At 61.3% G+C, this 56,952-nt stretch carries 52 protein-coding genes and 2 pseudogenes (1 of these 54 only partly in view); 34 read left to right on the top strand and 20 right to left on the bottom strand.

All coding sequences use genetic code 11. The annotated features are described in order from the left end of the window. Positions 1-538, bottom strand: the 5' portion of a protein-coding gene (locus ABIC03_RS10050; RefSeq protein WP_354057670.1) for a quinone oxidoreductase family protein. 437 nt of this gene lie to the left of the window's left edge; 538 of the gene's 975 nt are visible here — the first part of the coding sequence; its start codon is at positions 536-538; its stop codon lies off the left edge, out of view. A gap of 223 nt (positions 539-761) precedes the next feature. Here ABIC03_RS10050 and ABIC03_RS10045 point away from each other — a divergent pair, with 223 nt between their 5' ends. From ABIC03_RS10045 to ABIC03_RS10035, 3 genes are all read left to right on the top strand, one after another. Continuing rightward, a complete protein-coding gene (locus ABIC03_RS10045) occupies positions 762-962 on the top strand; it encodes a hypothetical protein (RefSeq protein ID WP_007612817.1) in 201 nt (66 codons plus the stop codon). A 147-nt stretch (positions 963-1,109) separates the two neighbouring features. Beyond that, positions 1,110-2,057 carry an AAA family ATPase gene (locus tag ABIC03_RS10040; RefSeq protein WP_354057668.1) on the top strand — a complete coding sequence of 316 codons (948 nt, stop codon included), beginning with the start codon at positions 1,110-1,112 and terminating at the stop codon, positions 2,055-2,057. Positions 2,058-2,062: 5 nt separating this feature from the next. Beyond that, entirely contained in the window at positions 2,063-3,439 is a 1,377-nt protein-coding gene (locus tag ABIC03_RS10035; protein WP_354057666.1) for a vWA domain-containing protein, read from the top strand. Positions 3,440-3,458: 19 nt separating this feature from the next. On the opposite strand, the gene ABIC03_RS10030 is transcribed toward ABIC03_RS10035, so the two are convergent. Further along, positions 3,459-3,641, bottom strand: coding sequence for a hypothetical protein (locus tag ABIC03_RS10030; RefSeq protein ID WP_354057664.1), 183 nt, complete (start codon positions 3,639-3,641; stop codon positions 3,459-3,461). A gap of 347 nt (positions 3,642-3,988) precedes the next feature. On the opposite strand from ABIC03_RS10030, the gene ABIC03_RS10025 reads away from it, so the two are divergent. Both ABIC03_RS10025 and ABIC03_RS10020 read left to right on the top strand, forming a co-directional pair. After that, a complete protein-coding gene (locus tag ABIC03_RS10025) occupies positions 3,989-4,210 on the top strand; it encodes a hypothetical protein (protein ID WP_354057662.1) in 222 nt (73 codons plus the stop codon). 205 nt (positions 4,211-4,415) lie between these two features. After that, positions 4,416-5,735, top strand: coding sequence for a dicarboxylate/amino acid:cation symporter (locus ABIC03_RS10020; RefSeq protein WP_106946554.1), 1,320 nt, complete (start codon positions 4,416-4,418; stop codon positions 5,733-5,735). A gap of 9 nt (positions 5,736-5,744) precedes the next feature. Here the strand turns inward: ABIC03_RS10020 and ABIC03_RS10015 are convergent, their stop codons facing one another. Beyond that, complete coding sequence (locus tag ABIC03_RS10015) at positions 5,745-7,118, bottom strand: hypothetical protein (RefSeq protein ID WP_354057660.1); 1,374 nt, start codon at positions 7,116-7,118, stop codon at positions 5,745-5,747. Positions 7,119-7,214: 96 nt separating this feature from the next. Then, on the bottom strand, positions 7,215-8,474 hold the full coding sequence (locus ABIC03_RS10010; protein WP_354057658.1) for an allantoate amidohydrolase: 1,260 nt from the start codon (positions 8,472-8,474) through the stop codon (positions 7,215-7,217). Between the two features lie 403 nt (positions 8,475-8,877). Between ABIC03_RS10010 and ABIC03_RS10005 the strand changes: the two genes are divergently transcribed. The 6 genes from ABIC03_RS10005 to ABIC03_RS09980 are packed head-to-tail and all read left to right on the top strand — an operon-like array spanning position 8,878 to position 14,749. Further along, a complete protein-coding gene (locus ABIC03_RS10005; protein WP_275169753.1) occupies positions 8,878-9,990 on the top strand; it encodes a BMP family ABC transporter substrate-binding protein in 1,113 nt (370 codons plus the stop codon). After that, the gene (locus ABIC03_RS10000; protein WP_354057656.1) at positions 9,987-11,099 is read left to right on the top strand and encodes an ABC transporter permease; all 1,113 of its coding nucleotides are present in this window, start codon (positions 9,987-9,989) and stop codon (positions 11,097-11,099) included. Before ABIC03_RS10005 ends, ABIC03_RS10000 begins: the two co-directional genes overlap by 4 nt. 1 nt (position 11,100) lies before the next feature. After that, entirely contained in the window at positions 11,101-12,027 is a 927-nt protein-coding gene (locus tag ABIC03_RS09995; RefSeq protein WP_007601468.1) for an ABC transporter permease, read from the top strand. Between the two features lie 10 nt (positions 12,028-12,037). Beyond that, positions 12,038-12,721 (top strand): biuret amidohydrolase, encoded by a 684-nt coding sequence (gene biuH / locus ABIC03_RS09990; RefSeq protein WP_354057654.1) that lies wholly within the window; start codon positions 12,038-12,040, stop codon positions 12,719-12,721. After that, on the top strand, positions 12,718-14,250 hold the full coding sequence (locus ABIC03_RS09985) for an ABC transporter ATP-binding protein (RefSeq protein ID WP_354057652.1): 1,533 nt from the start codon (positions 12,718-12,720) through the stop codon (positions 14,248-14,250). Before biuH ends, ABIC03_RS09985 begins: the two co-directional genes overlap by 4 nt. 13 nt (positions 14,251-14,263) lie before the next feature. Beyond that, positions 14,264-14,749 (top strand): nucleoside deaminase, encoded by a 486-nt coding sequence (locus ABIC03_RS09980; protein WP_354057650.1) that lies wholly within the window; start codon positions 14,264-14,266, stop codon positions 14,747-14,749. 133 nt (positions 14,750-14,882) lie between these two features. Here the strand turns inward: ABIC03_RS09980 and ABIC03_RS09975 are convergent, their stop codons facing one another. Continuing rightward, positions 14,883-15,992, bottom strand: coding sequence for a hypothetical protein (locus tag ABIC03_RS09975; protein ID WP_275169747.1), 1,110 nt, complete (start codon positions 15,990-15,992; stop codon positions 14,883-14,885). 572 nt (positions 15,993-16,564) lie between these two features. Between ABIC03_RS09975 and ABIC03_RS09970 the strand changes: the two genes are divergently transcribed. The 4 genes from ABIC03_RS09970 (at position 16,565) to ABIC03_RS09955 (ending at position 21,270) form a co-directional block, all read left to right on the top strand. Next, positions 16,565-18,136: an ABC transporter ATP-binding protein gene (locus ABIC03_RS09970; RefSeq protein ID WP_354057648.1), complete on the top strand. Its 1,572-nt coding sequence runs from the start codon at positions 16,565-16,567 to the stop codon at positions 18,134-18,136. Further along, the gene (locus tag ABIC03_RS09965) at positions 18,120-19,211 is read left to right on the top strand and encodes an ABC transporter permease (RefSeq protein ID WP_354057646.1); all 1,092 of its coding nucleotides are present in this window, start codon (positions 18,120-18,122) and stop codon (positions 19,209-19,211) included. Before ABIC03_RS09970 ends, ABIC03_RS09965 begins: the two co-directional genes overlap by 17 nt. Then, on the top strand, positions 19,198-20,115 hold the full coding sequence (locus ABIC03_RS09960; protein WP_354057644.1) for an ABC transporter permease: 918 nt from the start codon (positions 19,198-19,200) through the stop codon (positions 20,113-20,115). Before ABIC03_RS09965 ends, ABIC03_RS09960 begins: the two co-directional genes overlap by 14 nt. A gap of 78 nt (positions 20,116-20,193) precedes the next feature. Then, positions 20,194-21,270, top strand: coding sequence for a BMP family ABC transporter substrate-binding protein (locus ABIC03_RS09955; RefSeq protein WP_275170189.1), 1,077 nt, complete (start codon positions 20,194-20,196; stop codon positions 21,268-21,270). A 111-nt stretch (positions 21,271-21,381) separates the two neighbouring features. Here ABIC03_RS09955 and ABIC03_RS09950 read toward each other — a convergent pair whose 3' ends face one another. After that, a complete protein-coding gene (locus ABIC03_RS09950) occupies positions 21,382-22,731 on the bottom strand; it encodes an 8-oxoguanine deaminase (protein WP_354057641.1) in 1,350 nt (449 codons plus the stop codon). A 153-nt stretch (positions 22,732-22,884) separates the two neighbouring features. Between ABIC03_RS09950 and ABIC03_RS09945 the strand changes: the two genes are divergently transcribed. The 3 genes from ABIC03_RS09945 to ABIC03_RS09935 are packed head-to-tail and all read left to right on the top strand — an operon-like array spanning position 22,885 to position 27,852. After that, positions 22,885-23,712: an FAD binding domain-containing protein gene (locus tag ABIC03_RS09945; protein WP_354057639.1), complete on the top strand. Its 828-nt coding sequence runs from the start codon at positions 22,885-22,887 to the stop codon at positions 23,710-23,712. Beyond that, a complete protein-coding gene (locus tag ABIC03_RS09940; RefSeq protein WP_354057637.1) occupies positions 23,709-26,432 on the top strand; it encodes a molybdopterin-dependent oxidoreductase in 2,724 nt (907 codons plus the stop codon). The genes ABIC03_RS09945 and ABIC03_RS09940 overlap by 4 nt, the downstream gene beginning before the upstream one ends. Positions 26,433-26,454: 22 nt before the next feature. Then, on the top strand, positions 26,455-27,852 hold the full coding sequence (locus ABIC03_RS09935; RefSeq protein ID WP_354057635.1) for a nucleobase:cation symporter-2 family protein: 1,398 nt from the start codon (positions 26,455-26,457) through the stop codon (positions 27,850-27,852). Here ABIC03_RS09935 and uraD read toward each other — a convergent pair. The 4 genes from uraD to ABIC03_RS09915 all read right to left on the bottom strand — a co-directional run bounded on the left by uraD (position 27,849) and on the right by ABIC03_RS09915 (position 30,461). Beyond that, positions 27,849-28,736 carry a 2-oxo-4-hydroxy-4-carboxy-5-ureidoimidazoline decarboxylase gene (uraD, locus tag ABIC03_RS09930; RefSeq protein WP_354057633.1) on the bottom strand — a complete coding sequence of 296 codons (888 nt, stop codon included), beginning with the start codon at positions 28,734-28,736 and terminating at the stop codon, positions 27,849-27,851. The genes ABIC03_RS09935 and uraD overlap by 4 nt on opposite strands. Before the next feature lie 7 nt (positions 28,737-28,743). Further along, entirely contained in the window at positions 28,744-29,679 is a 936-nt protein-coding gene (gene puuE / locus ABIC03_RS09925) for an allantoinase PuuE (RefSeq protein WP_354057631.1), read from the bottom strand. After that, positions 29,680-30,093: a DUF3830 family protein gene (locus ABIC03_RS09920; RefSeq protein WP_007601448.1), complete on the bottom strand. Its 414-nt coding sequence runs from the start codon at positions 30,091-30,093 to the stop codon at positions 29,680-29,682. It lies immediately after the preceding gene. Positions 30,094-30,182: 89 nt separating this feature from the next. Next, the gene (locus ABIC03_RS09915) at positions 30,183-30,461 is read right to left on the bottom strand and encodes a hypothetical protein (RefSeq protein ID WP_354057629.1); all 279 of its coding nucleotides are present in this window, start codon (positions 30,459-30,461) and stop codon (positions 30,183-30,185) included. Between the two features lie 227 nt (positions 30,462-30,688). Between ABIC03_RS09915 and ABIC03_RS09910 the strand changes: the two genes are divergently transcribed. Continuing rightward, positions 30,689-30,907, top strand: a complete 219-nt coding sequence (locus ABIC03_RS09910; RefSeq protein ID WP_354057627.1) for a hypothetical protein — start codon at positions 30,689-30,691, stop codon at positions 30,905-30,907. A 1,225-nt stretch (positions 30,908-32,132) separates the two neighbouring features. Then, positions 32,133-33,053, top strand: a complete 921-nt coding sequence (locus tag ABIC03_RS09905; RefSeq protein WP_354057625.1) for a tyrosine-type recombinase/integrase — start codon at positions 32,133-32,135, stop codon at positions 33,051-33,053. Between the two features lie 659 nt (positions 33,054-33,712). Here ABIC03_RS09905 and ABIC03_RS09900 read toward each other — a convergent pair. The 6 genes and pseudogenes from ABIC03_RS09900 to ABIC03_RS09875 form a co-directional block, all read right to left on the bottom strand. Further along, positions 33,713-33,964 (bottom strand): LuxR C-terminal-related transcriptional regulator, encoded by a 252-nt coding sequence (locus ABIC03_RS09900; RefSeq protein WP_354057623.1) that lies wholly within the window; start codon positions 33,962-33,964, stop codon positions 33,713-33,715. Between the two features lie 500 nt (positions 33,965-34,464). Beyond that, positions 34,465-34,647: a hypothetical protein gene (locus ABIC03_RS09895; RefSeq protein ID WP_247503627.1), complete on the bottom strand. Its 183-nt coding sequence runs from the start codon at positions 34,645-34,647 to the stop codon at positions 34,465-34,467. Positions 34,648-34,688: 41 nt separating this feature from the next. Continuing rightward, positions 34,689-34,994 (bottom strand): hypothetical protein, encoded by a 306-nt coding sequence (locus ABIC03_RS09890; RefSeq protein ID WP_354057621.1) that lies wholly within the window; start codon positions 34,992-34,994, stop codon positions 34,689-34,691. Next, positions 34,994-35,371 (bottom strand): hypothetical protein, encoded by a 378-nt coding sequence (locus ABIC03_RS09885; protein WP_275169727.1) that lies wholly within the window; start codon positions 35,369-35,371, stop codon positions 34,994-34,996. Before ABIC03_RS09885 ends, ABIC03_RS09890 begins: the two co-directional genes overlap by 1 nt. 669 nt (positions 35,372-36,040) lie before the next feature. Then, positions 36,041-36,343 (bottom strand): H-NS histone family protein, encoded by a 303-nt coding sequence (locus ABIC03_RS09880; protein ID WP_354057619.1) that lies wholly within the window; start codon positions 36,341-36,343, stop codon positions 36,041-36,043. A 448-nt stretch (positions 36,344-36,791) separates the two neighbouring features. Then, positions 36,792-36,993, bottom strand: a pseudogene (locus tag ABIC03_RS09875) (GDCCVxC domain-containing (seleno)protein). Positions 36,994-37,103: 110 nt separating this feature from the next. On the opposite strand from ABIC03_RS09875, the gene ABIC03_RS09870 reads away from it, so the two are divergent. Continuing rightward, the gene (locus ABIC03_RS09870) at positions 37,104-37,466 is read left to right on the top strand and encodes a hypothetical protein (protein WP_354057617.1); all 363 of its coding nucleotides are present in this window, start codon (positions 37,104-37,106) and stop codon (positions 37,464-37,466) included. A 222-nt stretch (positions 37,467-37,688) separates the two neighbouring features. On the opposite strand, the gene ABIC03_RS09865 is transcribed toward ABIC03_RS09870, so the two are convergent. Next, entirely contained in the window at positions 37,689-38,018 is a 330-nt protein-coding gene (locus ABIC03_RS09865; protein WP_275169725.1) for a PilZ domain-containing protein, read from the bottom strand. 881 nt (positions 38,019-38,899) lie between these two features. Here ABIC03_RS09865 and ABIC03_RS09860 point away from each other — a divergent pair. Further along, positions 38,900-39,324, top strand: a pseudogene (locus ABIC03_RS09860) (hypothetical protein). 123 nt (positions 39,325-39,447) lie between these two features. Here the strand turns inward: ABIC03_RS09860 and ABIC03_RS09855 are convergent. Beyond that, positions 39,448-39,582, bottom strand: coding sequence for a hypothetical protein (locus tag ABIC03_RS09855; protein WP_354057615.1), 135 nt, complete (start codon positions 39,580-39,582; stop codon positions 39,448-39,450). A 184-nt stretch (positions 39,583-39,766) separates the two neighbouring features. Here ABIC03_RS09855 and ABIC03_RS09850 point away from each other — a divergent pair, with 184 nt between their 5' ends. The 10 genes from ABIC03_RS09850 to ABIC03_RS09805 all read left to right on the top strand — a co-directional run bounded on the left by ABIC03_RS09850 (position 39,767) and on the right by ABIC03_RS09805 (position 50,481). After that, entirely contained in the window at positions 39,767-40,501 is a 735-nt protein-coding gene (locus tag ABIC03_RS09850) for a hypothetical protein (protein WP_354057613.1), read from the top strand. A 569-nt stretch (positions 40,502-41,070) separates the two neighbouring features. After that, entirely contained in the window at positions 41,071-41,688 is a 618-nt protein-coding gene (locus ABIC03_RS09845) for a LabA-like NYN domain-containing protein (RefSeq protein ID WP_354057611.1), read from the top strand. 142 nt (positions 41,689-41,830) lie between these two features. Continuing rightward, the gene (locus ABIC03_RS09840) at positions 41,831-42,163 is read left to right on the top strand and encodes a hypothetical protein (RefSeq protein ID WP_275169721.1); all 333 of its coding nucleotides are present in this window, start codon (positions 41,831-41,833) and stop codon (positions 42,161-42,163) included. A gap of 619 nt (positions 42,164-42,782) precedes the next feature. Next, the gene (locus ABIC03_RS09835) at positions 42,783-43,019 is read left to right on the top strand and encodes a PilZ domain-containing protein (protein ID WP_354057609.1); all 237 of its coding nucleotides are present in this window, start codon (positions 42,783-42,785) and stop codon (positions 43,017-43,019) included. Positions 43,020-44,400: 1,381 nt separating this feature from the next. After that, positions 44,401-44,655, top strand: a complete 255-nt coding sequence (locus tag ABIC03_RS09830; protein WP_502916872.1) for a hypothetical protein — start codon at positions 44,401-44,403, stop codon at positions 44,653-44,655. Between the two features lie 1,231 nt (positions 44,656-45,886). Then, a complete protein-coding gene (locus ABIC03_RS09825) occupies positions 45,887-46,600 on the top strand; it encodes an FkbM family methyltransferase (RefSeq protein ID WP_354057607.1) in 714 nt (237 codons plus the stop codon). Positions 46,601-46,805: 205 nt separating this feature from the next. After that, positions 46,806-48,314: a tetratricopeptide repeat protein gene (locus ABIC03_RS09820; RefSeq protein WP_354057605.1), complete on the top strand. Its 1,509-nt coding sequence runs from the start codon at positions 46,806-46,808 to the stop codon at positions 48,312-48,314. A 303-nt stretch (positions 48,315-48,617) separates the two neighbouring features. Then, a complete protein-coding gene (locus tag ABIC03_RS09815) occupies positions 48,618-48,971 on the top strand; it encodes an SGNH/GDSL hydrolase family protein (RefSeq protein ID WP_354057603.1) in 354 nt (117 codons plus the stop codon). Continuing rightward, the gene (locus tag ABIC03_RS09810; protein WP_354057601.1) at positions 48,968-49,303 is read left to right on the top strand and encodes an SGNH/GDSL hydrolase family protein; all 336 of its coding nucleotides are present in this window, start codon (positions 48,968-48,970) and stop codon (positions 49,301-49,303) included. The genes ABIC03_RS09815 and ABIC03_RS09810 overlap by 4 nt, the downstream gene beginning before the upstream one ends. A gap of 962 nt (positions 49,304-50,265) precedes the next feature. Further along, a complete protein-coding gene (locus ABIC03_RS09805) occupies positions 50,266-50,481 on the top strand; it encodes a hypothetical protein (RefSeq protein ID WP_275169713.1) in 216 nt (71 codons plus the stop codon). 2,055 nt (positions 50,482-52,536) lie between these two features. Here ABIC03_RS09805 and ABIC03_RS39260 read toward each other — a convergent pair. Further along, positions 52,537-52,779, bottom strand: a complete 243-nt coding sequence (locus ABIC03_RS39260; protein ID WP_502916922.1) for a hypothetical protein — start codon at positions 52,777-52,779, stop codon at positions 52,537-52,539. A 735-nt stretch (positions 52,780-53,514) separates the two neighbouring features. Between ABIC03_RS39260 and ABIC03_RS09800 the strand changes: the two genes are divergently transcribed. After that, the gene (locus tag ABIC03_RS09800; RefSeq protein ID WP_354057599.1) at positions 53,515-54,279 is read left to right on the top strand and encodes an outer membrane protein; all 765 of its coding nucleotides are present in this window, start codon (positions 53,515-53,517) and stop codon (positions 54,277-54,279) included. Positions 54,280-54,488: 209 nt separating this feature from the next. On the opposite strand, the gene ABIC03_RS09795 is transcribed toward ABIC03_RS09800, so the two are convergent. Next, on the bottom strand, positions 54,489-56,264 hold the full coding sequence (locus ABIC03_RS09795) for an adenylate/guanylate cyclase domain-containing protein (RefSeq protein ID WP_354057597.1): 1,776 nt from the start codon (positions 56,262-56,264) through the stop codon (positions 54,489-54,491). A 309-nt stretch (positions 56,265-56,573) separates the two neighbouring features. On the opposite strand from ABIC03_RS09795, the gene ABIC03_RS09790 reads away from it, so the two are divergent. Further along, positions 56,574-56,696: a hypothetical protein gene (locus ABIC03_RS09790; RefSeq protein WP_354057595.1), complete on the top strand. Its 123-nt coding sequence runs from the start codon at positions 56,574-56,576 to the stop codon at positions 56,694-56,696. Positions 56,697-56,952 lie beyond the last annotated feature (256 nt).

The raw sequence follows: 56,952 nt of genomic DNA, 5'->3' as shown, positions 1-56,952 counted from the left end.
CGAGCTTGGCCTTCTCGTCGTTGCTGACGGTGCCGATCACGGTCGCGCCGAGATGCTTGGCCCACTGGGAGAGAATCAGGCCGACGCCACCGGCGGCCGCATGGAGCAGGATGGTGTCGCCGGCCTTCACGCGATAGGTCTGCCGGATCAGATATTGCGTGGTGAGCCCCTTCAGCATCATCGCCGCCGCGGTCTTGTCGTCGATACCATCCGGCAGCTTCAGCAGTCGGTCGGCCGGGATCAGCCGCGCCTCGGAATAGGCGCCGAGCGGCGAGGCGCCGTAGGCGACGCGATCGCCTGGCTTCAGATCGGTGACACCGGGCCCGACCTCCTCGACGACACCAGCAGCCTCGCTACCAAGCCCGCTCGGCAGTTGCACCGGGTAAAGGCCCGAACGATTGTAGATGTCGACGAAGTTGAGACCGACGGCGGTGTGGCGGATGCGCGCCTCGCCCGGTCCGGGCTTGCCGACACTGGCCTCCTCCCAGACCAGCACTTCCGGACCACCAGTCTTGTGAAAGCGAATGGCATGCGTCATGGGCGTTGCTCCCTTATCGTTGAGGTCGAAGTCCGAATACCGGATCGGGCTTTGAAATAGGTATTTGGTCCGCCCGTCACAGTACAGAGACGCAACAAGAATGTCACAGCGAACGACAAACCTCCGCCGTTCCGCCTCTGTTCGAAAGAGTTGATGTCGGCCTTGCGCCAGCCGGCAGTAGCCTTCGCGCGGGTTTGGAGGTCGTCTGCGAAGGAGAGCCGAGATGCCAGCTTATGTACAGCATCATCAGGATATCGAAATCGCGCCTGTGATTTGCCCTGCATGCATGGGGTTCCTTCCAATGTATGTGCGCGAGGTCGAACCGCATTGGAGTCTTGCCAAGATCGACTTCGTCTACGAATGCGCCGATTGCGGCGCTGAGGTCAGACAGACGATCCGCAAGCCGGAGTTGCTGCGGCACTGATCGCGCGGCCGGTGGCCACCCGACTATTTGCGCTGAGCGGAAAAACCGCCCACTCGCGCGGGTCTGGCCTCTCCCAAACGAGGCTTGTTCTTTGCCGTGAACGCAGGCAGAACAAGCCTCAAACAAGACCTTTGGGAGCGCCTTTTCGTGGCTGAACAGAAGCCTTCGACAGCGATCGAGGCAGTGGAGAGCGGCCTCGCCGCGCAAGGCTACATCGCGAGCCGGCAGATCGCGACCGCCGTCTATTTATCGCAGCAGATCGAGAAACCGATCCTGGTCGAAGGCCCGGCGGGCGTCGGCAAGACCGAGCTTGCCAAGGCGATCGCGGCCTGGCGCGGCCTGAAGATGATCCGCCTGCAGTGCTACGAAGGCCTCGACGAGGCCAAGGCGCTCTATGAATGGAAATACGCCAAGCAGCTTCTCTACACGCAGATCCTCAAGGACAAGCTCGGCGAAGTCCTTGGCGGCGCGCAGACTTTGCACGCTGCACTTAATCAACTCCACGATTTCGGTGACGTGTTCTTCTCCAAGGAGTTCGTCGAGCCGCGGCCGCTGCTGCAAGCGCTGGAGCAGCCGGGCGGATGCGTGCTCCTGATCGACGAGATCGACAAGTCGGATGCGGAATTCGAATCGCTGCTGCTGGAGATTCTCTCCGACTTCCAGGTCACGATCCCAGAACTCGGCACCGTCTCCGCGATCGCGCCGCCAACGGTGATCCTCACCTCCAACAGCGAGCGCGATCTCGGCGACGCCTTGAAGCGGCGCTGCCTGCATCTGCACATCGGCTTCCCCGAGCAGCGGCTCGAGGAGCGCATCGTCGAGAGCCGCGTCCCCAACATTTCGCAGACGCTGCGGCGGCAGATGGTCGGTTTCATCCACGAAATCCGCTCGCTCGACCTGAAGAAGCTGCCTTCGGTCAGCGAGACCATCGACTGGGCGCGCGTGCTGGTGCTCTTGCAGGCCTCGGAGCTCGACACCGAGATCGTCAAGGACACGCTCAACGTGCTCCTGAAATACGAGGCCGACATCGAGGCGGCTCAGCCTCAGATCACGACCTTCATTGCCAAGGCAGCACGATCCAACGTCTTCGGTTGACGCCGATGCGCGAGAATATTCATCGTTTCTTCCGTGCGGCACGGGGCGCCGGCGTCCATGTCTCGCCTGCCGAAAGCATCGACGCGATGCGCGCGGTCGCGCAGGTCGGCGTTTCCGACCGGACCATCCTGCGCGATGCGCTCCTTCTGACGCTCGCCAAGTCGCAGGACGAAAAGCTCGCGCTCGGTGACTGTTTCGATCTGTTCTTCAGTCAGCCGGAGCCGCGGCAGGAACAATCTGAAGCCAACAGCAACGATGTTTCGGAGGACGCGGATCAATCTCCGTCGTCCGGCGAGGCCAGCGATGCGAGCGGCGGTTCGCCTCCCGCAGAATTGGGGCCCCTCGCGCAAATGCTGCTGTCGCAGGATCGCAACGCGATCAGCGCCGCGATCGCCAGCGCCTCAGGTGCGGCCGCCCTGTCCGACATCCGCTACTCCACCCAGCGCGGCATCTTCTCCAGCCGCATCCTCGACGCCATGGGGCTCCAGCGACTACGCGACGATCTCGACGAGCTGACCGCGACCAATCCGGCACTGGCCGAGCGGCTTCGCGCCGCGCTCGATGCCTTGCGCGAAGCCGTTCGCGACACCGTCGCGCAGGGGCTTGCGCTCTATGCCCGCGAGGAGGCCGAAAACCTCCGCAATGAGATTCTGCGCAACGCGCCGCTTGCCCGCATCGAGCGGCGCCATGTCGCGGAAATGCGCGCCCTCATCCGCCAGATCGCGCGACGCCTGCGCGAGCGCTATTCGAAACCACGCAAGCGCCAACGCCGCGGTCATCTTGACGTCCGCCGCACGCTGCGCCGCAACGCCGCCTGGGGCGGCATCCCCTTTCTCACGGCGTGGAAGCGCAAGCATCGCGACCGGCCGAAGATCGTGGCGCTCTGCGACGTCTCCGGCTCGGTCGCGCAGGTCTCGGATTTCTTCCTGCTCTTGATCCACTCGTTGCACGAGGTGGTCGACGACGTCCATTCCTTCGCCTTCTCCTCGCATCTGATCGAAGTCAGCGACATCCTGGAATCGAAACCACCGGAAGAGGCGATGGCCGAGATCATGTCCAAGGTCGGCTTCGGCTCCTCCGACTACGGCTCGTCGCTGGCCGATTTCGAGAAGGAGCACATGAGCGCGCTGACGCCGCAGACCACGGTGATCGTGCTGGGCGATGCCCGCAGCAACAATCTCGATCCGCGCGCCGACATCCTGCGCCGCATCTCCGAGCGTTCGAAGCGGCTGGTCTGGCTCAATCCCGAAGGACGTCTCGCCTGGGGCTTTGGCGATTCCGAGATGCCGCGCTATGCGACCTTCTGCAGCGTGGTGCGTCAGTGCGCCACCGCGCAGCAGCTTGAGCGCGCGGTGTCCGATATCGTGGCGACTTATCAGTAGGCCCTACCGACAGCCGGCGTCAGTTTCGCGCCAGCTCCGTGTGAGCCACATTGCACTCCCGGAAATGATAGGCGATCTCGTCAAGCGCGCGCTGCTCCCATTCTTGAGCTTGCGCAAGCCAGAAAACCTGGCGCTGGAAATCAAGCGCGGCGCGCTCCCGGCACAGCGATTCTTGATTGCGAATTTCGACCAGCCTGTTCATGCACTCCACTCCTGGCGTGAAGCCATTCCGCGCGATCAGCGTAACAGAATCTCGAACCCTTCGTCTCATGATTTCTGTGCATATTGCGACGCGGAATGAGACAGCAGCGCTGCCCGTGCAGCGCGGTAGTTCGCGGACGAACGCAAGCCCACATCATCAATACGTGATCGAGCCCCGGGACGATGTTCATGATCGAGCGATCTTAACTCTTGTGACGCAATGGCGTGCAGCAATTTGTGAAGAGAAGTTCTAAACGCCTCATCGAATTCCCGACTCATTGTCGTCGCACGATCTTCATGCAGCGCCTCTAACAGAGGCGCACGAACGGCACTATGGCTTGAGGCAACATGAGCAACGACATCGACTTCGATCTATCGCCGGACCAATGGGAGGTTCTGAAGGCGCTTCGCAACCCGGTGTCGAACGGTCGCCTTGCGAAGGCCTATCTCATCGAGAGCCTCGTCAAGCTTGGTCTTGTCGACGTCGGCGACGGTGGGCCGGTCATGACGCCGAATGGACGCAAGGTGCTGGTACGCGGATCTTGTCGGCTGCTGGATCTCGCGGCGTGACGCGGCCACCCGCGTGCGGAACGATTGCAAAATCGCCCTTCCACGTGACCGACGGCACCTCGAACGGCCCCCGGGGGCCGGTGCGGGTGTCCGGTCGCACCGCAAAAGCGACCAACTGGACCTCCTCGTCAGCGAAACGCGCGACAATCTGGCACGCTAGTTGCTCCTTTCGACGATCGAGACGTCGTCAAAACGGGGAGTCATCATGTCAACCATTGCCGCGGCCCCGGCCGCCGAGCCAAAGCCGCTCTACACATCGCTGTTCGTCCAGGTCCTCGCCGCGTTGATCCTCGGCATCATCCTCGGCGTGGCCGTCCCGGATTTTGCCATTTCCCTCAAGATTCTCAGCGACGCCTTCCTGAAGCTGATTTCTATGATCGTGGCGCCGATCGTGTTCTGCGTCGTCGTGCACGGCATTGCCGGCGCGGGCGACCTCAAGAAGGTCGGACGGGTCGGTGTCAAAGCGTTGATTTATTTCGAGGTGATGACCACAGTCGCGCTCGTGGTAGGTCTCATCCTCGCCTACACTTTCGGCCCCGGCCACGGCATGAACATCGACCCCTCGACGCTCGATGCCAAGGCGCTCAATACCTACGCCGACAACGCCCACAAGCTGCAGGGCGGCGGCATCGGCTCCTTCCTCCTCAACGTGATCCCGAGCACCTCGTTCGACGCCTTATCGCGCAACGACGTGCTCCAGGTATTATTTTTCGCCGTGCTGTTCGGCGTGGGTCTCGCGCTGGTCGGCGGTGAGAAAGGCAAGCTCGTCACGTCGATGATCGATGCCGCCTCGACCGTGCTGTTCCGCGTCATGGGGCTTATTGTTCGCGTTGCTCCACTCGGCGTGCTCGGCGCAGTCGCCTACACCGTCGGCAAATACGGGGTCGGCTCGCTCAAGCAGCTGGTCTCACTGGTGGCGCTGTTCTACGTCTCGGTCGGCATCTTCGTGTTGGGCGTGCTCGGCGGCGTGATGGCGCTCGCCGGCATCAACATCCTCAAATTCCTCGCCTACCTGCGCGAGGAATTGACCATCGTGCTCGCGACCGCCTCGTCCGACGCCGTACTGCCGCAGATCATGAAGAAGCTGGAGCGGATGGGCGTGAAGGATTCCGTCGTCGGCCTCGTAATCCCGACCGGATATTCCTTCAACCTCGACGCCTTCTCGATCTACCTCACGCTCGCAGTCGTCTTCATCGCGCAGGCAACCAACACGCCGCTGTCCTTCGGCGACCTCCTGCTCGTGCTCGGCGTCTCCCTGATCACCTCGAAGGGCGCGCATGGCGTGCCGGGCTCCGCGATCGTAATTCTGGCGGCGACGCTGAACGCCGTGCCGAGCATTCCGGCAATCGGCCTCGTGCTGGTTTTGTCGGTCGACTGGTTCATCGGCATGGCCCGCGCGGTCGGCAATCTCACCGGCAACTGCGTTGCGACCGTGGTGGTGGCCGCCTGGGAAGGCGACCTCGACCGCGCCAAGGCGGCCAAGGTCCTCGACGGCGGCGAGCTTGTGGACGTGACGGCGGGATAACCCCTCCGCTCAGTCATTCCACTGGAGGAGCGGCGTTCCGTGCGCCCTCCTCCAGACGGAGAGGAAACGCGGAAACCAGGAGTGGGCCACGGCGCCCTTGTAGGCCCAGGTGCGATATTTCAGGCCCTGTTCCGAGATCAGTTCCTGATAGCCGCCGTGGACTTCGGTCGCGGTGCGAATGTCCTTCAGAATTCCCTGGGCACAGGAACGGTAGGTATCGCTCCCCGAGAATTCGTCGTAGTCCAGCATGCGATCCGCGAACTCGACGTTGAACGTCGGCCAGGAAGAACGCCCCTGGTAGGCGGGAGCCGCGATCTTGTGGATCATCTTGTTCCGCGGATTATCCGCGGACACCAGGAAGTGGAATGTGCCGGGGATGCGAAAGCGTGGCTCCCCAATGATCAGATCCGCCGTGGCCGCGAACAGCGCGCGCTCGGCCGGCTCGCTCATATCCCAGAAGCCCAGATGCACGCTGACGAAATCCAGCGCGACCGAGAACACCGGCGAGCCCGTGGGGCCGTCCAGGGAATGCCTGATATAGCCACCCTTGCCGAACAGGCCGAGCAGGTCCCTCTTGTACTGCGCCAGGTCGCGTCCGAGCAGCCGCTTCAGCTCGTTCTCGTCGACGATTCCGAGCTGCACGCCCCACACGAACGTCGTGTAGACGCAGGCATTGGTGACGAAACGCCTGCGCTCGGCGCGCGTGTCGGTTGCCGCGGAGCGCGGAGCACTGGCATCGCACAGCAAACACCTCGTGTCGCCCTCATTGAACGGCTCTAGCTCGCTTGCGAGCTGGAGGATCGCGCGCTTCAGATCACCGCCATATTCGGCCAGCAGCAGGCGACCGGCATGCGCGCATTGCGACATCGCCAGGAAGGATGACGCTCTCTCCTCGGCAGAGATCATCTGCTGCAGGCCGGCCAGAATGCCGAGCAGCGTATCCGAGGGGCGTGAGAAATAGTTCACGCCGAGATACCGAAAGCGCCCCGCCGGGACGATGGTCGTCGTGACGACATTGGCGCGAACCGCTTCCAGCAGCAGGCGGACGCTCTTTTCGAGCAGACGAGCCCGCCGCACCGCATCCTGCGAATCCATGATGGTCTCGGGGTCGAGGACGTCGGGATAGAACCAGGCGAAGTCGCGCGGATAGTACGCAGATGCGTGCGGTGCGCCGGTGACGAGAAACGACTCGGTCAACGAAAAGGCGCTGTCCATCGAGTGCCGGTAGAGGTCCTCGATGGCCGTGAACGGATGATGTGACCGCCTCAGGAATCGATCACCGAGAAAGTTCACCGCCTGAAGCGCGTTGGCGACGAAGGTCGCCGCCACACCCTGGTAAAACCGGTTTTCGCGATGGGATGGAAAAGAGATGCCGCTGTTCATAGGCGCCGTCGAATGGTGTCTCGTGGTCCGGCGGGAGGCCGTCGCGGCTCTAGACCTGTCTGATTCGTGTCTCTATCCCGTGACTTGCGGGTCAGTTTAGCCTTCCCGCGGCCGAAAATTCTCGATCAGCCGCAGCAACACCCGCGCGCCTGCGTCGGCATCGGCGAGTTCGACATGCTCGTCCGGGTGATGGCTGATGCCGCCGCGGCAGCGGACGAAGATCATGCCAACATCGGCAATGTCGATCATGGCCATGCCGTCATGCCCGGCCCCGCTCGGCAGCTCGAACACGGGGAAATCTTCCGCTTGAATTGCCTGCGCGATCTGGTCCTTCAGCCAGGGCGCGCAAGGCGCGGTGCGGTTCTCGTGGGTGACGTCGAGCTGGAGCGTCAATTGACGACGCTTTGCGATGGCTTCGATCTGCCTGACGACATCGGCAACCGCGCGCTTGCGGTGCATGTCCGTCGGTGCCCGCATATCGATGGTGAACGACACCTCGCCCGGGATGACATTGGTCGCGCCGGGCCTCGCCTGGATGTAGCCGACGGTGCCGACCAGCCCATCCTCGTCGGTCCGGCAGAACTGCTCGATCGCGCCGATGCATTCGGCCGCGCCCGCCAACGCATCGCGCCGGAGCGCCATCGGCACCGTGCCCGCGTGCCCCGCCATGCCGGTCAGCCGCGCGGCAAGCCGTGTCGCGCCCGCAATCGCGGTGACGACGCCGACGGGCAGGTTTTGTGCTTCCAGCACAGGACCTTGCTCGATGTGCAGCTCGAGATAGGCAAGCAGCTCGCGCCGGGCCCGCGCGGCCGCGCCGATATGATCGGGGTCGAGCCCGAACTGCACCAGCGCATCGCGCATGGACACGCCATCGCGGTCGCGTGTGTTGAGGACGCTCTCGTCAAAGGTGCCGGCCACCGCGCGGCTGCCGAGCAAGGTCGAGGCAAAGCGCACCCCTTCCTCGTCCGCAAAACCGACGATTTCGATCGCGAACGGGAGGCGCTTGCCGCGACGGTTGAGATCGGCGACGCAGGCGATCGCCGTGATCACACCCAACGGCCCGTCCCATTTGCCCGCATCGCGGACGGTGTCGTAGTGCGAGCCAAGCATCAGGCAAGGCGCGCCCGGCCGCTCGCCTTCGTAACGCCCGCAGACATTGCCGATCGCGTCGAGACGCGCACTCATGCCGGCGCCGCGCATCCAGCTCAGGATGAGGTCCGCAGCCTTGCGCAGCTCGCGGGTCAGAAAGATGCGGGTGAGCTTGTCGCCTTCTTCCGAGATCGCCGCGAGCTCATTGATCCCTCGCACGATCTCTTCGCCGAGCGGTCCATTCTGAACGGCGTTACCAGCAGCCATCTCGGCGAGCTTTCCATCTCTTGGGACCGCAGGGACGGCAATCCGGGCGATAATCGATTCAAGTTCGGTGCCAGCGAAACACGCTGAAGACATCGTTCCAATCAGCGCGTGGTTAGCATGAATGCGGGTCGCCGGCAGACCACCCGCCCTCGTCATGCACACGTCCGCGCTGGTTAAGACTGCTTAACTCCATTGCATACAATTACAAAATACTGCCTACAATTTCATCTGCTGATTTCCTGGTCAGGATCAGAATTCGTAAAATACATTTTTATTTTCAATGCGTTAGTTGGACGCACTCTCTCGGCAACCTCTGGCACGAAGCTTGCGACAATCCATCCCGGGCTCCGCCAGACCGGCGCAGCGCGAGATGAGGCGGTGCATCCGCCAAGGGGAGCAAGCAATGGAATTTGGCAGGATCTCACGACGTCATTTGTTGCAGGGTGGTGCGGCCCTGACCCTCGGCGCGGCGACCGGCGCCCGCCCGTCCTTTGCGGCCGAGACGACCATTGGCTTCATCTATGTCGGCTCGCGCGACGACTATGGCTATAACCAGGCGCATGCGCAGGGCGCCGCGGCGCTGAAGAAGATTCCCGGCCTCAAGGTCGTGGAAGAAGAGAAGGTGCCAGAGACCGACGCGGTCGAGAAGACGATCGAGTCCATGATCAATCTCGACGGCGCCACCCTGCTCTTCCCGACCTCGTTCGGTTACTACAATCCGCACATGGTCAAGATGGCCAAGAAATTCCCGAAGCTGCACTTCGAGCACTGCGGCGGCCTCTGGAGCGACAAGGACCCGAAGAACGCTGGCAGCTATTTCGGCTATATCGATGAAGCCCAGTACATCTCGGGCATCGTCGCCGGCTATAGCTCCAAGAGCGGCAAACTCGGCTTCGTCGCCGCAAAACCCATCCCGCAGGTGCTGCGCAACATCAACGCATTCGCGCTCGGTGCGAGGCTTGCCAATCCCAAGGCCACCACGCAGGTCATCTTCACCGGCGACTGGTCGATGCCGGTCAAGGAAGCCGAGGCCACCAACAGCCTGATCGACCAGGGCGTCGACGTCCTCACCTGTCACGTCGACGGTCCGAAGACCATGGTCGAGAACGCCGCGCGTCGGGGCGCCATGGTGTGCGGCTATCACGTCAACCAGTCGCCGCTCGCGCCGAAGGCGTATCTCACGGGAGCCGAGTGGAACTGGGAAGCGCTGTACCCCAAGTTCGTCAAGATGATCGCCGCTGGCGAGAGCATTCCGAACTTCTATCGCGGCGGCCTCAAGGAAGAGATCGTCAAGACCTCGCCCTATGGCGAAGCAGTCTCCGCCGAGGCGCGCAAGCACGCCGACGACGTCAAAGCCAAGTTCTTGTCCGGTGACGGCTACGCCATCTTCAAGGGAGGGCTGGTCGACAACAAGGGCAAGACGGTGATCGCGGCCGGCACCGATCGCGGCCAGAAGGATCCCGAGCTCGAGAAGATGGACTATCTTGTGGAGGGCGTGGTCGGGGCGACTTCGTGACGACGGAAGCTGCGGATCCCGTTGAAGCGGTCGGGACGGTTGCCCCGGCCGCAGACGCGGGATTCCTCCAGCGTCGCGGCGGAGCGATCGAATATGTCCTGATCCCGGGCGTAGCGCTGGTCGGCGCGCTCGGGGTCTTCGGCATCTTCGTCGCAATGTTCGGCAAGAGCCCGCTCGACCTTTATTTCTACATGTACTACGGCGCGTTCGGCACCTGGTTCTCGTGGCAGAACACGCTGACGCGCGCGGCGCCGCTGATCCTCACCGCACTCTGCACGGCGCTGCCCGCGCAGCTCGGCATGGTCATCATCGGCGGCGAAGGCGCACTCCTGATCGGCGCGCTGTCGGCAACCAGCGCGGCATTGGTGCTTCAGGGCATGCCGCCGCTCATCGTGCAAATCGCCATGGTCATGGCCGGCGTAATCGGCGGCGGCCTGTGGATCATGCTTTCGGGCGCGCTGCGGCAATATCGCGGCGTCAACGAGACGATCTCGAGCCTGCTGCTCGTCTACATCGCGCTCGCTGTCCTCAACCATCTCGTCGAAGGCGCGATGCGCGACCCCGCCGGCCTCAACAAGCCATCGACCCGCGAGATCGGCGCCGCCAACATGATCGGATCGATTCCCGGCACCGACGTGCATTGGGGTCTCGTGTTCGGCCTGATCGCCGCGATCGCCGCCTATATCCTGATCTATCACACCGTGTTCGGCTTCGCTGCGCGCGTTGCCGGCGGCAACATCCGCGCTGCGAAGATCGTCGGCCTCAATGTCAGTAAGCTGATCCTGACCGTCTGCTTCCTCGCAGGCGGCGCCGCGGGCCTTGCCGGCATGGTCGAGGTCGCCGCCGTGCAGGGGCGCACCAACGCCAACCTCGCCGCAGGCTACGGCTTCACAGGGATTCTCGTCGCCTTCCTGGCGCGGCACAATCCGCTCGCCATTATCCCCGTCGCGATCCTGCTTGGCGGTATCAGCGCCAGCGGCGGGCTGTTGCAGCGCCGCCTTGGATTGCCGGATGCATCCGTGCTGGTACTGCAAGGCATCATCTTCGTCTTCGTGCTGGCCAGCGATGCGCTCTACGGCCGCATCGGGTTTCTGAAGGGAAAGTCCTGAGATGGCAGACGGCTCGATCGGACTCTGGACCGTCCCGCTCGCCGTGCTCGGCGGCGCCATTCGCGTCTCGACGCCGTTCCTGTTCGTGAGCCTCGGCGAATGCATCACCGAGCGCTCCGGCCGCATCAATCTCGGCCTCGAAGGCACGCTGGTGATGGGCGCGATGAGCGCCTACGGCATTTCCTACCTCACGGGATCGCCGTGGCTGGGCGTGCTCGCCGCTGGCATCACCGGCGCGCTTCTAGGCGCCCTGCATGCCGGCATCTGCTCGTTGCCGCGCGTCAACGACATTGCGGTCGGCATCGCCTTGATGCTGTTCGGCACCGGGCTTGCCTTCTATCTCGGCAAGCCGCTGATCGAGCCCACCGCCCCCCGTTTACCCGCGATCGATTTCGGCTGGTGGAGCGACATTCCGCAGGTGCGCGCGGCACTACGGGTCAACGTGCTCTTCCTGATCGGCGTCGCACTCGCGCCAATTCTCTACTGGGCCTTCCGGACTACGCGCTGGGGCCTCCTGATCCGCACGGCCGGCGAGAGTTCGGATGCCGCGCGTGCGATGGGCCACTCCGTGCTGCTGATCCGCCTGCGCGCGACCATGGTCGGCGGCTTCCTCGCCGGCATCGGCGGTTCATTCCTGTCGCTGTTCTATCCCGGAAGCTGGAACGAGGGCCTGTCATCGGGCCAGGGAATCACGGCCGTGGCGCTCGTGATCTTCGCGCGCTGGGATCCCTTGCTGTGCCTGTGGGCCTCGCTCGCCTTCGGCGGCGCCGCGGCGCTGGGCCCGGCGCTGCAATCGGTCGGCGTCACCTCCGGCTACCACCTCTTCAACGCCGCACCCTACATCCTGACCCTGGCGATCATGATCATCACCTGCTCGCCGAAGCGCACGCTGACCGGAGCCCCGGCCGAATTGTCGATCACCCGCTAGGAAGCGAATCATGCCCGAGCGCACCATCAAGTCCGAGCCCTATGCCTGGCCCTACAACGGCGACCTCCGTCCCGAGAATACCGCGCTCATCATCATCGACATGCAGACCGATTTTTGCGGCGTCGGCGGCTATGTCGACAAGATGGGCTATGACCTGTCCCTAACGCGGGCGCCGATCGAGCCGATCAAAAAACTGCTGACGGCCATGCGGAGCCAAGGCTTTCACATCATCCACACCCGCGAGGGCCACCGTCCCGATCTCTCGGATTTGCCAGCCAACAAGCGCTGGCGTTCGCGGCAGATCGGCGCCGGCATCGGCGATCCCGGCCCGTGCGGTCGCATCCTGGTGCGCGGCGAGCCCGGGTGGGACATCATCCCGGAGCTCGCACCGCTGCCCGGCGAACCCATCATCGACAAGCCCGGCAAGGGCTCGTTCTGCGCCACCGATCTGGAGCTGATCCTGCGCGTCCGCGGCATCGAGAACATCGTGCTCACGGGGATCACCACCGACGTCTGCGTTCACACCACAATGCGGGAGGCCAACGACCGCGGCTTCGAATGCGTACTGCTGCACGATTGCTGCGGTGCGACCGACAAGAGCAACCACGAGCACGCGCTGAAGATGATCAAGATGCAGGGCGGCGTGTTCGGCGCGGTCTCGACCTCCGACGCTTTCATCGGAGCGATTTCGTGATCGTCGGCGAAACGCCGCCGCCATCGGGCGCCTTCGGCGTCGATGCCATTGCCATGACCATGCGTTTCGGTGATTTCCTGGCGCTGGACAATGTCGCGCTGAAAGTGCGGCCGGGCTCGTTCCATGCACTGCTGGGCGAGAACGGCGCCGGCAAGTCGACCCTCGTCAAATGCATCATGGGTTACTATCGCGCGACCGAGGGCGACATCCTCATCGGGGGGCGCGAGCAGGCGATCGGCAATCCGAAGGACGCCCACGCACTAGGCCTCGGCATGGTCTACCAGCATTTCACGCTGGTGCCGGCGATGACGGTCGCCGAAAATCTGGTGCTGGCGCGCGATGACGTGCCGGCCGTGGTGAATTGGTCCCGCGAGATGAAGGACCTCGAGGCCTTTCTCGCGCGGATGCCATTCAAGGTGCCGCTCAGCGCAAAGGTCTCCGACATCTCCGCAGGCGAGCGCCAGAAGTGCGAGATCCTCAAGCAACTCTACCTGAAGCGCCGCTTCCTGATTCTGGACGAACCCACATCAGTGCTGACGCCGGCGGAAGCCGACGAGGTGCTCGGCATGCTCCGTGACATGGTCGTCAAGGGCGAGCTGACCATCCTGATGATCACGCACAAGTTCCGCGAGGTCATGGCCTTCGCCGACGACGTGACGATCCTGCGTCGCGGCAAGCTCGCCGGCGCCGGCAAGGTTTCCGAACTGACGCCGGACGCGATGGCGCGCACCATGATCGGCGCCGAGGAGCTGACGGTACAGCCGCCGCGCACCGGAGAGGCCGGCAAGGCGAGGCTGGAGCTGGCGAAGATGCGCGCGCTCGACGACGCCGGCGCCATCGCCGTGCATGACGTCTCCCTCACGGTCCGTGCCGGCGAGATCGTCGGCATCGCCGGCGTCTCCGGCAACGGCCAACGCCAGCTCGTCGAGGTGCTGGCCGGGCAGCGCGAGGCCGAGAGCGGCGAGATCCGCGTCGCCGGCGATCCCTATCACGCCAGCCGCGAGGAGATGCGGCGGCACAATATGTCACTCCTGCCGGAGGAGCCGCTGAAGAACGCTTGTGTCGGCGGCATGAGCGTCGCCGACAACATCGCCTTCCGCGAATTCGACCGCGCGCCCTTTGCAAGCCTCAGCTGGTGGCTCAACCGCGGCGCCTTCCGCGTCGACGCCAGGAAGAAGATCGCGCAGTACAAGATCAAGACCCGCACGCCCGACACGCCGATCTCGGCGCTGTCGGGCGGCAACGTCCAGCGCGCGGTGCTGGCCCGCGAGCTCGGGGGCGGCGTCGAGGTGCTGATCGCAGCCAATCCCTGTTTCGGGCTCGATTTCGCCGCGGTGGCGCAAATCCATGCCGAGATCATGGCAGCACGCAACCGCGGCGCCGCAGTGCTGCTGGTCAGCGAGGACCTCGACGAACTCCTTGAACTCTCGGATCGGCTGGTGGTGATGTTCCACGGCGAATTCGTGTATGAAGCACGGACCAGCGAAGCCGATCTCACCGTGATCGGCCGGCATATGGCGGGGCATTGACCAGGGAAGAGCGATGAGCGGCGGGTCCGAGCGGGACGAGCACTTCCTCCGCCTTTCCTTTGCGGTCGCCCGCCGTTCCCTCACCCACGGCAACCATCCCTTCGGTTGCATCGTCGTCGATGCCGAAGGCAAGGTCCTGATCGAAGCCGAGAACGGCTACATGCCGGATCACGACGGCACCGCGCATGCGGAGCGCCTCGCCGCCACGCAGGCCTGCCGCACGCTCGGCGGCGAGGTGCTGGCGAAGGCCACGCTCTATTCCTCCGCCGAGCCCTGTGCGATGTGCGCGGGCGCGATCTACTGGGCCGGCATCGGCCGTGTCGTCTATGGCCTCAGCGAGCACCGCCTGCGCGGCATCACCGGCGATCATCCGGAGAACCCGACGCTCGACCTGCCCTGTCGCGAGGTCTTTATCAGTGGCCAGAGGCCGACAGACGTTACGGGGCCGCTGCTCGAAGACGAGGCCGAAGCGCTGCACGACGGCGTGTGGACGAAGTAGGCGGCCGCCGAGCGGGCCTTGCGCCGCTCACCGAAGGGCCGCCTGAAGGTACCCAGCCCATCCCACAAACGAAGATAACGCCGCGGAGGTTTAACGCGGCGTCATCGTCATTCACCTGAAGAATGTCAGGTGGTTAGAACTTCACAGTGATACCCGAGTAGAGCGAGGACTCGGTGCAGGATCCGGTGCTCACCTTCGTACCACCGACGAAAGTGGTGCACGCAAAGGCATTGTTGTGATCGAGGCCGAACTTGTTCTGCCAGTAGCGATAGGCGACCCAGACGTCGACGAAGTGCGAGTACTTTTCACCCCAAATCGCCTTCGAGGCATCGAGGGTCAGGCGGATCGGCTCGGAATTGAACTCGACCTTGGTCGGATAGACGTTGTTGGCAACGCTGGCGGGAAGCGGCTCGGTGTCGGTGCCCTTCTTGCCGTACCACGCCGCGCGGCCGCTGATCGAGAAATACTGCATGTTCTGCGGCAGGAAGCCGAGGTCCATATAGTAGTTGGTTTCGATAGCCCAGGTCGGCTTGAACGACGTGTTGCCGTCGGCAATACACGGAGCGGACCAACCGGCGCCGCACTGCGAGAAGGAGTTGTGGTTGGCGAACTCCCAGTACACCAGCGGCGCGACGTTGAAGTAGCCCTTGTAGGGAAGATCGAAGGCAAACTGCAGACCGGCGACAACGTCGCGCTTGGCGGCGCCGAAATACCGGTTCTCCGTGTTGGCATCCATGCCAACCTCGAACGAGATGTTATGCAGCGGGCCTTGGGTGAAGGCCTTGGTGTTGAAGATCTCGTTCCAGCCGAAGGTCGAACGGAAAAGACCGTAGATTTCTGTCGCGCCGGCACAGCTCGTCGGCGTCGCTGCGAAGCCTGCAGCCGGCGACACGACCACGCCTGTGGCGGTACACGGGCCTGCCGGATCGTTGTGGTCCGACTTGAACATCGAGATGGTGAAGAAGTTGGTGCCGTAAGTCCAGGCATCGAAGTGGGTAAAGGAGTAGACCTGCTTCGTCGTCTTGGCGTTGATCACGCCGTTGGTGTTGGTGAACGCACCGGGCTGCGACGCATTGAAGATATAGGAGAAGGTGACGCGGTCGTCGATCACCAGGAAGAACGGAAGATCCGCCGCCTTCTTGGCAGCCTTGACCGGCAAGTCGGCTGCCTGAGCCAGGCCACCGGTAGCGAGCGTAGCAAGTGACAGCGCCGCCGCCGCAATTGCCTTCATACGAAACGACATCCGAATACCCCCAAGTTTGGACACGTAAAAATGAACGTCCCTTGGGTGCGACACTTGCGCCGATCTCCAGGAGTGAGAAGCCTCAACTTGTTTCAAGGCATGCCGCTTGTTTGCACAGAGCACTGCGCTTCACCGGCGGATTAGGAAGGCCAACCTCACCGCCACGCGGTCAGGCGAGAGCGGCCATTGCCGGATAATCCCATTTGATTTCGCTCGCCTTTTCATGTCGATCGGGCAAGGCAGACAGAATGGGCGGAAGCGACTGTCGCGGTGTTCGCAAATGCATACGCGTGATGGCGCGTCTCTGCTCAACTTCACATCAAGCCTGCATAGCGGGTTCCGATTTGGTTTGATCCGTCACAAATTTGCAACAGGCGTCACGCGCAAGCCGGCACTGCAAAGGCTGTTCGGGGGGCCTTTGAGGACGATCGCCGCCTGGCGAGAGCCGCGACTCGCCGACACCACCTGGCTGCCGAAGCGTTGAGCAAGGGATGACGCTTTTTCACACCTTACGCGACGGTTCAAACTAGCTCAGTATTGAGGCACTTCATCCCATGCAAGCGCATCAGCGAATGTTGGATCCCACGGCTAACAGCCTGCATTCCGGCGAGTCCCCGCTCCTCAGGACGATCGGGCTCACCAAGCGCTATGGCGATTTCCTCGCCAACGATTCCATCGACATCGACATCTGGCCAACGGAGATCCACGCGCTGCTCGGCGAGAACGGCGCCGGCAAGTCGACGCTGGTCAAGGCGATCTACGGGCTGATCCAGCCCAGCGCCGGCCAGATTTGCTGGCAGGGCCAGCCGATCGTGCTGTCCGGTCCCTCGGAAGCGCGCAGCCGCGGCATCGGCATGGTGTTCCAGCATTTCTCGCTGTTCGACAATCTCACCGTCGCCGAGAACGTCGCGCTCGGCCTCGACGGCAGAGAATCCTTCAAGGACATGTCGGCGCGGCTTGAGCAGGTGTCGAAGACCTATGGATTGCCGCTCGATCCCAAACGCGAGGTCTGGCAATTGTCGGTCGGCGAGCGCCAGCGCATCGAAATCGTTCGCGCGCTGATGCAGGATCCGCAATTCCTGATCCTTGACGAGCCCACCGCAGTGCTGACGCCACAGGAAGCCGACCAGCTCTTCGTCGTGCTGGAGCGGCTGAAGGCCGAAGGTCGCGCCATCCTCTACATCAGTCACAAGCTCGAAGAGGTGAAGCGCTTGTGCGACACGGCAACGATCCTGCGCGGCGGCAAGAAGGTGGAGACCTGCAATCCCAGGCTTGAGACCGCCGCTTCGCTCGCGCGCATGATGGTCGGCGGCGAGATCAAGGAGGTGAAGGCGGCCGCCGGCCGGCAGACCACCGCGCCGCGCCTCGTCGTCAACGACCTCTCGCTCGCCCCCGGCGAGGCGCATGGCGTGCGGCTCGAGCACATCTCGTTCGAGCTGAAAGGCGGCGAGATCCTCGGCATCGCCGGGGTCGCCGGCAACGGCCAGGACGAACTGTTCGCCGCGCTGTCCGGCGAACGCCTCTCGAAGGATCCCGGCACGATCGTGATCGAAGGCCTTGCTGCCGGCCATCTCTCGATCACGCAGCGCCGCAAACTCGGCGCGGCCTTCGTTCCGGAGGAGCGGCTCGGCCACGGCACGGCGCCGCGCATGAAGCTTTCGGAGAACGCGCTGCTCACCGGCCACGCCGCCAGCGGCATGGTTCATCACGGCTTCATCGATACTGCGGCCACTCTGAAGACTGTCGACCGCGCAACCAAGACGTTCGACGTCCGCAAGGCCAAGCGCGATCCGGAAGCAGCATCCCTCTCCGGCGGCAATTTGCAAAAATTCATCGTGGGACGCGAGATCCTGCGCAATCCCGCAGTGCTGGTGGTGAGCCAGCCGACTTGGGGCGTCGACGCCGGCGCGGCCGCCGTCATCCGCCAGGCGCTGCTTGATCTCGCGACCGCAGGCGCCGCCGTGCTCGTGACCAGCCAGGACCTCGACGAGCTCGCGGAAATCGCCGACCGTATCGCCGTGATGTTCCATGGCCATCTATCTGCGCCGCTCGCCACCAGCGAGGTGACGCGCGAAAGACTCGGCTTGTTGATGGGCGGCAGCACGCTGGAACCGAAGGAGGCCGCGCATGCAGTTGGTGCTTGAGAAGCGCGCCGAGCGCTCCAACACGATCGCACTGATCTCTCCGCTGATCGCGATCGGCCTCACGATCGTGACCATGGTCATCCTGTTCGCGATCCTCGGCAAGAATCCGCTGCTCGCCCTGCACGCGTATTTCATCGCGCCTTTGACCGACAGCTATTCGCTCCAGGAAATCGCGGTGAAGGCGACACCGCTGGTGATGATCGCGATCGGGCTGTCGCTCTGCTATCTCGCCAATGCCTGGAACATCGGCGCCGAAGGGCAGTTCCTGATCGGTGCAGTCGCCGGAAGCTGGATTGCGGTGAAGACGCAGGGCACCGACGCCGGCGCCTGGGTGCTGCCGGTCATGCTGGTGCTCGCCGCCGCCGCAGGCGCGCTCTACGCGCTGATCCCGGCAATCTGCAAGGTGAAGTTCGGCGCCAGCGAGATCCTGACCAGCCTGATGCTGGTCTATGTCGCCGATCTCTTCCTCGACTATCTCGTGCGCGGCCCCTGGCGCGATCCGCACGGCTTCAACTTCCCGACCACGGCCGAGTTCGATCCGGTAGCAACGGTGCCGCTGCTGATCGAAGGCGGCCGGCTGCATCTCGGCTCCATCATCGCCCTTCTCGTCGTCGCCGCGGTGGCGATCCTGCTCGGGCGCACCATCAAGGGATTCGAGATTCGCGTGGTCGGTGCGGCGCCCCGCGCCGCGCGGTTCGGCGGCTTCAATTCCAACCAATTGATCATCCTGACCTTCGCCGTCTCGGGCGCGCTGGCGGGCCTCGCCGGCATCATCGAGGTCGCGGGTCCGGTCGGGCATCTCCAGCCCGGCATCTCGCCGGGTTACGGTTTTACGGCGATCATCGTCGCCTTTCTCGGCCGGTTGAACCCCCTTGGGATATTAATTGCAGGCCTTTTTCTTGCGTTGACCTTTATCGGCGGCGAGCAGGCGCAGATCGCGATGAAGATTCCGTTGGACGTCACCAAGGTATTTCAAGGCATCCTGCTGTTCTACGTGCTCGCCTGCGATTCCCTCATTCTCTATCGCTTCAAGCTGGTCTTCCCGAACCGACAGGTGGCTCGTGGAACTCATTGAAGCGATCATTCTCGCAGTGCTCGCCGCCTCGACGCCGCTCCTGATTGCGGCGACCGGCGAGCTCGTAACCGAGCGCTCCGGCGTGCTCAATCTCGGCGTCGAGGGCATGATGATCATCGGCGCCGCGTCTGGCTTTGCAGGTGCGTGGCTGACCGGCTCGATCTTCATCGGCGCACTGTTCGGCATCGTCGCCGGCACGTTGATGTCTTTGGTCTTCGCGTTGATGGCGCTCGGGCTTGCGGTCAACCAAGTTGCGACAGGGCTGGCGCTGACCATCCTGGGCGTCGGACTCTCGGGCCTGATCGGCGCCGGTTTCGTCGGCGAGCGCATCACGCCGGCGATGCATCTCAACATTCCCGGTCTCACGGATATTCCGCTTATCGGCCGCGTGCTGTTCGGCGAGGGCGCCTTCGTCTATTTCTCGCTGGCGCTGGTCGTCGGCGTCTGGTGGTTCCTGTACCGCACGCGGCCAGGATTGATCCTGCGCGCCTGCGGCGACAACCACGTTTCTGCGCATGCACTCGGCTACCCCGTACTGCGGATCCGAACCATCGCCGTGATGTTCGGCGGCGCCTGCGCCGGGCTTGCCGGCGCTTATCTGCCGCTCGCCTATACGCCCTTCTTCATTCCGGGCATGACCGCGGGTCGCGGCTGGATCGCACTGGCGCTGGTGGTGTTCTCGTCCTGGCGGCCAGGCCGCCTCGTGGTCGGCGCCTACCTGTTCGGCGCGGTGACGATCCTGCAGCTGCACGCGCAGGGCTGGGGCGTCGGCATTCCCTCGCAGTTGATGTCGGCGCTGCCTTACCTTGCGACCGTCATCGTTCTGGTCCTGCTCTCCCGTGCGCGCACGGGCGGATCGACCGCACCGGCTGCGCTCGGCAACGTGTTCGTGCCTGACCGCTAACGTTTCATTTCCGCGCCGTGTGCGATGGGGCGCACACGTTGCGGATCGTGGCTTTCCCCTGATGTTTGGAGATTGATGATGAGGAAATCACTTCTTGCGCTGGCTGCCGGGCTCTTGCTTGCCGGGAGCGTCAGTGCAGCCTCCGCCGCCGACAAGCTGAAAGTCGGTTTTATCTACCTCGGCCCGGTCGGCGACCTCGGCTGGACCTATCAGCATGAGCAGGCACGACAGGCGCTGGTGAAGGAGCTCGGCGACAAGATCGAGACCACCTTTCTCGAAAACGTGCCTGAAGGCCCGGACGCCGAGCGCTCCATCGAGCAGCTCGTCCGCGCCGGCAACAAGCTGATCTTCACCACCTCGTTCGGATACATGGATCCGACGCTGAAGGTCGCGAAGAAATATCCGAACGTGCATTTCGAGCACGCGACCGGATACAAGCGCAACCCGAACATGTCGACCTATTCGGCCAAATGGTACCAGGGCCGCTACATCCAGGGCCTGATCGCGGCCAAGATGTCGAAGTCGGGCGTGCTCGGCTATATCGGCTCGTTCCCGATTCCCGAGGTCGTCTCCGGCATCAACGCAACGATCCTCGCCGCGCAGACCATCAACCCGAACATCAAGGTCAAGATCATCTGGGCCAACACCTGGTTCGACCCGGGCAAGGAGGCCGACGCCGCCAAGGCGCTGATCGACCAGGGTGCCGACGTCATCATGCAGCACACGGATTCGCCGGCGGCAATGCAGATCGCCAGCGAACGCGGCAAGCTCGCCTTCGGCCAGGATTCCGAGATGATCAAGTTCGGGCCGAAGACCCAGCTGACCTCGATCCTCGACACCTGGGGTCCCTATTACATCGCCCGCGTCAAGGCCGAGCTCGATGGAACCTGGAAATCCGAGGACAGCTGGGGCGGCCTCGACAGCCACATGTTCGCGATGGCGCCCTACACCAACATGCCTGACGACGTGAAGAAGATCGCCGAGGATGCCCAGGCCGCGATCACCGCGGGCAAGCTGCATCCGTTCAAGTGCCCGGTCCTTGGGCAGGACGGCAAACCTGTCGAGTGCAAGGGCGGCGCCAATCTCGACGACGGCCAGATCCTCGGCATGAATTTCTATGTCAAAGGCATCGACGACAAGCTGCCGGGCAAGTAGCACGCTTCTTGCATTGCCTAGATCACCTGCTCCTCCCGGAACAGGTTCGGAGGGGGTGGCCAGAAGCACCCGGCACTTGTGGTCGCCCCCTCTTTTTATTTTGCGTGGATATTATTCGGCCTGCATGGCCCGCGCCGCCGAACTGTGGCGCTGGATGAGGTCTGCCACATCAAGGCCGGGGATCGCGCCGTCGATCACGGCCCATTTTCCGGCTACCATCACCCTGTCGGCCCGATGCGCCCCGCACAGCATCAGTGCGGCCAGGGGATCGCCATGGCCGGAGAAACGTAGCTCGTCGAGCCTGAACAGCGCGAGATCGGCCGCCTTGCCGACCGCGATCTCGCCGAGTTCCGGCCGACCGACGCAGGCTGCCGAGCCCTTGGTGGCCCAGCGCAGCGCATCCCTGTGACTGACCTTCGTGACGCCGTAGCGCGCCCGTTGCAGCAGGAACGCGGCCCGCACCTCCTGCATCAGGTTCGATCCGTCGTTCGAGGCCGAGCCATCGACGCCGATGCCGATGCCGACACCGGCCTCCTCCATCTCGCAGACCGGGCAGCAGCCGGAGGCCAGGAGCTGATTGCTGCAGGCGCAATGACTGATCGTCGTCTTCGCTCTTCCGAGCCGCTTCATCTCGTCTACATTGAAGAAGATGCCGTGGGCGAGCCACGTCCGCGCGTTGAGCCAGCCGCATTGTTCGAGATAGTCGAGCGGACGGCAGCCATACATCTCCTGGCAGAACCTGTTCTCGTCCTCGGTCTCGGCAAGATGTGTATGCAGGCGCACGTCGAGCTTGTCGGCGAGATCGGCGGTGGCGCGCATCAGGGACGTCGACACCGAGAAGGGCGAGCAAGGTGCGAGCGCGATCTGCACCATCGCATCCCGACCGCGCTGGTGGTGCTTGCCGACCACGCGCGCGCTGTCCGCGAGGATGGTGTCCTCATCCTGCACGACGCTATCGGGCGGCAGACCGCCGTCGCGCTGCGACAAGTTCATCGAGCCGCGCGTGAGCAGCACGCGCACGCCGAGCCGCCTGGCCACCGCCACCTCGATATCGACGGCGTCTTCGAGCCCTGCCGGAAATACATAGTGATGATCCGTTGTGGTGGTGCAGCCTGACAGCAGCAGTTCGGACATCGCCACGGTGACGCCGAGCTCGAGAGCTTCAGGCGTCAGCTTCGCCCACACCGGATAGAGCGCCTGGAGCCAGGGAAACAACTCGCGGTCCATCGCCGCCGGCAGCGCCCGCGTCAGCGTCTGATAGAAATGATGATGGGTGTTGATGAGGCCCGGCAGCACGACGTGGTCGCCAGCGTCGAACACCGCGACGTCAGCGGTTGCGGGCGCACCGCCGGCCGGCACCAGTTCGACGATCCGGCCGTCCTGCACCACGACGCCGCGCTCGGCGCCATCGGCGAGGATAGCCAGGGGATCCCTGATCCAGATCGGCTTTGCGTCGCTCATGAACCTGCTCCTCCTCACATCCGCTGACGACAGGCCTGCAAGACAGGGGCCGGCCCGATTGCGCTTTTGCTGCGACTTGTTGTTGCGACTTGGCGCTCGTCTTGCAAGACTTTCTCCTGGCTCGATTCACTCGTTGGAAGCGTTGGCGTCGCCATGGACTTGAATACCATCACAGCGGTCGCCCATCCGCAAACGCGCACGCAGCTGCCCGTTTGGACGCCAGGTGATGCTTGGCTCGCGGGCGGCACCTGGTTGTTCTCGGAGCCGCAAGTTCACCTGACTCGGCTGATCGATCTCACCGACCTCAAGTGGCCGGCACTGACGGTCACCGAGAGCCATTTCAGCATCGGGGCCACCTGCACCGTTGCGCAGCTCGATGGATTCGCCTGCCCACCAGACTGGTTCGCGGCGCCGCTGATCAACCAGTGCTGTCGCGCCTTCCTTGCTTCGTTCAAGATCTGGAAGACGGCGACCGTCGGCGGCAATCTCTGCATGTCGCTGCCGGCGGGACCGATGATCTCGCTCACCGCAGCCCTCGATGGCGTCTGCACCATCTGGAAGGCCGGCGGCGGCGAACAGATGATGCCAGTGGTCGACTTCGTCACCGGCAACCAGCGCAACCTTCTGGCACCGGGGGACCTGCTCCGGCAGATCGATATTCCGATCGCCGCGCTGAAGCGTCGTACGGTCTTTCGCCAGATCTCGCTGGCGCCGGTCGGCCGTTCGGCGGCGCTCCTGATCGGCAGTCTGGATGTCGATGGCACGCTGACGCTCACGGTCACCGCATCGACGGTAAGGCCGATCCGATTGTCCTTTCCCAAACCACCTGACGCCAAAGCGCTTCGCGACGCCATCGCGCAGCAGATCACGGACGATCTGTACCACACCGACATCCACGGCAAGCCGCTCTGGCGCAAGCACATGACACAGCGGCTTGCCGAAGAGATCCGTGACGAACTCCTCGGAGCGCCGCCGTCATGAGCTTCGAGGTCAACGGCAAGCCGTTTTCGCAGAGCCCGCGCGCCGGCCAGTGCCTGCGCACGTTCCTGCGCGAGCTCGGTCATTTCGGCGTCAAGAAGGGCTGCGACGCCGGCGATTGCGGCGCCTGCACCGTGCTGCTGGACGGCGAGCCGGTGCATAGCTGCCTGATCCCGGCCTTCCGCGTCGAAGGCCGCGCCATCACCACGATCGAAGGTCTGGGCGGAGACGCCGGCGCGCATCCGATGCAGCGGGCTTTCCTCGATGCGCAGGGCTTTCAATGCGGCTTTTGCACCGCCGGCATGATCCTGACCTGCGCCTCGCTGAACCAGGCGCAGCGCACCGATCTCGGCGTGGCGCTGAAGGGCAATATCTGCCGCTGCACCGGGTATCGTTCGATCGAGGATGCGTTGCTCGGCAAGTCCAATATTGAGGAGAGCGTCGAGGCCGGCGCCGCATTCGGCCGCAGCCTGCCGGCGCCAGCAGGCCCCGATGTCGTGCGCGGCAAGGCGCGCTACACGTTCGACACGCAGATTGACGGCTTGCTGCATATCAAGCTGCTCCGTTCACCGCACGCCCACGCGAGGATCGTCGCGATCGACACGTCGGAAGCGCTGAGCGTTCCCGGCGTGCACGCGGTGCTGACGCATGAGGATGCGCCAACCACTCTGATGTCGACCGCGCGGCATGAGAAGGACTGGATGGATCCCGAGGACACCCGTGTCCTCGACGACATCGTCCGCTTCATCGGCCAGAAGGTCGCCGCCGTGGTCGCAGACAGCGAAGCCGCCGCCGAGGACGGGTGCCGCCGGCTGAAGGTCAGCTACGAGATTTTGCCCGCGCTGGTCGATCCGGAGCAGGCGATGGCGCCGGGTGCACCCGTCATTCATCCCGATCGCACCACCGCGAACCGCGTTGCCGACGCCCAGCGCAACCTCGCCGCGGAGACGCATGGCGAATTCGGCGACGTGGCGGCTGCGCTCGCGACATCCGCCGTCACCTTCGAGGGCACCTTCCATAGCCACCGTGTGCAGCATGCCGCGCTGGAGACCCATGGCGGCCTCGCCTGGCTCGATGCTTCCGGCGTGCTCAATGTCCGCACCTCGACGCAGGTGCCGTTTCTGACCCGGCGCGCGCTGTCTGATATCTTCGAGCTTCCCATGGACAAGGTCCGGGTCTTCTGCGAGCGCGTCGGCGGCGGCTTTGGCGGCAAGCAGGAGATGTTCGTCGAGGACATTCTGGCGCTCGCCGCGCTCAAGACCGGACGGCCGCTGAAGCTGGAGCTCACCCGCGAGGAGCAGTTCATCGCGACCTCGACGCGGCATCCGATGCGGGTCCACGTCAAGGCCGGGGCCGACGCGGGCGGCAAGCTCACCGCGCTTCAGCTCGACGTGCTCTCCAACACCGGTGCCTACGGCAATCACGCCGGCCCCGTGATGTTCCACTCGCTGGCCGAATCCATCAGCGTCTACAATTGCCCGAACAAACGGGTCGCCGGCTACGCGGTCTACACCAATACGGTGCCGGCAGGCGCGTTTCGCGGTTATGGCCTGCCGCAAACACTGATCGCGGTCGAAGCCGCGATCGACGAGCTGGCAAGACAGCTCAACATTAGCCCTTACGAGATGCGCCGGCGCAACGTCGTCAAGCCCGGCGACCCCATGCTGTCGCCGCCGCCGTCGGAATTTCACGACGTGCTCTATGGCTCCTACGGGCTCGACCAGTGCCTCGACATCGTCGAGCGCGCGATGCAGACTGATGGCCCACAGCCGGACCTGTCGCCGGAGTGGCTGATCGGCGACGGCGTCGCGCTGACCATGATCGACACGGTGCCCCCAGCGGGCCATCTCGCGGATGCGACGGTCACGCTCAACGACGACGCCGGCTTCGACCTCACCGTCGGCACCGCGGAATTCGGCAACGGCACCAGCACCGTGCACCGGCAGATCGCGGCGACGGCGCTTGCGACCACCGTCGACCGGATCCGCCTGCGCCAGTCCGACACCGCCCATGGCGGCCACGACACCGGCGCCTATGGCAGCGCCGGCATGTTCGTTGCCGGCAAGGCGACGCATGCCGCAGCCATGCGGCTCGCGACCGAGCTGAAGGCGGCCGCCGCCGGCGCATGGCTCTGCGACGTCGGCAGCTGCACGCTCGAGAGCGAGGCCGTCGTCAGTGGCGTGCGGCGGATGTCCTTTGTGGAGCTGGCCAAGCTCGCGCGCGAACGCGGACAGCCGTTCGCAGGCGCCGGCAACTCCGGCGGCTCCCCGCGTTCGGTCGGCTTCAATGTGCAGGGCTTTCGCGTCGCCGTGAACAAGGGCACCGGCGAGCTCCTGATTCTCAGGAGCGTGCATGCGGCGGATGCCGGTGTCGTCGCCAATCCCATGCAGTGCCGCGGTCAGGTCGAAGGCGGTGTCGCGCAGGCGCTCGGTGCCGCGCTCTACGAGGAGATGGTGATCGACGCGGACGGCCGCGTCGCCAACCCCAAATTCCGCGACTACCACCTGCCCTCTTTCGCCGACGTGCCCCGCACCGAGGTCTTCTTCGCCGAGACATCCGACACGATCGGACCGTTGGGGGCGAAGTCGATGAGCGAGAGTCCGTACAATCCGGTCGCCGCCGCGCTCGGCAACGCGATCGCTGACGCCACCGGCATCCGCTTCACGGCGCCGCCATTCAAGCCGGACCGGCTGTTTCCTGCGCTGCATGACAAATTTGGATAGGCCTATTTCGGGAGATTGATTCATGACCAGCGAGGTGCATCCCGTCGACGAAGTCCTGCCGGTTCCACGTCTGCTCGCGCTCGGGCTCCAGCATGTGCTGGTGATGTATGCCGGCGCGGTCGCGGTGCCACTGATCATCGGGCGCGCGCTGAAGCTGCCGCCGGAGGATGTCGCTTTCCTGATCAGCGCCGACCTGTTCGCCTGCGGACTTGCGACGCTGGTGCAATGCCTCGGTTTTGCTGGCGTCGGCATCCGCCTGCCCGTGATGATGGGCGTGACCTTCGCATCCGTGGGTCCGATGCTGTCGATGGCGACTGCGCCGGATATCGGATTGCTCGGCATCTACGGTTCGGTGATCGCGGCCGGCCTGTTCGGCATTGTCGCGGCGCCGTTCGTAAGCCGGCTGCTGCCGTTGTTCCCGCCCGTCGTCACCGGCAGCATCATTCTCGTCATTGGAATCTCCTTGATGCGGGTCGGCATCAACTGGGCCGGCGGCGGCCTGCCGACGCTGACGAAGGTGGTCGACGGCGTCGCCGGCAGCTTTCCCAATCCGGCCTACGGACAGTTGCAGGGGCTCGGCATCTCGCTGGTCGTGCTGCTGTTCATTCTCGGCTTGATCAAATGGGGCACCGGCTTCCTCGCCAACGTCTCCGTGCTGCTTGGCATCATCGCCGGCGCCGTGCTCGCGACCATTCTGGGCGTGATGCATTTCGACAAGGTCGCTGCGGCCTCCTGGGGCGCGCTCGTGATCCCGTTCCGCTTCGGCATGCCGCAATTCCATCTGGTGCCTGTTATCACCATGTGCGTCGTCATGGTCGTGGTGATGATCGAATCACTCGGCATGTTCCTGGCGCTCGGCGACATCACCGGCAAGACGGTCGACCGCGAAGCCCTGAGCCGAGGCCTGCGCGCCGACGGCGTCGGTACGCTGCTCGGCGGCATCTTCAACACCTTCCCGTACACGTCGTTCTCGCAGAATGTCGGCCTCGTCTCGGTCACCGGCGTGCGCTCGCGCTGGGTGACGGTCACGGGCGGCTGCATCATGCTCGTGCTCGGCCTGTTGCCGAAGCTCGCCGCGCTGGTCGAGGCCGTGCCGCTGGTCGTGCTCGGCGGCGCCGGCCTTGTGATGTTCGGCATGGTCGCCGCGACAGGCGCCCGCATCCTCACCTCGGTCGACTTCCGCAACAATCGCTACAATCTCTTCATCGTCGCGATCTCGATCGGCTTCGGGCTGATCCCGCTCGCCGCACCCGGTTTCTTCAGGAATTTGCCGCACGATCTCCAGCCGCTGCTGGAGTCCGGCATCCTGCTGTGTGCGATCGTCTCGGTGCTGCTCAACGCCTTCTTCAACGGGTTGAGCGGCGGTGCAACGGCGGAAGCGGATGCAGCAGCAGTCGCCTCATCCGCGCAACATGTTTAACTGCCGCGGTAGGTCGAATAGCTCCAGGGCGTGACGAGCAGCGGCACGTGGTAATGGCTTTCCGGCTCGCTGATCGCGAACCGCAGCGGGATCTCGTCGAGGAACGGCGGGTCGGTGAGCTGCACGTTGCGCTCGGCGTAATATTTGGCGACGCTAAACCGGAGCTCGTAGCGGCCGATCGGCAGCGGCCGGCCGCCGATCAGCGGCTGGTCGGTACGGCCATCCGCGTTGGTGACGGCGCGCGCGATCACGCGGCTTTCGCCAAGCTTAGCGAGCTCGACGAGTTCGACACGAATGCCCGGCGCGGGCTTGCCGGCGTGATTGTCCAGCACATGCGTCGAGAGCCAACCGTGCACTTTCAGCTTGTCGTCAGCACTGACGAGCTGGTCCAGCCGCAGCGCAGCGATGCGGGAGATTTCCTCGAGCGCACGGCGTGTCTCGGTCTTGGCAATGTTCTGCAGTCGCGACTCGAAGTCACGCAGAATGGAATCCTTGGTGTGCCGGCGCGCGCAGACGATGTAGGGGATACCAAATTTTTCGCGATACGCATCGTTCGCCCGCTCGAAGGCCGCATATTCGGTGTCCGACAGACGGTCTAGACCAGCGCTGCTCTGCTCGGCGGTCGAGTCAGGCGTGAGTCCCGCTGCGCGCTGGGTCTTGTTCGCGAGGTCGGGATGCGCGCGTATCAACGCCAGCTGCACCTCGGGCTCAGCGCTAGCGATCGCCGCCTTGATCGCGTCGAGCAGTGAATTGATGCCGGCAAACGGACGGCGCGCCGCGGCTTCTTGGGCAATCCAAGGCGAGTACTCGACCACGTTTTCAAGTACGGCCACGAAATCATCGAAGCTCGCGGCATTGAGATCAGACAAGGCGATCTGTGACATTGCTTCCCTATCCGATCTCGAATGCGTCGGCCGCAAGGTGCGCGTGCTTGTCGTGCCAATGCTGTGCGATCTGCAACCGCGTCGGCACCCAGACGCGCTCGTGCTTGCCGATGTAGTCGAGGAAGCGGATCAGGCCCGCCGCGCGGCCGGGGCGGCCGGCGAGACGACAGTGCAGGCCGACCGACATCATCTTCGGCGCGTTCTCGCCTTCGGCATAGAGCACGTCGAAGGCATCCTTCAGATAGGTGAAGAACTGCTGGCCTTCGGCAAAGCCTTGCGGATTGATGAAGCGCATGTCGTTGGCGTCGAGCGTATAGGGAATGACGAGCTGCTTGCTGCTCGCGCCCTTGACCCAATAGGGCAGATCATCGGCATAGGAATCGCTGAGATAGAGGAAGCCGCCCTCCTCCATCAACAGACGATTGGTGTTGATCGAGGAACGTCCGGTATACCAGCCGAGGGGACGCGAGCCGGTCGCTGCGGTGTGGACGCGGATCGCTTCCGCGATTTCCGCGCGCTCCTGCGCCTCGGTCATGTCCTTGTGCTCGATCCACTTCAGGCTGTGGCTGGCGATGTCCCAGCCCGCCTCCTTCATGGCGGCAACGATTTCCGGATTGCGCTTCAGCGCTGTGGCGACACCGAACACGCTGGTCGGCCACTTCCGCTCGCCGAACATCCGCCACAGCCGCCAGAAGCCGGCGCGCGAGCCATATTCGAACATCGATTCGATATTGGCGTGGCGCTGGCCGGGCCAAGGCTGTGCGCCGAGCACGTCGGACAGAAACGCTTCCGAGGCAGGGTCGCCATGCAGGATGTTGTTTTCGCTGCCCTCCTCGAAATTAACGACGAACTGCACCGCGACCCGCGCGTTGCCGGGCCATTGCGGGTGCGGCGGGTTGCGGCCGTAACCGCGGAGATCGCGCGGGTAGCGGGTACCAGTCACTCAGACTTCCTCGAAGCGGATCGGCAGCGCGCCCTTCCACAGCACGCTCTTGCCGAGCGTTGCCAGATTCTCCAGGCCGGAGGTCAGCGTGATGAAATGGTTGCCGGCGAGCTGGCCCATCTTGCTCGCGAAGTGCACGCCGCCATAGGCCATCAGGATCTCGGTCTCGCTGATGCCGCCGGGATAGAGGATGATCTGGCCGGGTGCGGGATAGCTGGTGTGGTTCTCGTAGCCGACGCCGAAATCGAGGTCGCCGAGCGGCATCCACACGCCCTCGCCGCTCCAGCGCACGTGGATGATGTGGCTTTCGAACGGCAGCGCCTTGCGGAACGCGGCGACAGTCTTGGGCGCCGCTTGCTCCTCGAAACGGGCATCGAAGGTGAAGTCGCCGGCGCGGATCACGAGTTTGGTCATCTCATCTCTCTGGATCGGGGGCGGTGACCCCACGGGGAATTTTCAGGCAAAGAGCACTCCGTCGGGCTTCGCGCAAGGGGCGCGGCCCGTTACCTGCGGTCGTAGGACCAGCCGAAAACGCCACTCCGCCGCGTCTCGGGCTCCGGCTCGGCGGCAGGCTGCGGCGTCTCCCTCAGTTCCGTCTGCGGCGGCGGAGGCGGCACCGGCAGATTTTCGCATTTCATGGAGTAGACCAGCTTGCCGTCCGCGGTCCGCCCGATCGGCGCGCAGGGGTCGGGATGCGCCGCCGATGTTTTTGGGGTCAGCTTGACCTGCGCCACGGCCGGCGAGGCGATCAGCAGAAGGACCAGCAGATATTTCGACATCATTGTCGCCTGAAAACCAAATTTGATCCATTGAACCGGATTGCGCAGGTCAAGTCCATCGGGGCTACGGGCGCGATTGCCGAATATTTAGCCGAGGCTAGAAAATTGGCTCGCCCCAATGTGATGTCGCGAGCGCTGATATCGGCTGGGCGCGTCGCCATGTCAGCCGCGACGGCGACCACACAAAACACACCTCGCACAGCCGGGCGTCGTCACGGGAGAAAGAAACAATGCAAAGGACTTTCATCATTCTCGGCGCGACGCTGATTGCCGCCGCCACGATCCAGACTGCCGCGGCGAACGACCGCCGTCATATCCGCAAGGCGCAAGCCCACCCCATCACCCAGTCGGTGCGCGACTCCAACGCCGCGCTGTGGCCGTCGCAGCCGACCGGGCCCGACTGGTCGCGCTATTCCAATGGCGCGATGTCTGCACCCGCGGGACGGTGATATTGAAAGCTTAGAGTTCGGTTGCTCCTGGTCATCGCCAATCGTGTCCCGGACGCGCTGCAGCGCGCAGCGTTGCTGCGCAGAGCCGGGACCCAGGGGCGACACGGCGTAATGCGGCGAGATGGGCCCCGGCTCTGCAGCGCACCGTCGAAGGGACGCTGCGCTGCGTCCGGGGCACGAGAGCAGAGCGTGAGGCACGTTCTCTCCACATCGTCATTGCGAGCGCAGCGAAGCAATCCAGAATCCCTCTGCGGCAGCAGACTGGATTGCTTCGCTGCGCTCGCAATGACGGAGTATGGGGCGGTAGCGCCACTGTCTCAGCTCGCATTTGAATTGCAGATGCAGCTTCGCAGTCTCGCGGCGCGTTTCGCCCGAGCTTTGCTTCGTCACTCCACCCTCTTATCCAAGAGGGCGCAGGGAAGGCCGGGTGCCGGCTGGCACCCGCGGTCCGCTGCGCGAAAAGCACACGCAGAAAAACCGCACAGCAGCATACAGGTGTAGCCAATCACTCGGCCTTCCCTGCGCGATGGTTGGACGGCTTATGCCGTGCTCTCCCGGGAGCCGAGTTCCTGCTGGCCTCCCTCACTCTCACAGAAGTTGCCGACATCGCGCCGGTTGACGCGCATGCCGCATCCGCAAGAGCTTGACCGTAGCAACGACGGCCAGGACCACACGTCTATATTTTGGCATTCGGTGAAACACGCCGAAACTAACAAAAGACTTTAAAACAAGCGTCTTTGGACTACCTTGATGCAGGCAGTTTCAGCGGGCTTCACCAAATTAAGGGCCCGGCCCTAAGTCTTTCAGCGTCCGCTCGACACACTGAAAGCCTCAAAGCCGAGCCCTTTGGTCCCAAGCCTTAGGAGCCGAAACCACATGAACAGTAGCATCGCCCCTTCCCCTGTCGGCAAGCGCGGCCGCAACAGCAGCGTCATCCTGACCGACCGCCTGTGCGAGAAGCGAGTCGCCAAGCGAGCCAAGCTCTACGACCGCAAATGCCCTGGTCTCTACGTCAGCATCACTGCGGCGGGCGTGGCGACCTTCTCGTACAACTTCACCGATCGGCAGACGGGGAAGCAGCGAACTGGCTGGCTCGGCGTCTACAATCCCGAGACCTTTACCGTCGAGGACCGAGGCTCTCGCCGAAACCTTCCGCGACCAGAAGACCGCAAAAGCGAGGCGCGGCAAGACCGTCGCCGAGATCATCGAGGAGCGGATCGAGTGGATGAAGACGCCAGTCAAGAAGCCGGATGGCGAGATGCGGCCCCGGCTGGAAAGCTGGGAAAACACGGCAAGCCACCTCCACCGTTTCATCCGGCCCCGCCTCGGCAAAAAGTTGGCGATAGAGGTTACCAAGCACGACATTGCGACACTCTCGAACGACATCGTCGCGGGGAAGTTCGGCAAGCCCTCGGTCAGTAACGCGCGTCATATGCGCAAGGCGGCCTCGGGCCTGTTCAAGTGGGCGGCGGAGGCAGGCCGCGACTATGTGACAGCCAACCCCTGCGTCAATCTGCCGAAGCTCGATCCGGAACACCCGCGCACCCGAGTCCTGTCGGAGGATGAGATCAGGATCTTCTGGCACGGTCTCGATCGCAACGACCTGCCCTGGGACCGCCGGACCCGGCTGGCGCTCAAGTTCGAACTCGTGACCATGCTCCGCTCCCGTGAACTGCTCGGTGCGCACCGGGATGAGCTATTCGATCTCGATGGCGACAACCCGCGCTTCGACGTGCCTCTCAAGAGGGTGAAGAAGCGGCGGGCGATCCAGCAGCCATTGTCCGATCTGGCGGTTGAAATCATCAAGGAGGCGCTGGCGTCCGCAGACCAGCAGTTTGTGTTCGAAAGCCCGATGTACAAGGGCCAGCCGATCCACCGCAAAGCGATGGCCGACGCCCTGCGAGGCACCAAGCACGAGAAAAACAAGGAAAAGACGAAGACCGCCGGACTTTGCGAACTGCTCGGCCTCAAGCCGTTCACGCCGCACGATCTGCGGCGGACGGCGGCGACGTTGGCGGGCGATCTCGGCTTTGATGATGCTGCCATTGCCAAATGCCTTGACCACGCGGTGACAAAGAAGGGCGACACCATCGTCGCCGACCGTCACGGGCAAGGTCTACAACCACTCCCGACGGATGAAAGATAAACGTGCGGTACTGGACGGAATCGCCACCGAGCTGCGGCGAATCATCGGGACGCCAGTCACGAAGGCCTGCGGCCAGGAGGGGCCGCGGCTTGCCGCGTGACCGAGTGGCGTCATCCCATGAGCGTTAGGCCGGCAAGCTTCCCGTAGAGGGCTAGGCCCTCCCCTGCGCAGAGAAGGCGACGACCCGAAAGTAAATCAATGGATTGAGATTGATGTGTCCCAGTTTATGTCCCAATCAGCTGGAGCCGGGCTGGGTCTGCATTGAACCAGCTTGCCGGTAAAGCTGAGAACGCGATAGCGTTAGGAGCGAATTCCGACGCCGGCCATCCCAAATCAACGTTACATCCTTCGTGCTTCACGATGATAGAGAGCGTGTCCAGTTGGTTCGCCAGGGCGATCCAGCTCTTTGAGATGCTCAACAGCACGGTCGTTCGTCGGGCTGAATTCTTCGGGTTGGCACCCAGCCTTTTGTGGTGCGCCGCGTAGGCTCGGCATTCTTCGGCGGTTGGCATTGTGTCCGTTCCGGGCGGAGGGCCGCAATTGATCCACCCGTGCAGGACGACGTACCCGACCACCTTTGGTTCCTGCCGCCATTGTCCGCGCTTTGCTACCAAACCGCCCGCTTCCCCGCCTCGGTGCCGGGAACGAGCGCGTCGCTTTCATCGCTGGTGATCGCGACGGCATCGTCCCTGAGGCTGCCATCCGGGCCAACTTGCAAGCTCAATGGCGACCACCGCGAGCTCCGCCTGCGAACTGATCTTCAAACGATCGATCATGAATTGACGCTGCGCAGCGATGAGAGCGGCGCGGCAACCGAACTCTCTGGCAATCTGTTTGTCTGTCTTTCCGTCTGCGAAGCGCCTCAAGAGCTTCTTTCGCTGCGGCGATATCGATACATCGAGTGCTATCATGGTCGACCTATTTCGGAACGCACTCGACATTGAAGGCGATAATGATCTGAGCTGGGTCTGCCTTACCCAAGCTCTTCAGGTCTTCCAAGCCGCTTCTCAGCTTCGTTCCGGCCTCTTTCAAGCTGCCTTCGAGCTTTGACTTGGCCGTGTTACAGACCTTCTCGTTAGAAAATCCTTGGAAGACCACGGTGGGCAGAAGACGCCATTCCGCCCCGTCGTTTGTAGCGGCTGCGGGGACCAAAAGGCGCTCAGGACGAGTTTGTTCTTGCTACCATCGCCCAGAACCTGCGGCGGCTGGCGTCGCTGGGCGCTCGTCCGCCACCCGCTCGGGCTCTGTGCACTGCGTAGCGTTCCAGTTGCGTAGAGAGCGTCAGGGCCGGCGCATCAAGCCGGTCGTCCTTAGCGAAATCGCCGAACCATCCATCGCTCACAGCCGACTTTTGCAACAAAATCGGCCAGAAGCTGACGTTGAGGCGCAACACCGTCCAGTTTGTAGGACCTCAGATGAGGTGGAAGGTGATTGCGATTAAGAAGAACACGACCAGTCCGATGCCAACCATCTTGAAGATGTAGGCATCCTCGACATCCCGCCCAAGCCATTCGAAATCTGGCCCCCACAGGACGGTTGCGACAAACCCTAGAACGAACGTAGTGATCACCAGCATAGCGTAAATGGTGCCCATTAATGAGCTTTCATTCGCCTGCGCGATTTTGCGGGATCATATCAACGACAGTCCGTCGCGGCGATGACACCAAATACGCCGATAAACAACCCGGCAAAACTCGAAACGAGTAATACCAAACAGTCCGCTGTGACGGCAGTAAATTGCGAACCTAGAACGCGACCTAATAGAAGCATCAGCAGCAGAAAAAATCCCAAGCAGAGCACCGGCAAAAGCGCACGCCGCCGCGCCGCGAGCCGCTGAGTAGCGCTGGCCACCCGAAAGTCCTGCAACAAGTTCCAGGACCGACGAGACGATACGTGGGCACTCAGGGCTCCTACGATCAAGCAGGCAGTGAGGAAGTACATCAGGCATTGCCTCGCGCTGAAAAACGCGAAGAGGCGTTTACCCAAAGTCCGATGTTGATGGCGATCTGGAGGGTGGCCATTATGAGGAATGCGCTGACGACTGCCGACAGAGACCGCCCATCAACGGCATATTGCTTGTAAAGGTTCTGACTGGAAAAGGCCATCAGGCCAACGCTATACGCTGCATATGCCACGGAAAATGCGCGCCAGAATTTGCGCGGCAAAAAGTCAATCTCAAATGCCATAAGTACAAGACCGGCCGCCGATAGCGCGCTCATCATCAGGTGGATGAGTCCTGTCGAAGTGTAAGGTTCTGAGTCCGCAAAACTCCAACCCGTGAGCACGACAATTAGCAGTGCAAAGAGCTTCCAACCCACGCCGACTTCTCCCGCCTTTACCGCGACCTTGGGTAGAAGTAGCGGGTGAATTTCTCGCTTACGTGTTTGGTTTAGCTTTGGTTGCGGCGATTGCGTAAAAGCTTCAGATCCGATGAACCGGGCACGAAGTGAGCGTTAGTTTGAGTCTGCTTTGGGTCAGAAGCGGTCCTCGACCGGCTGCGTGCCGCAGGTCAGCAAAGGGCCAGAACCGGACCTTCGTTGCTGGCTTTCTCGCGGATCACAAGTAACGCACAGTATGCCGTATCGCTATCTCGACCTATTAAGCATCCTGCCGTCGTTCGATGCCCGGAAAGCAACATAGCACGGACGACATGGCAGGCGGCCCGCGCGGCTGCACTTGGGGAGTGATCCATAGGCCGAGCTGAACGATCTCTCGTTCATCCACCATACATCCGACACGGCACAATACTTGCTACACTGCGGGGAGGCCGATTAGTGCGTGCGGAGTTGTTCCCAGATGGGACGAAAGGTCCGGGCTTCAAAGAAGCAGAAGCGTGTTACGCCGGACCTATTGATCCTGGCTGCTGAGCTTGAGAGGCTGAAACGAAAGCGCGCATCAATCCCCGACCTCGAAAAACCCTGGAGCGAACTGCAAGCACTCCGAGAGCAAGTTAGAAAAGCCGAAATCAGACGCCGGCACTGGACGGGCTACGTCGCGGTCCGATCAATACGTAAGTCATCGATCCGTTTTCCAGACTTCAATAGGTTTGTTACCCAGCGAGGCTGCTTACCGCGTCCGGCCCAAGTCTCCGATCCATTTAGTGGGTTTCGATACTTTGGAAGGACCTTGGGATAGCGCCGTCGGGCGCGAACAGTTTGCCGCGTAAGAGACCCAACCGCGCCGCCGAGCTTAGCCAACCGCTCTTCTAGCGCCTTTTGTTTCGCCGCAAGTTTTCCTGGGAGAATGGCCTCGGTCTGGCGGTAGAAATCCCAAAGCTGGTCGATGGACATCTGCGCCAAGGTGTCCCTAGACGGTTTCATATCTTGCTCCCTTTACGGAGGAAACACTGGAAAATTTAGGTTCCAGCATTGGATCTTTTTGTGGTTTCTTAGCGCCTGATCCTCGTCCAGAAATTGACCCTTCGGCGACGACCTGCCTGCGTTCCGCGACATTGCTTCAGCAGCGTGGCAGTTGTTTTTGCCACACATCATAACGGATCGTGACGCCTTGATTAACGCAAGACGATACCCGCGTTCAGGGCGCGTCGATACGCTGGAGCCCGCAATGGGTCAAAGGCTGCCTCAAGCCAAGCCGAATGCGCTGTTCGGCTCGCCTCCCGAAAGCTGACACCTCAGTCGTCTGCGCGGAGGGCAGCCACGGGCCACAAGCGGGAATGCCCAATGAGCAACTCAAGCCTCACCGCACAAGGTCAGATGAAGTTCACTCCCTTCAGGCCAGCTAGCTACAGCAGCCCTTGCCATTCTCTTGAACCGGTGGACAGCGATCGGTGCCGAAGGGAACACGCAGCAGTCGCCAGGGAGCGGCTTCAGGCGCTCGCACAGCCTCTGCAGTCATAGAAGAACTGGCAAGCGTCGGTCGGCATGACCTCGGCAGCAGCGTGACCGCACTTGGGACACGTGATCGTGGAGTTCATGGTCATTTACCTTCAAGCGCGCGGGGGCACCGAGTAAGGAGCTGCCGGCGAGCCTTCTTCAGATCGGTCGCCAGTTTTATCTTCTCTCTCAAAACGAGGATTTCGGAATATTCCTTTTGGATCTCTGGGTGGATGCGAAGTGCTTCAAGCTGCTGGGCGGTCAGTTTGAGAATCGCGGCAATATGCCGTACTCTGGATGTGGTGCATGGCAATCAAATCCGCTGTTGAAAAACGGAACGGAAACGATACCGCGAACTGCGGTGCGGCGTCGCCGGAATAAACAGCCAACATTACTGTCGTTTGATGCAGCGCCTTCCTTTCTAGCGGAGCTTCCTAATCATTTCGCGGAGGTCTGCGGCATAATCTTCGATGATGCGCCCTCCGGGCCTCGTCGCTCTCGCGGGGTTGCCCTTTCTGGCTTGTCCGGCGGCTTATCAATCATGGCGTCACACCATCCGTCCGGCGGCAGACAGCTTTGATCTGGATCAATTTTTCGCTCCAGGGTGAGCGCGATGCGTTGGAGTCCGCAATGGGTCAGAATGCGAAAAACTCAACGTGAGCAAATCTGGTCCGTCATGCCTCGGTGAGCGGGCCTCGTGGAGGGGCGCGACTTTGCCGATTGGCCAACACCCAAAACGGCCGCCCTATCCGATCGCTTCTCAGCGCACGCGAGAATTATGTCGAAACATGAGCTAAGGAGCTCAGAGCGGCAGCACATGATTGGTAGTCAAGCCGCACCACGTTGTGGTGTTGCTGCAATCATTCGCCAATTTCGGCGAGCTGCGGCGCAGGACGAAGCACACGCCGCAAAGTGTCCGCTTCCTCCACATGACGCGGCAGGTGAAGGTTTCGGAATGTTCGTCGAACGATAGCGCAAATTCGCTGGCGAATATGTAGTACGGCGTGGAGATGCAGGCTCCCAGGGTGCTGATGTCGCGCACCACGCACGGATGGGTCCCACTCAATCCACCAAACGACAGCCGCGCCGCCCGGTTGATCGGTATCCGCTCCATTGCCCGACGTTCGACCATGGCGAGATTCTCCAAATGAGGAGGTAACTTCCAATCGAGCGATCGCAGCGATCGCGATTGCACCTCTACGTCTTCCGATCCCGCCGAGCCCGGAAAACGGCAATATCTGCACGTTGATCTGCACGGCCTAGGCTAACAAGCAGTATTATTGTCTCATTAAAATTAAACCAGACCGCGTGGTTAATCCGCCGACGTTGGTGCCCACCTTACAAGCAAATGAAACCGCTCAAGGACAGGTCTTTTTCCGCGAAAGTGAAGTATTTCACAGCACTTTCACAAACCTGAGCTACTATTAGTTGAACTTAATGGATCATTTTATGTCTCGGCCTGACGACGGTGGTTTTTAAATAGTCATAATAAGGGGTGTTGATGAGTAGGCGTGGTCAGGGGCACAACCGCATGACGGTTCTGCACGAACGCGTTTGGTGTCTAAGATCTCAGCTGACAGAGCTTCAGAACCTTCGCAGCCGGGTTGAGCAAGCCGAGGAACGAAAAGTCGGCAAACGTTCAAAAGTCACAGGTGTCTCGGCGATGCGTCGCCGATTGCGGCGACAGCGGCGTTTTGTTTTCTAGCCGCAAACCGTGGCGACGAACGTGCCGTAGGCTCGCAGCCACGAAAAGCCTTCATCAGAGATCGCTCTGGCCGAAAAAAGCGCCCGCGTTGACTTGTTCGGCTTTGGGTCAAAAGCGGCGGTCGCGGCAAGTGCAGCTCGGCGTCGGTTTACCTTTGTCAGCGGACATCACGCCGCTGAAGCGCTCTTCGGGTTAAGTCATGAACGGACCCCCCCTTCTCGCTCGGAGAGTCGTAGTCGGACCTCCATTCGGAGAGGTCGCTGTTCTATCCGCGGTTGGTCGGCGGCTAGACCCGTCGGGCGCAACAAATGTTCTTGTTTAGACGCGGTAGCATCGGCAGTAGTGTGCGTTTGCGCGCCCTGCGTGCGCTCTATCAAAGCTTCATCAAGCAAAATGGCCCGGAAGCGCGTGCGCAACGTCTTCTGCACGATTGGTTATCTCCACAGCAGCGTGCGCAATATGATGCCGAGGTTTTTTCGAAGACACCGGCTCTCACACCGGCCGACGATATCGAATTCATCAGGGCACCATGAGCAATGTTTTGCAGCTTGATGAAGAAAAGCAGCCTAAGATCGGCTGGTGTTTCGTTCCCGAACGGGCTCTGCTAGCTGGCGACGTGATGCTCGCCCAGAAGATCGCGCTCGAAACCGACGAAGCCGCGGTGCTCGCGCTTGCCCACCGGTTTTCTCCGAGACTGCCCTCTCTGCCCCGAGTAGCTCGGCGCGCTTACTAGGCCTCTCATGGGCGGGGCCACCGCTTGCGACAGCGGCAGCCCCTAGCGGCGGAGGCGGCGTTTACCTCCGCGGCTACAGGTAGCCTCAACCCGGCGATCGCTTTGTGCAATGTGATCTACCTGTTAGGCCTTACCTGGCGGCTTCTCAAGCTGCTCCTCGACGAACATCAGGATAAGACGTCGCGCGTCCTTGTCTGTGATCTTCTGGAAGGCTGTGATCAGGCGCAGCATCTGCAGATCTTCAACTGCTTTGGTCATGGCAAAGACCTCATCAGAAAAACGGAACGCTGAAATACGTGAAATTATGCAGCCGTTTTTCCCGGAAAGGAACATGGAATTTGGTTGAAAGTTAAACCTCCGCTGGCTCGCTGGCGGAGCGGCCCCGGCCACCCTCAAGAGCCGGGGCCGTGTCTCCGCCCGGTCGATTGTATGGAGTAACCGTATGCGTACTTCGCCCGCGATCGTGCCGGCCGATCGCCTCGACCCGACATCTACCTTGTGCTCGAAGACTTCGGCGCGCGTGCCGGCTGCGCATGACGAGACGGACAAAGCGGACACCGATCTCGAAGCCGTGCTGCAAGGCCTCCTCTCCGGCCAGTACGCCTATCAGGTCCGGATCGTCTGCTTCAACGCGATAGAGGGATGGTCGCGCGACGCCACCTCCGACGTCGCCGACGCGCTGGCCCGGCGCACGGTCGACAACGACGAGGAGCCTGCCCGCCCTCGAGGGTTTCATCAGCGCCAACGCGAGCAGGCGCTTGGACATACAGCTCACGCTGCCGCTGAAGGGCGCCGCAGCGTGATGTTCCGGGAGGGCAAGGCGGAAGGCCCTGCGCCGGAAAGCGAGCGCCACTTCATCCGCTGCCCGATCTGCGACAAGGCCAGCAAGACTACCCACCGTCGGCAGGGATCTGGAAAAGACCGAGTGCACGCCCCGCCTGACCCCGGCATCCGAGCTGCGAGGCTGCTTATTGTTGGAACGCCATGCCGATCTAGCGAAACGCCGCATCCGCATTTCGCAGCGTGTTCGTGTTGCGAGCGCTTGGACCTACAGAGCGTCACATTCCCGGATGAACTCGCGCGTACCGCTGCCGAACCTCCAACTTCTCGCGCCACTCCGTTGCGCCTCAGGAGCGTATGGCGTCAATCGCGTGGGCGATCAGGATTGCAGCGCTGACTGCGATGATGATGACTAGCAGCCAAGTGATCAAATTCGTCTCCATCCCCGCCGTGGAGTGAACGCGCTCAACCGCGCACAGTCAAAAACAACCCGCCGAAAAGCTTAACCTCGGCGCTGGGCTGAGGATTCGAGGCAACTCTTGCGTCCGGATTCGGTCCTATCGGCGAATGGGCCCGCCATCCAAGTTGTGTTGCCGTGATCCTCAAAGCGCAATTCGGGCGTCGGATTACTACCGGCTTGCAGCGAGTTTGCGGCTTCTAGATGCTTGCAACGTATTTATCTGGCTGGAGGCATACTCACCGGTAGCATCCTTAGTGTTCAATGCCTTCTTGTACTCGGCGACGTCCTTTTGGACAGGAGACGTTACAGATCCGACAGACCAACTTTCGGCTAATGTCGGAGTTTCGAGCCCTGGTACCATTTGAAAATAGTTGAAGCTTAAAGCATCCGTCTGTACTCTAGGATGTTCGCTAGCGATCTATCTAGAATGCGACCGACATATTCGTGTCGCGGTCCGCCAATCTTTCCAGCTCAATCTACGCTGTTTCACGGAAAGCGTGAACTGAATGTCACCTTCCTCTACCGACAAGATCGCGCTCTTTATCGATGGAGCCAATCTCTACGCGACGGCGAAAACTCTGGGCTTCGACATCGATTACAAGCGCCTGCTGAAGGAGTTTCAGAGCCGCGGGACGCTGCTTCGGGCGTTCTACTACACCGCGATCATCGAGGATCAGGAGTACTCCTCGATCCGCCCGCTGATCGACTGGCTCGACTACAACGGCTACACCGTGGTCACCAAGGCGACCAAGGAGTTCATCGACGCCTCCGGCCGCCGCAAGGTCAAGCGCAACATGGACATCGAGCTCGCCGTGAACGCGATGGAGCTCGCCGAGCACATCGATCAGATGGTGCTGTTCTCGGGTGACGGCGACTTCCGCTCCCTGGTCGAAGCCGTTCAGCGCCGCGGCGTGCGGGTCACCGTGATTTCCACAATCGCAAGCCAGCCGCCGATGATCGCCGACGAGCTGCGCCGCCAGGCCGACGTCTTCACCGACCTCGTCGAGCTGCAGTCCAAGCTCGGCCGCGACCCGTCCGAACGCTCCGCCCTGCGCGATCGCGATGCGCGTGGACACATGCCAAAATTCTTGCAGGAAGCGAAGGGAAACGACCCACAAGACTAGACCCTGAAGGCGGCGCCCGCATTCCACCAGTGCGGATGGGCCGTTAGCATTTGTCACTTGAGATATTGGCGACTGCTCGATGTCGCTTGCATGAAACGGGCGGCATCCGGCATCATGTTTTTGCTGGCGAAGCGAACCTGCTGTGGCTCTGAAGAACCCCGACGCCATTGCCGTCATCGTGACCGCCCTCCGGCTTTCTCACGGCGACGAAGCTGCACGAGCCATGCTGGTCGGCGGCATGAGCCTGGCCGCGCTGATAGAGACGATGTTCTCCGCACCGATCGGGCGACGCGATGCCGTTCACAACATCACACGCGCGTTGGACGACTTCGCAATTTCGCCGGAACTCGGTCCGGTCTGGCACCTTCGCTACGTTTACGAAAGTCATGGGTCGTTTCGCGTCGTCGATATGGAGATTGCGACGCCAACCGGCACACTGTCCAGTAAAGACGTCTGGCTTCGTCTGCCGGTCTAGCTACCTCGCCACCTCTGCAATGTGACCAGTACTGTCCACGATTAGCGAGCGCGCGGTGCCTTCCTTGACGGCCTTGTAGGTCTTTATCTTTCCGGCTGGTAGTTCCTGGATATGCGAATAGCCGGCGGCGCGAAGCTTAGATCATCTCCTCCGACGTCAGGCTGAGCGCGGACGAGGATCCCCAAACCAGTGCGAGGCAGCCGTGATGAAAGATCGCAGCACTTGCCCTCGCTTGCGCGCTCGCCGCCACCGGGTTGGCCCGCTAGCCTAATTGGCCTCAGACCCGAAAAACGCCTCCAGCCCCGTGTCTATCGCCGCGATGTCTCGCTCTATCTGGGCAATCGCCAACCTGGCGGTGCATCCTTAGATCCTCAAGCGACTGGCGGTCTCTCAGTCTCGCGTAACTCCCACAACCTAAGGACCTCATTTTAGCTAATTTTCAGATTTAATTCTATTTAAAAAGCGTATTTAATGTAACAGTCCAATTTAATGTGGTATTTATTTAAGCCACGCCGGGTTGGATCGGCTACCGAGATTCTAACGAACTCTTTTGAAGCAGTAGGTGCGACGACAATCGACGTGCGCTCTGCGGGGCGAACCCTTTTCTCGGAGAAAAGCTATGGAGCAGAACAGTTTTCATTCGACACGCAACCCAAAGTCCGGCTCAATCAGCTTCGGCCGTTCAAAAGCAAATTGCTTGATCCGCAGCATCTCTGTATACGGTGCCGCCCTTGATATTGCAGGAAATGAAAAGATTCCCGACGAATTCGCGCTGACTGTCATTCCGGACGGTGACCCACGTCGCTGTTCAGTCGTCTGGCGTAAAGAAAAACGTATCGCCGTCGCATTCTATTGATACGCCGCCAGCTCATGCGGATGCAGGATTCAGCAGCGGCAAGCCGCCTCAATTTGCAACCTCGAGCGCTCGTTAGCCAACGCGTATTTTGCCAAGGGCAAGGCGCCGCCAGCCTACGTATGCGCGATTACGGACTCGCGGCCCGACGCGTCGTTGTCCGGTAAGACGCGCCGGGCCTGACCATTCCCTGCTTTTCCCGTAAGGTTTGGCTGACCCAGCATAGAGCGATTCTACAAGCGACTTATACGTCTTCGTCCTGTGCACCGCTCCTCTCGGTTCGGAGCAAAAGTCCCATGTCTCGGGCCACACGTTAACGGACGCAATATACCTTCCAAGCTCGGTTGCGATTTCACCCGCGGTCGAGCCAAACGTTGGTTTGCGGTTTCGCACGCGCCAAGCTCCGGGTTCGCAGGGGAGATTAGCAAAATCGTTCCGCTCTTGGAACGAAATGCCCACTGCATGGACTTCTGTTCTACCGAATTTGTATTTGCAAACGAGACGAAGCTAGGCCAGAATTTTCCTCACCGGGGCTGGTTGCATATTTCACTTGGTCCTTTGAACCCGGCTTCATTTGACCACGCGAGGGCCGCAGCGATTTAACCTCCCGCTGCGGCCTTCGCCATATGGCGGCAAGCGTGAACCGGTGGGTCTCCGAAGATGGCCGTTCGACAAAGCGCCTCGTCAGTTTTGCTTCCCATGCATACAGGCGATCACGAACTGCCGCTTTGCGCGACTTTGTCCCTTTCCCTTCCGCCCGCACTCGAATAACCACGTTCGGTAGCGAGCCGCTGGCGCTTTCCAATTTCTGAGGGTTGCGAGGCGTGCCCTGCTGAGCCTGTACAGCGCCTCCGACCAAAGCCAGAGCAATGGAAGCAAATAAATTCGGCCTAATCATTCTGCGCGCTCTCTACCTGCAGTTGATCAAATCACTACAAGATAATAGTGGCCCTGCCTCGGCAATCGCTCTCAATGTTTGCCCGGCGGCTTCATTTTCGCTCGTCGGCTCAGGGGACACCTGGCAGGTCGGCGGAGCCTCAAGCGACTTTTCCCTACCTACGACGCGCAGTAGCTCGCGCGCGCCTCGACCTACTAGGAATCGATAATTTGTGAGGTACTTACGATGCCGCTTTGATGGCGGCATGCACGCTCGCCGTCGATACACAAAAATGGGCCGGTCACTATCCGCCCCGCAGCCCCGCTGAATGGCTGGCTGACGGCCATGTGACCTGCAGCATCCAGTGCCTGAACGGCCGCTGCGATCGCAGGGTCGACGTGCGGCTCGACACACTCCCGCAAGATCAGCCTTGGTCGCGCGTCGGCTTGCGCATGGTCTGCTCAGCATGCGGCGCCGCAGGATCTGTGCATATCGTCCCGAACTGGCATGACAGTCGCGGGCAAGTCAGGCCAAGCATGGGCGCTTGAGGTTTTGATTCCAGCGATGAAGCACGTTACCGAACGCCCTTTTGCCGATCCACAAGCCGCAGCCCGCAAGCTGCTCGAGCTCGCCGCCGGCATAGAGCCAGTCCAGGACGGCCGTATCCACATCGAGAAGATCAACTACTCTTTCCTCTCCACGCTCAAGGGAAGCGGCGCGGAGTTCGGCGCCGGCGTCAGGTGCGCTGTCGAAAAGGGCTAGCTCGAGCTGCATGAGAGCGGCACCTATGTGCGGCTGCTGACGCCCGGGCAGAACCTCTTAGCGTTAGGAACCGGCCCAGGCACAGTCTGCTTGAGTCCGCGCTGGCTCGCGCCCAATGGAGCCGGCGGAGCGGCCCCGGCCCATCCTTCCAGCCCCACTGAAGCCGGGGCCGTCTCTGAGCCGGGCGGCCTTGCCTTACTCCTCAAGGGCGGAGCTCGGAGAGGGTCCGCCCGAGCCCCTATCAAGCGCAACAGCGTCCTCCCTCTAGGACCGCTCGGTATGCTCACAAACTTAAATCACGCGACGGCTTGAATGGTCTGTGCACTTCAGTCATGGGGATTAGGCCGCCCACTGAGGCGGCCTTACTCTTTGGTCTCGGTCTAAGTCTGCGCGCCGCATTGGCACTTGAACATTCGCACGATTTTACCGTTTTGCGGGTTTAGCATCTTCAACACGGAGCCGGGCTTCCTGCCACACTCGCCGCAGGGCCTCACCGGGCTAGGGTCAAAGCTCGAAAACACTTCGTTCTTAAAATCGCGGTCCACTACTATCACCAAACCATTGAGCGAGTCTAAGTGCATATTGTACACTTGTTCCAACCGTTTCCACCGATGACCCCAGACGAATACTCTCAAACGGGCGGAGCGATACCGGAAGGTGCTGGAAACGGCCAAGAACGCCTTCACGCGCCACCATCTTGAAACGATGGAACGGAGCTACCGGACCTTGGCTCATAGCGAGCGGACGCTGGCAAATCGGGGCGCCTCGCGGAGGCCTTGGACAGGCTGGAAGGCCGCCAGCCCGAACCGGCGGGCCTGAGATTGTTGCGCGGAAGCATCAAGCTCCGACGGTTGCTTAAAAAGATCTACCCCTTCATGGGGTGGCACGCTCTTTGCCAATTGAACGTCCCAGAGCATGGAGGCGTGCATCGATGGGACAGCGACAGCGTATCTTACGGCGCCCGAAGCCCAGTTTGACACATATCGCCCGCGAGCTAGTGAAATTGCTGGACGAGATCGAGGAGCTCGATGAGTTGAGAGAAAGGGTCCGGCTCGCAGAGGCCAGTCGGGTCTTGCATTAGGGCTCTCGCCGCTTCCGGAAAGGGATCACCCGTCCCCCGCTCGGCGCGCTCCGTTCGCAGTCGCGGTTGCTCCACCGGGGTCGCGGTGGCAGGATGCACTCTCTTGTTGCGACAAGCTGTGGCTCAGTCGAAACATGGAGGGCGCGCCGGATGCTTGCCCCGAACCAGCCGTTAGGATGGCTCCTGCGGTTGCCATTGCAGATCGTCTCGCCAACCGCTGTGGCGCGAATCCTGATGGGGCCGAACCGTGGCCTGAAGTGGGTTGTCGGGGCTGGTAATCATAGTTGCTGGCTCGGCACATACGAACGCGTCATCGCAAAATCGATCGCTGCACGGGTGAAACCGGGAATGACGGTATTCGACGTCGGTGCGCACGCAGGATACTACACGCTGATGCTCTCTCGGCTTGTTGGGCATCAAGGCCGGGTGTTTGCCTTCGAAGCGAATCCGGAAAATGCAAAGAAGCTCCGCCGGCACCTGCACATCAACCGCGTCAAAAACGTCGAACTGATCGAAGCCGCCGTCTCCGACCAAAGCGGGATGGCCTTCTTCGAGATCAATGCGCACCTCGGGAAATACGGCTACATGGGGACGCTCGCCGAAACTGGAATCCCTGTTCAGACCGTTGTGCTGGACGACTTTCCTGTCCCGGATCTAATCAAAATGGATATAGAAGGAGCCGAAACACGCGCGTTCGTTGGAGCCTCCCGTCTGCTCTCAGAGCAGAGGACGGCCATCTTCCTCGCACTGCATGATCAAACTCTCGCAGAAGCCCCCGCCATTCTCAAACGCCACAACTTCCTGCTGCAGCCAATCGCGGAGCGAGAGATGTGGGCCATGCCCGCGAGAGCTCCAGATAAATAGTTGCGCTGCGGAAGGGCGCTCCTAGGAGAGCAACGCCCTACCCCTGCCGGAGTCGGCTTTTGGGCCCGAAGCGGACGTCCATTCCAACATCGCCGCAACAACTTGTAAGGGCCGTGAACCTAGTCAGCAACCTTGACCAACGGAAAACCACAAAACTCTGCTAGGTTCGACCGTCCGGGCGTGTGGCCCGTGCGGGGAGGCAATGGTGACAGACTCTGAAGTCTCCAGCGACCGACCGAATAAACCAGCATCCGATGGTGACCCACTCAACAAAACGCCATCTGACGACGAACCTCCGGACCAATCGGCATCGACTCGCAACTTCAAGGGTCGCTTCCGGGTGCGAATGCAAATGATCGGCGGGGCGCTCGCTTCGATTGCGGCTATCGGTGCGATCGCGGGTGGCCTCGTCGGCTATTGGACTGTGTGGAAGACGCTCCGCACCGACGTGTTTCCGGACAAGCAACAGACGCAGAGGGAGGCCACTGCCCGGCCCGACATTGCTCCCCGCTTGTCACTTGTCATTCTGCCGTTCGCAAACGTCAGCAATGATCTGGAGCAGGACTATTTCGCCGATGGCATCACGACCGACCTGACGACCGACCTCGCGCAAATGCCCGGCGCGTTCGTTATCGGACGCGGAACGGCGTTTACATACAAGAACAAGCAGATCGACTTCAGGACGCTCGGCAAGGACCTTGGCATCCGCTGGGCGGTCCAGGGCGCGGTGCGGCGCAACGGCGATCAGGTTCGGGTCAACGTATCACTTACGGATATCGCGAGCGGTCGGGACGTCTGGTCCGATCGTTTCGACGGCGACCGTACGAACCTCGCCGCCTTACAGGACCAGATCACAGCGCGGCTCGCTCGCTCGCTTAACATTGAACTGATCCAAGCCGAAAGCCGTCGCAGCGAAGTGGACCGTTCGAGAAATCCCGACGCCACGGATTTCACGATGCGCGGCTGGGCAAAACTCTATGGGCCGCAGTCGAAGATCCAAAACGGTCAGGCAATGGACCTATTCGATAACGCGCTACGCCTCGATCCGGACAACGTTGAAGCCATTATTGGCAAAGCGCGGTGTCTGGCGGCTGGTGTGAACAATCGATGGTCTTCGTCCGTTGTTGAAGACAAAAAGCAAGCGATCTACCTCATCGACAGAGTTCTGTCCAAAACCCCGGCAAGCGCGAGTGCTCATACGACCAAGGGAACCATTCTTCTATTTGGACGTCCTGAGGAGGCATTGGCTGAATACGATGCGGCGCTTGAAATTGATCCAAATAGTCCAGCTGCCTACGCTGCTAAAGCAATTGCACTCGTCGCCTCCGGGCGCGCGCGTGAAGCCTTCTCGCCGGTCCAGTTGGCTCTCCGTCTCAGTCCCAGAGATCCTTTTGCTTTCCAATGGCACTTCTGGCTCTGCCATGCACACTTGCACTTGCACCAATATGGAGAAGCCATCGAGGAATGCGGGCGCTCGGTCAATCTGAACAACTCGCACATGTACGCTTATGTAGATCTGACATCGGCTTATGGAGCCACGGGGCAATTGGAACAGGCACACCGGAGCTTGACTGAATTGAACAAGCTGCGGCCAAACTTCACGGTCCACTGGTACCGTGATCTTGTTTACTCAATGTCAACGAACCCGCAGTTTCGTCGAGAGATCGACGACATTCTCGATGGGCTGAGGAAGGGAGGGGTTCGGGAGCAATAAGAAGCAGGGCTATTCGCTTGCTGACGTCGGCCTCTTACATCTCGAATGTCACTGATTGGCCCTTAGCCGAAGGTCAATTGAGCGCGTGTCATGTCGGCTGTCAGGGGCAAACCGGACGTCGATCCCACTTGGCGTCCACCGCTGGTTTTGACCCAAAGCGGCCCATCAGGTGAGTCGCATTGTCTTACCTAAATTTCAACCGTTTCTTTGGCGTCCTCCGTCCGTCGGGGGTACAAGACCAGAGCCGCTGGTCGCATTTAGAACTGAACGTGCAGACGCTTGCTCACCGACTAGGAGAGCACGATGAACTCGCAATCGGAAGGCCTCCGCGCTATGGTTTCTCGCCCTGCCATGATTGTTTCCACGGCGGTTTTCTTAGTGTTGTCTTGCCTGGCGAGCCAGAACTGTCGCGCCGAAGACAAGGCGGTCAGAATTGTCGTGCTTGGGGATTCTCACACTGCCGGTAGCGGTATCGCTGTTGGCTACCGCTTTACGGACCAACTTGAATTTGCATTGAGCGCCAAGGGAAAAGCAGTTGTAATTTTCAATGCCGGTGTTGTTCATGATACAGCTGCAAACGGCCTTGCCAGATTGGATCGAGCGGTCCCGGACGGGACCAATGCGGTAATTTTGCAGCTGGGCGGAACTGATTGTTGAGAGGCACCGATCCAAACGTCACTCGCACAGCGCTCGCGGCGATTCTGCGAAACCTCCAATCCCGGCGAATTGTCGTCCTCCTTTGCGGAGCGCGACCTCACACCATCTTCGGGCATGAATACGAGAAAGCCTTTGCTGCGATGTTCGTCGGACTTGCCAGCGAGTACAATGTGCTGCTCTACGAAGCTTTTGACGACGCCTTTGTCGACGATCCTCAGCTTAAGACTCTGGGCGGCCTGCATCCCAATCCGACTGGGCTCAAAGAGGTCGTCACGCGCATACTGCCCAAAGTCGAGGCTCTCATAGACCGCGTGAGCCTCGGAGACCGTTGATGCTCTAGTGCAGCTTCATTTCCGCTTCTGGGCCCTTAGCGGACTTACTCATCAGCTGGTTCTGACATCCGATAACCGTCCTTAGCGGACACCAGGATTCCCGCACCGTGTGCTCACCCTGAGAGAGTGGACGAGGGCCGGGAAGCCACTCACTTTCAGCGAGATGCGCGAGATGGGCCTACGCGATGTTCTGGTCTACTGCCACTCCGGCCACAACGTTGCACTCAGCGCCGATCGCTGGTCGGACGATGTTCGCCTGTCTGATATCGAGGCGCGTTTTGTATGCGCCGGATGCGGCAACCGAGGGGCTCAGGTCAGACCGGATTTTAGCGCCGGCAAGCCGCCGCAGTTTGCGAAATCGAGCGCTCGTTAGAGGAACGAACGCGCAGAGGAAAAATTGGACGTTTTGCTAGCTCTCTTCTTCGAGCTGGCGGAGCGGCCCCGGCATCAACCCTCAGGCCCCCAAGCCGGGGGGCGTCTCTCAGTGCGCCAGCTTCCGCTGAATTGCCAAAATGTCCCGGTGCCTTTCGACCGCCACGCTTTCATCTGCCAAATGGCATAGGCGACCGCTAAATCAAACTGGCGCCGAGGTGGTACTGCAAAAAGCCGGCCTCAGACGAGGATTCCTGAGGCCGGAAGTTCTACGCGTCCGCTCCGAGACATCGCCCGGAGCTGGAGGCGAACGCACCCAGATTGCCGATTGTTCCCGATCTTCGGGACCTGAGAGCCGGCGCACTGATGCATGTTAAGCCTTCTGCCGATTGTGAAATTGATCATATTGCGAGCCAGAGATGCTGCGGTACGATCATCGCACCGGGGCTGGCCGCATATTTCACCTAGTCGTTTTTCACCCGGAATTTTTGACCGCGCGGGCCGCAGCAGCAATCCTCCTGCTGCGGCCTTCGTGTTCACGGCTCTTAGTACCAATGACTTCGGCGTCCTGTGCCATTGGAGAAGGTATTATGTCCAAAGAGAAAAATTGCCTGATCGTTCGTGCTGCGGGACGACAACTGGACCTGTTACGCGGCGAAGCCTCCCGCATCGCTAAAGGCAGCAACGTCGATTGGTGGATCGATCAGGCGGAGGTCGGCACTCGCTTCTGCTTCGAGGATACAAAAGCAAAAGAGGCATTCGTTCTCGTTTGTGACAACTTCAGTATTCCCTGCCAAGACGCCTAGCCCAAAGCCGACTTTGCAAGCCCCCCGGCAGTGCGCCAGCAAGCGGCCTCAATTATTTTGCCAAGCGCATGGCGCCGCCAGCCTGCGTAATGCGCGATTACGCACTCGCGGCCCGACGCGTCCTTGTCCGGTAAGACGCGCCGGGCCTAACCATTCCCTGCTTTTCCCGTAAGGTTTGGCTGAGCCAGCATAGAGCGATTCTACAAGCGACTTATCCGTGTCTGTGCAATCCCCAAAACGCAATTAGCGGGAAGGCCATGGCCCCGACCCCAGCAACATGAGAACGGTTTCCAGCATGACGAATCAAGCTCCGGCTCGTGTGCAGAATAGCCGGGATGAAATTCGCCTGATAGCCGCTCTGATGGTGGAGACGGGCCGCTGAGCATCTAGAATTTCTCTGACGATCTTTAGCCTCTTCATCGTCGGCAAAAAAAGAATCCGCCGGCGGAAAGGCCCAACTGAGGGCACCTTTCTTATCTCTCTTAATGCCTAGTTGCGAGGAGTCTTGTCTTCTCGGTTGAGCAGGCCAAGCCGTCGCTCCAGCTCTTGCTTTTTGGCCACGAGCCTCACGGCAAGAACGTCATTTACGACCGCGTGGAGTTGCCACAGCTCTTCAACCGACATGCTCTCAAACGGCTTCCGTTCCATGAATCCCCCGACTCACGTGTTCCCACAGCTTGGGCTTACAAGCGGGAGCCGGCAACTCTTTGTCGGTTGAGCGCGGAAGGTTATCTACTGTGACGGCGTGTGCGCGATTTTTCGGAAGCTCGCCGACACGACCTCGACAGGTAGCGTCGCAACTCAGCTTGCATTAATCGGTGTCGCAACACGCCCAATTCGGCAATCTGATGTTCTAGAAATGCGAAACGTTGATGCAAGGCGATAGCGGCATACGGGATACGATCAGAAATACTCATCACGACCTCAAAATAATAAAGACCGCAAAAACATCTCGACAATCTGAGCAGTACGCCAGAAGACCGACACAATTGCAAGGCGAAGCCATTTCGCATTTGCACACAGCTGGCAAAGACGTGGGCCGCGAGTTGAGGCTTTGAAGGAACCGAAAGGCGCGCGGGCATTTGAATTCGCACTAGCTCGCCCAAGCTGGCGGAGCGGCCCTCGGCCTGATCCCCAAAGGACCCTCCAAGCCGGGGCCGTGTCTCCTTCGATGAAGGAGTGTCTAGCTTTGCTCGATGTTTCGTGCGGCCAATTCCTGGTCCAGCTCCTTCAAGCGAACGAGTAGATTTTCAACGATCTCCATGCAGTCAGAATGCCTCAACGAGTGCACGCCACGCGCAGCCAGCTCGAATATTGCAGCCACCATGCTTTGGATGCTCACTAATCCCCCGGCAGGAAAACATTTGCGCCGCCAGATACGGCTCAACAAAGAATTGGGTTCACTCAGGGGAAAGGCCGCAGCGTGGTTCCAGCCCCACTGCGGCCATCCCGGGCAACTGCAAATAGCTTGGTACTCAAATCTCGCCGGTGTTCCGACAGTAGAACACCCCGTTCCGAAAATGGACTCCGTACAACTACCGGTGGCGCCTTGTCACTTCAGAGCGAACATGGCACGGCTGGCTTTCCAGCCCCCAATGCTCCCGGCAGCCGATCCAATTGCGGATTAGAGCGCCGGGAGTGCTAGGCCCACCAGCGTGAACCGGCGAAAGAGCCGCCCACTGACGGCCGCTCGTATCGTTTCTCGAGTCCACGCAGGACTGCCAAGGTGCGCTGGGCCTGCCGCGGGCAACGCCTCAGAGAGTGACGCTGGTTTAAGTTTTTACGCCAGCCCGAATCATGCACTTAGTGCGTGAGCTTTGAAGGACTGCCATGAGCGAGGCTTCACATGGGAAGGCCTGCTGTAGTTCGGACCCTAACGGTCACAATCGACAGTGTTGCGCATCACGGGACATATTTTGTCCAGAACTCCATCGTGTACCTGCAATCGGCGCTTGGAAGTAAGGCAACCCACGTGCGAGGGGTGCCGCCAGAAATGACGGCCAAGCTGCTCCTGTCTGAACTCGTTCGCACCCGCGCTGGGGCAACGCACTAAGATCAGAACCAGCTGCGGTTATTTTGGAAGCACGCCTGTTTGGTGCGGTCCCAGATGAAATCCCCGCCGCCGCAGGGTGGACGGGGGCGAGAGGTCGCCGGGCATTCGTTCTGAACCTTGGCTCCCGTGCCCCAGCCGTCGACGACACATGCGCCACCGCTTGTCCTATGACAGCCCTCGCCACAGCCACCCGCGGCGTGTGCCCCACTAGCAGCAGCAGCGAGAACCGTGGTCGCGAGGAGCATTCCTTGTAAGATTTTTATCACTGCCAGACTCCTGAAAGCGACTGATCCCGAGCGAGAAGGACGAGATAATAGCTCCTGCCGTGCCTCTTAGCTACGATCAGCGCGGCGCGAAGTCCTCGGCGCCGCACCGAACCGCTCGAGGGCTGCGCTCCCCAGTTCGAAGCTGTTGATCCAGCAAATTTCTACAACCTCTGAAAAAAGCGACTAGGTCAGCAACAGCTGCATTTTCGAATCATTTATTGTCTCCGTACTGGAGAAACGTTCTGTTCCGGAGGCGCGTGTGAGCCACTTTGTCTCGGTCTGCTCTTGCTGGCCAACTTGATGCTAATGCTATGTTTCGGCTTGGCGGCGTGGCGCGTTTCGGATGAGGGTGGCGCTGGTAACGCCACAGGAACGGCGCGTGGCTGGGTGCAAACCTCGGCTAACTGACGTATCCGCCTACCCCTTCGCGCGTATTTTCTCGCAACGGCGTCCTTGAGGCGAGCTTATTCATCTAGCTTCATCCTTGACGATGACTGTCAGGCAAGCTGGTGGGCCTGCGCCGTCCAGCTCCGGGCGATATAGTCGATCAGTCAATAACATTGACGCAACCGGAGCGCGCGTATTGCCGAAATTTCCCGAGTGTGGCGGGCTAGGCACATCGCCTGCTGATTGGATCGGCTAGATTCACGCCGGAATGCCGGACATCCAAAAGAGCCGGCGTCGTTGGGCTGAAACGTGGATGGAGCAAAAAGTATGAAGAAGATTTGGTTGAGTGGTATGGCCTTGCTGGCGGTGAGCATGGCGGCCCCCGCCTCAGCGGCTGATCTGGCTGCTAAACCTTACGTCAAGGCCCCGCCCCCGATGGTCGCGCCGATTTATGATTGGACCGGATTCTACATCGGCGCAAACGGCGGTTGGGGACAAAGCCATGGCTGTGTGGATTTCGTGACGCCAGCAGGGACGGTCGCAGGTGGTTGCGCCGATCGCTCCGGCGGCCTCGCTGGCGGACAGATCGGGTACCGCTGGCAAACCAATCAGTTTGTGCTCGGCCTGGAAGCGCAGGGAGATTGGGCAGAAATCAAGAATACGCGCGTCAGTCTGATCGACCCGCTGATTTCGACAACCGGTAAGATTGACGCCATCGGACTCTTCACGGCGCAGCTCGGCTGGGCGTGGAATGCCTCGCTGTTTTACGTGAAGGGCGGCGCCGCCGTGACGCGCAACCGATTCGATATATTCAACAACGTCACCGGGGTCGGCCTGGCATCGGCGGGCCACACACGCTGGGGCGGCGCCCTTGGCGTGGGCTGGGAGTACGGCTTCACGCCCAATTGGTCGTTCGGTATCGAATACGACCATCTCTGGATGGGGCGTGATAATGCCGGCTTCGCAGGCGTAGTCACTCCCGGAGGGTTCGTCCTCACCGGCAGCGGGGTCAGCCAGGATGTGGACATGCTCACGCTTCGGTTGAATTACCGTTTCGGTGGATACGGCGCCCCGGTCGCGGCCAGATACTGATCGCCCCCACCTTGGCAAACCAAAGCCCCGGCATGCCGGGGCTTTTTTGTTGTGTCTGAGTTGGGTCGCAAGCGGCGGTGGACTCAAAAGCGGGACCGGCGTCCGGTTTGCCTCTGACAGCCGACGTGACAGGTGTTCAACCGCTCTTCGGCTTAGGGCCAAAAAGCCACTTGTTCTGCTCGGAAGAGATGATAGCCCCCCGACGTGAGTCATTCCGGCAGTCCCGCCTTGCGGATGCCCTCGATCGTCAAACGGTTATGCCGGTGCCACTGGGCGCCACGTTTCAACCATTCCGAAACTCGAAAATTCGGTTCGATCGCCAATAGGTGGGCAACCGCCTGCTTCACTTCGGCCTCACATTCCAGATGAGCCAAGGCCGATGCAAGGCAGCGATAGGTCGTCGCATAGGTCTGGTTTTGACGAGCGGCTTTCCTCGCAACAGCGACCGCATCGTCGAAGCGCCGAAGCTCGATCAACGCAATTCCCATGGGCGCAAGCGCCAGGAAAAGCATAGGGTCGAGCGGATTCAAGCGAACCGTCTTTTCAAAACTTCGAACGGCCTCCGCGGCCTTTCCCCCAAACAGGTAGGCATACCCTCGCATGTTCCATGCAAGAGCCGAATTCGGATTGAGAACGACCGCACGGTCCACCATTTCCGCCGCAGTGGGAAAGTCCTCTGTCAGATAAGAGGTCACAAAACCGACGCTGGCCAGGAAGTCGGGATCATGTTCGTCGATACTGAGCGCCAACGAAAAAAGCCGTGTCGTTTCCGCCATCTCGCGGTTCAAGTCATTGGCCCAACCCTGCGCTATTCTGAGCGCGTGGCAGCTACCCGCCAGATGGGCGGCAAACCCATAGTTGGGGTCGATCTCCAATGCGCGTTCGCTCAGCCGGAGCGCTTCGGCGAGCCCTTCATGGGTCATTGAGTGGAAATGTGGCTGCGCGCGGAGGCAGAGGTCGTACGCACTGAGGTTGGCTGGTCGACGCCGCGCCGCCAGCTCGATCTCGGCCTTCTGTACGGTCGGCTCAATAGCGGAGACTACGCCTTCGGTGATCATGTCCTGCAGAGCGAAGACGTCGTCTAGTCTACCCTCGAAACGATCCGCCCAGAGGTGTGCACCCGTCGTCGCATCGATCAACTGGCCTGTGATGCGAAGCGTCCCCGCCCCCTTGCGCACACTACCCTCGACGACGTAACGGACCCCAAGTTCACGCCCCACCTGTTTGATATCGACAGCCTTGCCCTTGTAGGTGAAACTCGAGTTGCGGGCGATCACGAAAAGCGACTTGAAGCGGGAGAGTGCGGTAATGATCTCCTCGACTATGCCATCGGCAAAATATTCCTGTTCTGGATCTCCAGACATATTCTGGAACGGCAACACAGCGATCGAGGGTTTATCGGGCAGGTCAGGCCTTAGCGGGGTCTCAGCGTGCTTGGATATCGACGAAAGCTTGTCGTCGATCAGGAGCCGCCAAGTGAGCATCGGCTCGGCAATGTTCTTCAGCGACTGCAGACCCATTTCGTCGAACGCCAGCCCGGCTTTGCCGCGAATTTGGCGTTGCGCGTCATCTGAAACGCAGATGCCCCCCGGTTCGGCAATCCCTTCGAGACGGGCCGCGATATTGACGCCGTCGCCGAAAATGTCGTTCTCGTCGATGATGATGTCGCCAACGTGAATGCCGATACGAAATTCGATCCGCTTGTGTTGCGGCACACTGATGTTTTGCGCCGCCATGGCTCGCTGAATTTCAGCGGCCCCCCTCGCGGCGTCAACCACGCTTGCGAATTCGACCAACATGCCATCGCCCGTGGTTTTTACCATCCGTCCGCGATGGGCGGTGATAGTTGGATCAATAAGGTTCTTCCTGAGCGATTTAATCTGGGTCAGCGTGCCTTCCTCATCTGAACCCATCAAGCGACTGTACCCGGCGACGTCCGCCGCCAGAATAGCCGCAAGTCGACGCTGCAGGTGCTCCTTTGTCACGTAGGAACCTCAGACGTGTTCAGCTCCGCAGATCAAAGCATGCCGCACCTTCTTCGGCTAGGCTCAACGTCCGAACTGGGTCAAAAGCTGCGGCAGACGCCAAGTTATATCGGCGTCCAGTTTGCCCTACGGCCGACATGACGCGCGCTCATGGAGCTCCAGCTATCAGCTCTATTTGGCAGGCCGTTGACATCTGCAACCGCGGCCGCGCCCCGCGGCCCGAACGAAGAAACCCGCTTAGGATGGTCGCGGCATGTCGCGTTAGCAAACCCTTAATTTTCGAACATTCCTCGAGAGGAGGAAGTCATCATGCATTTTTGTATGACAGGGCAATACACACCAAAATCTCTCAACAGCATCATGGAAAATCCCAAGACCAATCGGTACGAAGCGGCCAAGAACCTCATCGAAGCCGCCGAAGCCGATCCATGACCGCTTGTGACCCTGGCTGGTGAAAACACCGCGCCTGGGATACGCCAGTGGCCATCTCATGACAGTGTCTCATCTGTCGTCGCGCTGTTTGCATGCAATCCGCCGCGCCACGAGGACAACCATTAGGCGAAGCGCTCTTTTGGGTCACTTAAACGCTTGCTGAAGTTTGCATCCGCGCCAAACCGGTGCTTTTGGCCCGTTGCAGACCTCCACCATTGCATCAGAGCCAAGCTTCAGTCTCCTTCGATCCAAATTC

The organism is Bradyrhizobium sp. RT6a, from assembly GCF_040547675.1.
Lineage (GTDB): Bacteria > Pseudomonadota > Alphaproteobacteria > Rhizobiales > Xanthobacteraceae > Bradyrhizobium.
Note: the sequence above shows the minus strand (reverse complement) of the source record. Positions and strands in the feature narration are given on the sequence as shown.

Excerpts from the sequence above, each read along its gene's own strand:
- ABIC03_RS09835 (WP_354057609.1), top strand. The coding sequence starts at position 42,783 with ATGGAGCAGAACAGTTTTCATTCGACACGCAACCCAAAGTCCGGCTCA.
- ABIC03_RS10015 (WP_354057660.1), bottom strand. The coding sequence starts at position 7,118 with ATGAACAGCGGCATCTCTTTTCCATCCCATCGCGAAAACCGGTTTTAC.
- ABIC03_RS09965 (WP_354057646.1), top strand. The coding sequence starts at position 18,120 with ATGCAGTTGGTGCTTGAGAAGCGCGCCGAGCGCTCCAACACGATCGCA.
- uraD (WP_354057633.1), bottom strand. The coding sequence starts at position 28,736 with ATGTCACAGATCGCCTTGTCTGATCTCAATGCCGCGAGCTTCGATGAT.
- ABIC03_RS09855 (WP_354057615.1), bottom strand. The coding sequence starts at position 39,582 with ATGACCAAAGCAGTTGAAGATCTGCAGATGCTGCGCCTGATCACAGCC.
- ABIC03_RS09900 (WP_354057623.1), bottom strand. The coding sequence starts at position 33,964 with ATGATAGCACTCGATGTATCGATATCGCCGCAGCGAAAGAAGCTCTTG.
- ABIC03_RS10045 (WP_007612817.1), top strand. The coding sequence starts at position 762 with ATGCCAGCTTATGTACAGCATCATCAGGATATCGAAATCGCGCCTGTG.
- ABIC03_RS09915 (WP_354057629.1), bottom strand. The coding sequence starts at position 30,461 with ATGATGTCGAAATATCTGCTGGTCCTTCTGCTGATCGCCTCGCCGGCC.
- ABIC03_RS09950 (WP_354057641.1), bottom strand. The coding sequence starts at position 22,731 with ATGAGCGACGCAAAGCCGATCTGGATCAGGGATCCCCTGGCTATCCTC.
- ABIC03_RS10020 (WP_106946554.1), top strand. The coding sequence starts at position 4,416 with ATGTCAACCATTGCCGCGGCCCCGGCCGCCGAGCCAAAGCCGCTCTAC.
- ABIC03_RS09890 (WP_354057621.1), bottom strand. The coding sequence starts at position 34,994 with ATGTACTTCCTCACTGCCTGCTTGATCGTAGGAGCCCTGAGTGCCCAC.
- ABIC03_RS09850 (WP_354057613.1), top strand. The coding sequence starts at position 39,767 with ATGCGTACTTCGCCCGCGATCGTGCCGGCCGATCGCCTCGACCCGACA.
- ABIC03_RS09920 (WP_007601448.1), bottom strand. The coding sequence starts at position 30,093 with ATGACCAAACTCGTGATCCGCGCCGGCGACTTCACCTTCGATGCCCGT.
- ABIC03_RS09910 (WP_354057627.1), top strand. The coding sequence starts at position 30,689 with ATGCAAAGGACTTTCATCATTCTCGGCGCGACGCTGATTGCCGCCGCC.
- ABIC03_RS10025 (WP_354057662.1), top strand. The coding sequence starts at position 3,989 with ATGAGCAACGACATCGACTTCGATCTATCGCCGGACCAATGGGAGGTT.
- ABIC03_RS09905 (WP_354057625.1), top strand. The coding sequence starts at position 32,133 with ATGAAGACGCCAGTCAAGAAGCCGGATGGCGAGATGCGGCCCCGGCTG.
- ABIC03_RS09995 (WP_007601468.1), top strand. The coding sequence starts at position 11,101 with ATGGCAGACGGCTCGATCGGACTCTGGACCGTCCCGCTCGCCGTGCTC.
- ABIC03_RS09955 (WP_275170189.1), top strand. The coding sequence starts at position 20,194 with ATGAGGAAATCACTTCTTGCGCTGGCTGCCGGGCTCTTGCTTGCCGGG.
- ABIC03_RS09865 (WP_275169725.1), bottom strand. The coding sequence starts at position 38,018 with ATGGTCGAACGTCGGGCAATGGAGCGGATACCGATCAACCGGGCGGCG.
- ABIC03_RS09790 (WP_354057595.1), top strand. The coding sequence starts at position 56,574 with ATGCATTTTTGTATGACAGGGCAATACACACCAAAATCTCTCAACAGC.
- ABIC03_RS09945 (WP_354057639.1), top strand. The coding sequence starts at position 22,885 with ATGGACTTGAATACCATCACAGCGGTCGCCCATCCGCAAACGCGCACG.
- ABIC03_RS09970 (WP_354057648.1), top strand. The coding sequence starts at position 16,565 with ATGTTGGATCCCACGGCTAACAGCCTGCATTCCGGCGAGTCCCCGCTC.
- biuH (WP_354057654.1), top strand. The coding sequence starts at position 12,038 with ATGCCCGAGCGCACCATCAAGTCCGAGCCCTATGCCTGGCCCTACAAC.
- ABIC03_RS09830 (WP_502916872.1), top strand. The coding sequence starts at position 44,401 with ATGACAGTCGCGGGCAAGTCAGGCCAAGCATGGGCGCTTGAGGTTTTG.
- ABIC03_RS09825 (WP_354057607.1), top strand. The coding sequence starts at position 45,887 with ATGCTTGCCCCGAACCAGCCGTTAGGATGGCTCCTGCGGTTGCCATTG.
- ABIC03_RS10030 (WP_354057664.1), bottom strand. The coding sequence starts at position 3,641 with ATGAACAGGCTGGTCGAAATTCGCAATCAAGAATCGCTGTGCCGGGAG.
- ABIC03_RS10035 (WP_354057666.1), top strand. The coding sequence starts at position 2,063 with ATGCGCGAGAATATTCATCGTTTCTTCCGTGCGGCACGGGGCGCCGGC.
- ABIC03_RS09980 (WP_354057650.1), top strand. The coding sequence starts at position 14,264 with ATGAGCGGCGGGTCCGAGCGGGACGAGCACTTCCTCCGCCTTTCCTTT.
- ABIC03_RS09880 (WP_354057619.1), bottom strand. The coding sequence starts at position 36,343 with ATGTCCATCGACCAGCTTTGGGATTTCTACCGCCAGACCGAGGCCATT.
- ABIC03_RS09800 (WP_354057599.1), top strand. The coding sequence starts at position 53,515 with ATGAAGAAGATTTGGTTGAGTGGTATGGCCTTGCTGGCGGTGAGCATG.
- ABIC03_RS09845 (WP_354057611.1), top strand. The coding sequence starts at position 41,071 with ATGTCACCTTCCTCTACCGACAAGATCGCGCTCTTTATCGATGGAGCC.
- ABIC03_RS09805 (WP_275169713.1), top strand. The coding sequence starts at position 50,266 with ATGTCCAAAGAGAAAAATTGCCTGATCGTTCGTGCTGCGGGACGACAA.
- ABIC03_RS09935 (WP_354057635.1), top strand. The coding sequence starts at position 26,455 with ATGACCAGCGAGGTGCATCCCGTCGACGAAGTCCTGCCGGTTCCACGT.
- ABIC03_RS10005 (WP_275169753.1), top strand. The coding sequence starts at position 8,878 with ATGGAATTTGGCAGGATCTCACGACGTCATTTGTTGCAGGGTGGTGCG.
- ABIC03_RS09940 (WP_354057637.1), top strand. The coding sequence starts at position 23,709 with ATGAGCTTCGAGGTCAACGGCAAGCCGTTTTCGCAGAGCCCGCGCGCC.
- ABIC03_RS39260 (WP_502916922.1), bottom strand. The coding sequence starts at position 52,779 with ATGCTCCTCGCGACCACGGTTCTCGCTGCTGCTGCTAGTGGGGCACAC.
- ABIC03_RS10010 (WP_354057658.1), bottom strand. The coding sequence starts at position 8,474 with ATGGCTGCTGGTAACGCCGTTCAGAATGGACCGCTCGGCGAAGAGATC.
- ABIC03_RS09815 (WP_354057603.1), top strand. The coding sequence starts at position 48,618 with ATGAACTCGCAATCGGAAGGCCTCCGCGCTATGGTTTCTCGCCCTGCC.
- ABIC03_RS09895 (WP_247503627.1), bottom strand. The coding sequence starts at position 34,647 with ATGGGCACCATTTACGCTATGCTGGTGATCACTACGTTCGTTCTAGGG.
- ABIC03_RS09975 (WP_275169747.1), bottom strand. The coding sequence starts at position 15,992 with ATGTCGTTTCGTATGAAGGCAATTGCGGCGGCGGCGCTGTCACTTGCT.